We start from the raw sequence: 55,669 nt of genomic DNA, 5'->3' as shown, positions 1-55,669 counted from the left end.
GCGCGGATCGATTTCGCCGTCGGTGGGCAAGTACAGCGAGAGATGGCGGGCCCGGCGAAACAGCGGGTGCTGTGCCAGTTGCCGGTACAGTCCGCGTGCCGCCTGGCGTTGTTCGCAGGGGGTGAGTGCACGGCGCGCCTGGCGCAGTTGGCGGCGAAGTTGCGGGCGGGACGGCGGGTGATTCATGGCTCGGGGCTATCGCGAGGCGGCTGGAGATGCACAGCGTAGCGCCATTTATGGCGGGCCAGAAGTCTGGTGGCCAGAAACGACAATGCCAGCCTTGCGGCTGGCATTGTCTGTGTATTCAGGCTCCCCGGATGAACCGCTGCTAACTTAGCCCTTGAACCCGAAAGTTCAAGGCGGAAGATGCAGTAGGCGTTAAGGCTTTCCGTCTAGCGGACATGCACACCGGCCCAACGTGCAACTTCCAGGGTAGTGCGAATCGGCTCAGGGACATCGTCAACTGGCAAGCACCCCAGGGAGTGATGGGAGTATACCCCAATGCCAATCTGTATTCAGCCCTGGGTTGGTTCCTGATCGCTGGAAAGGACCAGATCCACGCGCTCGAGCAGGTCACGCACCTGTTCGCGGGTCGTGCCACTCGTCGGGGTGTCTGGGCGCTCCTGCTTGTGCAGCAGGTCGTGGGTGATATTCAGCGCGGCCATCACGGCAATCCGGTCGGCGCCGATGACTTTGCCGCTGCTGCGGATCTCGCGCATTTTGCCGTCCAGATAACGGGCGGCACTCACCAGGTTGCTGCGCTCTTCCTGGGGGCAGATGATCGAATACTCTTTGTCGAGGATCTGCACGGTAACGCTATTGCTTGAACTCATGAGTCTTGCTCCAGGGCCTTGAGGCGCGAAATCATCGATTCGACCTTTTGCCGGGCGATTTCGTTTTTTTCAATGAGGTGAGCGCGTTCCTCGCGCCAGGTTTTTTCCTGAGCTAATAGGAGTCCGTTTTGGCTCTTTAGTTGCTCGACCCGCTTAATTAGCAGTTCGAGTCGGGCCATCAGCGCTTGCAGGTCGGAGTCTTCCATAGGGGGCCACTGAATAGGTCTGATGGCTGGCAACGGCCAGGCGAGTCGACGGCCGGCATAGCTGGCGCGTCTGTCGATGATTGTGGTGCACGGGGCGGGCAACGCAGCACTGGCAATGCGCGAGCACACGCCCTACGATACAAGCCCTTCATTCTAGACATAGCGCCGCCTGGCGCCTAGCTGCCCATGCCCACTCAGAATTCCCCGTACAACGCTTTCGCCACCCTGCTGACTTCCAGCGGCCATCCCGTCTCTCCTGCCGAGCTGCACGGCCTGTTGCTGGGTCGCAGTTGTGGCGGTGCCGGTTTCGATCACGACAGCTGGCTGGTCGATGCCGCCGAGCTGCTCGAAGGCGAGCCCCAGGACAATGTGCGCAATGCGCTGATCGGCCTGCAGGAAATGGTCAAGGGTGAGTTGACCGGTGACGACATCACCGTCGTGCTGCTCCTGCCGACCGATGACGCGCCGCTGGCCGAACGTGCCGCCGCCCTGGGCCAGTGGTGCCAAGGCTTCCTGGCCGGCTTCGGGCTGACCTACCGCGCCAACGCCCTGAGCGGCGAAGCCACCGAGGTCCTGCAGGACCTGGCGGCCATTGCCCAGGTCCAGGATGCCCTCGAAGAGTCCGACGACGGCGAAAGCGACTATATGGAAGTCATGGAGTACCTGCGCGTCGCGCCGTTGCTGCTGTTCACCGAAGTCAACAAAGCGACTGCCGCTGCGCCCAAGCCTTCGTTGCACTGATTGTCCCCAGGGAGCCATCTGCCCATGATCCATATCCCCAAAACGGAGTACGCCCGCCGTCGCAAGGCGCTGATGGCGCAGATGGAGCCCAACAGCATCGCGATCCTGCCGGCCGCCGCCGTGGCGATCCGCAATCGCGATGTCGAGCATGTCTACCGACAGGACAGCGACTTCCAGTACCTCAGCGGTTTCCCCGAGCCCCAGGCCGTGATCGTGTTGTTACCCGGCCGGGCCCATGGCGAGTACGTGCTGTTCTGTCGCGAGCGCAATGCCGAGCGCGAACTCTGGGACGGCCTGCGCGCCGGCCAGGAAGGTGCGATCCGTGATTTCGGCGCCGACGATGCCTTCCCCATCAATGACATCGACGACATCCTGCCCGGCCTTATTGAAGGTCGTGACCGGGTTTACTCGGCCATGGGCAGTAATGCCGAGTTCGATCGCCACCTGATGGAATGGATCAATGTGATCCGCTCCAAGGCCCATCTGGGCGCGCAACCGCCGAACGAATTCGTTGCCCTGGATCATCTGCTTCACGATATGCGCCTGTATAAATCGGCGGCAGAAGTGAAGGTGATGCGCGAGGCGGCACGGATTTCCTGCCAGGCCCATATCCGGGCCATGCAGGCCAGCCGCGTCGGGTTGTACGAGTACAGCCTGGAAGCCGAGCTCGACTACGAGTTTCGCAAGGGCGGGGCCAAGATGCCGGCCTACGGTTCCATCGTGGCGGCCGGGCGCAATGGTTGCATTCTGCATTACCAGCAGAATGACGCGCCGCTCAAGGATGGCGATCTGGTGTTGATCGATGCCGGTTGCGAGATCGACTGCTATGCCAGCGACATCACCCGCACCTGGCCGGTCAATGGCCGTTTCAGCCCGGAGCAGAAGGCGATCTATGAACTGGTGCTGGCGTCCCAGGTGGCGGCCTTTGCCGAGATTGCCCCGAACAAGCACTGGAACCAGGCCCACGAAGCCACGGTGCGCGTGATCACCACCGGGCTGGTGGCGCTGGGCTTGTTGCAGGGCGAGGTCGACGAACTGATCGCCAGCGAGGCCTACAAGGCGTTTTACATGCACCGTGCCGGTCACTGGCTGGGCATGGATGTACACGATGTCGGCGAGTACAAGGTCGGCGGCGAGTGGCGGGTGCTGGAAGTCGGCATGGCGCTGACGGTGGAGCCGGGGATCTACATTGCTCCGGACAATCTCAACGTGGCGAAGAAATGGCGCGGGATTGGCGTGCGCATTGAGGACGACGTGGTAGTGACCAAAAACGGTTGTGAAATCCTGACCCTTGGCGCCCCCAAGTCGGTCGCCGAGATCGAAGCCCTGATGGCCGCGGCACAGGTCCACGCGGCATGAGCCGGGTCAACCTGGCGATTATCGGTGGCGGCCTGGTCGGCGCCAGCCTGGCCCTGGCCCTGCAGGCGGGGGCCAAGGCGCGCGGCTGGAAGATCGTGCTGATCGAGCCCTTCGCGCCCGGCAACAGCTACCAGCCCAGCTACGACGCCCGCTCTTCGGCGCTGTCCTACGGGGCGCGGCAGATCTACGAGCGCCTCGGCCTGTGGCAGGCCATCGCCCAGCGCGCCGAACCGATCAAACAGATCCATGTGTCCGACCGCGGCCGTTTCTCCACGGCGCGTTTGTCGGCCATGGAAGAAGGCGTGCCGGCCCTCGGCTACGTGGTGGAGAACGCCTGGCTGGGTCAGTGCCTCTGGCAGGGACTGGACGCGGAGGTCATCAGTTGGCGCTGCCCGGCCGAAGTCAGCCACATGCAGCCGCTCGAAGACGGCTACCGCCTGACACTCGACGACGAAACCACGCTGGACTGCGACCTGGCGGTACTGGCCGATGGTGGTCGCTCCGGATTGCGCGAGCAGTTGGGCATCGGCGTGCGCCAGCGGCCGTATAACCAGAGCGCGCTGATCGCCAATATCACCCCGAGCGAAGCCCATGACGGCATGGCGTTCGAGCGCTTTACCGATGAAGGCCCCATGGCCCTGCTGCCACTGGCGGACAACCGCTGTGCGCTGGTCTGGACCCGGTTGGGGATGGACGCCCAGCGCCTGGCCGCGCTCGATGAACGCAGTTTCCTCAGCGAGCTGCAGGGGGTATTCGGCTATCGCCTCGGCACCCTGCGCCAGGTCGGTGCCCGGCACTTGTATCCGCTGACCCTGGTGGAGGCCGAAGAGCAGGTCCGCCCCCATCTGGCCGTACTCGGCAATGCTGCCCATAGCCTGCATCCGATTGCCGGCCAGGGCTTCAACCTGTCCCTGCGCGATGCCCAGGCCTTGGCCGAGGCGTTGTTGGGCAGCGCCGCGCCGCTGGGCGACTTCGCCACGTTGCAGGCCTACCAGGCGCGCCAGCAAATGGATCAGAAGCTCACGGTCGGCTTTTCCGACCAGGTCACTCGACTGTTCGGCAATGCCCAGCCGCTGGTGGCCCTGGGGCGCAATATCGGCCTGCTCGGCCTCGATCTGTTACCACCGGCCAAGCGCTGGTTTGCTCGCCAGGCCATGGGCCTGGGGACGCGTCCCGATGCTTGAGTGGTTCAACCGGACGTTCGGCAAGGCCCGCCTGCTGCGCTGGGTACTCAACTGCTACCCGCCATACCTGGGCGCTGGCGTGCGCATTCAGTCGATCAGTGCGGACTTCTGCCAGGCTCGCGTGCGCATGGGCCTGGGCTGGTACAACCGCAATTACGTCGGCACCCAGTTTGGCGGCAGCCTGTACTCGATGGTCGACCCGTTCTTCATGCTGATGCTGATGGAGAATCTGGGGCGCGACTACACCGTCTGGGACAAGGCGGCGAATATCGACTTTATCGCCCCGGGCAAAGGCCCGGTGTTCGCCGAGTTCAGCATCGACCAGACGCTGCTCGACGAGGTTCGCCAGCGCACTGCCAGCGGCGAGAAATACCTGCCGGTGCTGACGGTGGATATCCATGACGGCCAGGGCACGCTGATTGCCCGGGTCGAGAAAACCCTTTACGTGCGGCGCAAGCCGCCAGCGAGACAGGCCTAGAACATGGAAATGCGCGCGGATGTGCTGATTGTCGGAGCCGGTATGGTCGGAAGCGCCCTGGCCCTGGCCTTGCGTGACAGCGGCCTGCAAGTGCTGCTGCTCGATGGCGGGCCGTTGAGCGTCAAGCCCTTCGACCCCGATTTGGCCTTTGAGCCACGGGTCAGTGCATTGTCGGCGGCCAGCCAGCGCATCCTTGACCGCCTGGGGGCCTGGGATGGCATCGTTGCACGCCGCGCCAGCCCTTATGCCGACATGCGGGTCTGGGACGGCAGTGGCACCGGGCAGATCCACTTCTCGGCCGCCAGCGTGCATGCCGAGGCGCTCGGGCACATCGTCGAGAATCGGGTGGTCCAGGATGCCCTGCTCGAACGCCTGCACGATTGCGACATGGGCCTGCTGGCCAATGCCCGGCTGGAACAGATGCGTCGCTCCGGCGATGAATGGTTGCTGACCCTGGCCGATGGCCGGGCCCTGCGCGCGCCCCTGGTGATTGCCGCCGACGGCGCCCATTCGGCCGTACGACGCCTGACCGGTACGCCGACCCGCGAATGGGATTATCTGCACCACGCCATCGTCACCAGCGTGCAATGCTCACAGCCGCACAAACTGACAGCCTGGCAGCGCTTCACCGATGACGGCCCGCTGGCGTTTTTGCCGCTGGCGCGCGATGGCGGCCAGGCGTGGTGTTCGATTGTCTGGTCGACCACCCCCGAACAGGCCGAGCGCTTGATGGACCTGGATGACGCGACTTTCTGCGCCGAGCTGGAAAGGGCCTTCGAAGGCCGGCTGGGCCAGGTGCTCAGTGCCGACCCACGGTTATGTGTGCCGCTGCGCCAGCGGCACGCCAAGCGCTATGTGGCCGAAGGTCTGGCCCTGATTGGTGATGCGGCCCACACCATCCATCCGCTGGCCGGGCAGGGCGTCAACCTCGGTTTCCTCGATGCGGCGGTGCTGGCTGAAGTGCTGCTGCATGCCCATGAGCGGGGTGAGCGCCTGGCGGATCTGCGGGTGCTGAGCCGTTTTGAACGTCGACGCATGCCCCATAACCTGGCGCTGATGGCCGCGATGGAAGGCTTCGAGCGCCTGTTCCAGGCCGATCCGCTGCCGTTGCGCTGGTTGCGCAATAGCGGTTTGAAACTGGTCGATCGCCTGCCTGAGGCCAAGGCCCTGTTTGTGCGCCAGGCCCTGGGCCTGAGCGGCGACCTGCCGGAGCTGGCTCGCGCCTGATCCGGCCTGGCTGTAGCCCGCTGCCGCGAGGCAGCGTCCGGCGGCGCAGCTGTCGTGCCTTTTCTGGTCGTTTACTTGCGAGATTTGCCCTCATGCCCGATTCCTTGCCGCAGCGCGCCGACTACCGTCACTTCCAGCCGATCACCACGCGCTGGCACGACAACGATGTCTATGGCCATGTGAACAATGTCACCTACTACGGCTTTTTCGACACGGCGGTGAATACCTACCTGATCGAACGCGGCGCGCTGGATATTCATGAGGGCGAGGTCGTGGGCTTCGTGGTCAGTTCAGCTTGCGACTACTTTGCCTCGGTCGCCTTTCCCGAATGTATCGAAGTCGGCCTGCGGGTCGGCAAGCTGGGCAACAGTTCGGTGCAGTACGAGTTGGCGGTATTCAAGGCGGGGGAGGCGGAGGCCTGTGCGGCGGGGCGTTTCGTGCATGTTTTTGTCGAGCGCGCTTCGAATCGGCCGGTGGATATTCCACCCGCGTTGCGCGAGGCGCTTCAGGCATTGAGCTGAAGCGCGCCTCGCGCTAGCGCCGGGATATCAGTGGCGCTTGTGCTTGCGGTGGCCGTAGGCGTGGCCACGGCCACGGCGGTCGTCACGGTAGTAGCGACGGTTGTCGCGGTCACGGTAGTGACGGTCTTCGGCGTCGCTCTTGTTGCCCATGTAGTTGCCCAGCGCACCACCGGCGCCACCGCCGGCGGCGGCACCGATCAGGCTGCCGGTACTGCCGCCCATGCTGCGTCCGACCACGTTGCCGCCAGCAGCGCCCAGTGCCCCGCCAATGGCGGCTTCGCCACGGCTGCGTTTGTCCGCGCCGACGGCGCTACCTGCTGCGCCGCCCAGGCCGGCGCCGATGGCCGAGCCGGTGGAACCGCCGATCTGCTGGCCGACGACCGAGCCGAGCACCCCGCCCAATGCGCCGCCTACACCGGCTTCGGTGGTACCGCCGGCCGAAGCAACGCCACTGGCCAGGGTGAGGGACAACAAGAGAATCGAGGAGAACTTCATAGGGGAGCCTCTAAGGGATGACGGCGCGATCCTGAGGCGAGAGGAAGATTGTGACAATCGAATTCCGACGAGTAGCACGACTTGTACACAATTTACTAAGTTATTGTTTTTACTAGGGAACTTAGTTGGTTTTGGCGGGTCGTAAAGCACTTGAATCCAAGCATTCGCATGGCTCTTATCGCTTTAAGCGGCAGTGCTTTTCATCTCACTGCAGCGCTTCTGTCGCTTTACATCGCTGACGGCCGCCCAGCCACTTCCGACTGTCTTTGACCAGCGTCCGACCCTCCCGCTCGCTGTGCTGGACGCCGTGCAGCAACAGGCTGATCATCGGCCAGCCGTTACGCACTTTGCTGTCGATCAGCTCGCCTTTGTCAGGATCAGCCCAGTCTCGCTGGACGCTTCCAGGCGGATCGCGACAAATTTCGAGGTCGGCGTGGAGCTGCCGTCGCCCACGCTCTCCAGTGGCACCAGCGGGTTTACTTCAGGGTAATAAGCCGCCGCCTGGCCTGCCGGAATATCGAACGCCAGCAGGGTAAAACCCTTGACCCGACGTTCGCGGCCATCTTCCCAGAGCGAGACGATATCGGCCTTCTGCCCCGGCTTGAAGCCCAGGCGGATGATGTCCGCTTCATTGACGAACAGCACGTTGCGCTGGCCCTTGACCCCACGGTAGCGGTCGTCGAGTCCATAGATGGTGGTGTTGTACTGATCGTGGGAACGCATGGATTGCAGGATCAGGTCCGGCGTCTTGCCGGTGGCGTGGGTGCGTTCGTGGATCAGGTCATCGGGCAGGCGATTGGCGCGCAGATTGGCTCGTGTCGACGGCGTGTTCCAGCGCCGCTCGCCCGCGCTATTGCCCAGGTAGAAACCGCCCGGATGTTCGAGACGCTGGTTGAAGTCCTTGAAGCCGGGAATGGTGTCGGCAATCAGGTTGCGAATCCGTCCGTAGTCGGCTGCCAGCCAGTTCCAGTCCACCGGTTGCGCGCCCAGGGTGGCCGCGGCAATGCCGGCGATGATCGCAGGTTCCGAGCGCATCTGGTTCGACAACGGCTGTAACTGGCCATTGGAGGCATGGACCATGCTGAACGAATCTTCCACGGTCACGGCCTGCGGGCCCTCGGCTTGGCGGTCGATATCGGTACGACCCAGGCACGGCAGGATCAGCGCTTCCTTGCCATGGGCCAGGTGGCTGCGATTGAGCTTGGTGCTGATCTGCACCGTCAGGTCGCAGTTGCTCAGGGCCTGGAAGGTTCGCGGGCTGTCCGGGGTCGCCTGGGCAAAGTTGCCGCCCAGGCCGATAAAGACCCTGGCCCGGCCATCGAGCATGGCGTGGATGGCCTCGACCACGTTGTGCCCGTTCTCACGCGGCACCTTGAACTGGAAACGTCGCTCCAGGGCATCGAGAAACGCCACCGGTGGGCGTTCGTTGATGCCCATGGTGCGGTCGCCCTGCACGTTGCTGTGGCCACGTACCGGGCACAGGCCGGCGCCGGGACGGCCGATATTGCCGCGCAGCAGCATCAGGTTGGCGATTTCCTGGATGGTCGGCACCGAGTGGCGGTGCTGGGTGATGCCCATGGCCCAGCACATGATCACGCTCTTGCCCTTGAGGTACATGCGTGCGGCTTGTTCGATCTCGACCAGGGGCAGCCCCGATTGCGCGACGATCTGCTCCCACGGTGTCGCATCGACGACCGCCAGGTACTCCAGCACATTGGCCGTGTGCTCATTGAGGAAATCATGGTCGAACACGGCCGGCGCCCCGGCGCGCTGGGCTTCGCGTTCCCACTCCAGCAGGAACTTGGCCATGCCGCGCAGCAGCGCCATATCGCCGCCCAGGCCCGGGCGGAAATATGCGGTGTTGGTTGGTCGATCGCCATTGGTGAGCATTTCCAGCGGATGCTGCGGGTGCTGGAAACGTTCCAGGCCGCGCTCCTTGAGCGGGTTGACGCAGATCACCTGGGCGCCGCGTTTCACCGCTTCGCGCAGGGGCTCGAGCATGCGCGGGTGGTTGGTGCCGGGGTTCTGGCCGAGGACGAAAATCGTGTCGGCGTGCTCGAAATCATCGAAGGTTACCGTGCCCTTGCCCACCCCGATGCTTTGCGCCAGGGCGACGCCGCTGGCCTCGTGGCACATGTTCGAACAGTCGGGAAAGTTGTTGGTGCCAAAAGCGCGGACAAACAATTGATAGAGGTAGGCCGCTTCGTTACTGGCCCTGCCCGAGGTATAGAACTCGGCCTGGCTGGGGCTGGCCAGGTTGAGCAGGTGCTTGGCGATCAGGGCGAAGGCCGCGTCCCAACCGATGGGCACATAGCGATCGGTCGCCGGGTCATAGCGCATCGGCTCGGTCAGCCGGCCCTGGTATTCGAGCCAGTAGTCGCTTTGTTCGAGCAGGGCACTGACGCTGTGCTTGGCGAAGAAGGCGGCGTCGACGCGGCGCTTGGTGGCTTCCCAGTTGACTGCCTTGGCGCCGTTTTCGCAGAACTTGACCAGGCCGCTTTCCGGCGAATCGCCCCAGGCGCAGCCCGGGCAGTCGAAGCCGCCGTTCTGGTTGGTCTTGAGCATCATGCGCAGGTTCTTCAGCGCGTTGTCGCTGGTTAACCAGGCCTGCGCCACGCTGATCAGCGCGCCCCAGCCACCGGCCGGGCCCTTGTAGGGTTTGTAGCGCGGGGCCGGGGTTTGGTCGGCTTGGTGGTGAATGCTCATGCTGGCTTCTCCATCGCGGGGCTGTAGACCCGCGGTGCGCTGTGCTGCGGCAGGTGGATCAGGTTGAGGTTGTGCCGGCGGGCCCATTGCAGGGCCAGGCCGGTGGGCGAAGACAGGCTGACCAGGGTCTGGATCCCGGCGCGCAGGGCTTTCTGGATCAACTCCAGGCTGCAGCGGCTGGTGACAATGGCCAGGCCGCCGGCCGTGGCGATGTTCTGGCGGATCAGCGCGCCGATCAGTTTGTCCAGGGCGTTGTGCCGGCCGATATCTTCGCGGCCCAGCAGCAACTCGCCCTGGGCATCCATGAAGATTGCCGCGTGTACCGCCCCGCAGTGCTGGCCCAGGGGCTGGAAGGCGCCGATGCGCTGGCGCAGGCCTCCGAGCCAGGCCGCCGGTGGCAGCGGGGCGCCGGGCAGTGAGGTGAGTTCAGGCAGGGCCTGTTCAATCGCTTCCACGCCGCACAGGCCGCAGCCTGTGGTACCGGCCATCTGCCGCCGCTGTTGCTTGAGGTTCCAGAACGCCCGGCTGGCGATCTGTACCTGGGCCTGTTGCGCCGAACCGCAGCCGCTCAATTGAATGTCATAGATTTCGGCGGCGTCCTGAATGATGCCGCTGCCGAGGCTGAAGCCGACGATAAAGTCTTCCAGGTCGGTGGGGCTGACGAGCATCACGGCCTGGCTGATGCCGTTGTAGGCAATGGCCAGGGCGACTTCGTCGGCCAGGACGTTTTCGGTCGAGGCGTTCAGGTCGAGGTCGGTGTAGCAATAGGCCTGGCAGGCAGCGGGCGCGGGTGAATCCAGGGCGGGCGCCGCGCGGGCAGGGCGCTTGGCGTTCATGGGGCAATACCGGTGGGATATCCAGTGGTAAGCCTAGGCGCGGCAAAGTGTCGCGTCTAATTGCTAGCGCTTATCTATTGATAGATGGGCTCGATCAAAGTGTTTCTGGCGATTTCTGATACAGCGCGAAGCAGGCCTCCGCCAGGGCCGAACGCGGGGCGCCACGACGCATGATCAGGCCCAGCTGCGCCAGGGTGCGGGCGTCGGCGATGGGTTGCAGGCGCAGATCGTCGGTCAGGGCTTCGAGGCCACCCTCCAGGGGCATCACCGCGCAGCACAGGCCGCCGTGCACGGCCTGGAGCAACTGATGGACGGCATCGGTCTGCAGCAGCGGTTGGGGGTTGAGGCCGCGGCTGTGGAAGTTGTGGTCGATGGATTGGCGAAAGTGCATGCTGCCACTGAGCAGGCCCAGCGGCAGCTCGATCAGGGCCTCCCAGCTCAGCGGCTGGTCGCCGAAGCTGAAGAAACGCTGGTCGTAGAGCAGGCCCATGCGGGTTTCTTCCAGGGCCAGGGAGTCGAAGCGTTCGCCGTCGAGTCGCTCCAGATAGGACACGCCCAGGTCCAGGCGATTACTCGCCAGTTGTTCGAGGATCTGTTCGGAACTGAGTGCCGACAACTCAAAACGCAGGTTCGGATGCTGTTGGTGCAGTTTATGAAGCAGGGGCAGCGGGTCGAAACTCGACAGCGGCACGACGCCCAGGCGCAGGGTACCGACCAGGTGGCCGCGACAGGCCGCGGCCTCGGCCTGCAAGCCGTCATAGGCGGCCAGCACCGTGCGTGCCCAGGCCAGCACGCGCTCGCCGGGGGCGGTAAAGCCCTCGAAGCGCTGGCCGCGATTGACCAGTTGCAGGTCGAGTTCTTCTTCCAGATTACGCAGGCGCATGGACAGCGTCGGCTGGGTGATATGGCAGCGCGTGGCGGCCTGGCCGAAATGCCGGGTCTCGTCGAGGGCGATAAGGAATTTCAGCTGTTTGATGTCCATGGTCACTCCAGGCGCTATCCAGCCGGGGATTCTAGCGCGGTTGGGCTACGCTGGGTCGAGGCCGGACGGAACCACGCCGGTTTCGACCGGTCTAGTTTCTGGCGTTTGGCCATTAACCCCCACAGGAGAAGTACCCATGAGTATTTTCAGTTTCGTGAAGGAAGCGGGTGAAAAGCTGATCGATCTGCTGACGCCCGGCAATGCCAATGCCAGCGAGCAGCTCAAGGAACATATCGCCAAGGTCGGCCTGGGCAACCCCAATGTGCAGGCCACGGTGGACGGCGACAAGGTCACGGTAAAAGGTGAAGTTGCCAGCCAGGAAGAGAAGGAAAAGATTCTGCTGGCCGTGGGCAATATTGCCGGCGTGGGCAGTGTTGATGACCAGATCACCGTCAGTGGCCCGGTCATTGCCATTGCGCGGTTTGTCACTGTAAAAAGCGGCGACACCCTGAGCGCGATTGCCAAGATCGAATATGGCAATGCCAACCTGTACAACAAGATTTTCGAAGCGAACAAACCGCTGCTGTCGCACCCGGACAAGATCTATCCGGGCCAGGTGCTGCGTATTCCTGAGTAAGGGCGACCCGATCTTGTGCGCGATGCGGTCCGTTAAACGGACCGCATCCCTCTCGCGCCTAGCGCGGCGGGCTGATGTCGCTGGGCTGACGTAACGCCGCTACCACCGCCAGGCCCATTTCCACGTTGTGGACCAGGGCGCCAATCAAGCCGGGCTCTACGCCACTGCCCTGTTCGGTGACTTCGTCACAGATTTCCTGGGCGGATTTCAGTAATTGCCATAAATGATCGAGCGCAATCTCGGCGGCAGTACCCGGCTGCACGGCAAACAGTGAATCAGGCGCGACAACGATGGCCTGGGTGGTGCGGTCGGCGAGGGGGCTGGGTAAGGGGGACTGAGGGGGATCGGGGACAAGCTTTTTCATGTGTATCTCCTAGCCATTTAAGGAGCTACCACCTATCGCTACCAAACGATTCAGGGTGGCGGCTATACGCAGGTTGGTAGACCGGTGACTAGGAGAACCGGCGCACCCGAAGATGCCCTGCGCACAGCCGCCATTAAGCTGAGGCCATAAAAAAGCGCCTTGCTGAAGCGGGCGCTTTGAGCCTAGTCATGCAACGGGCTACCAAACCCGATCACTGGATTGCCAGTGACGGGAGTGAGGCTAGTCAGCTGCTTCTGCTGGCGCAAGCGATCAGGATATTCTAGGAAGATTCGGACGATGGAAAGGAAATCATCGTGTATTAGCTTGTTTCTGTGGTTGAGGGGAAGCCGGTTGGAAAGGCTCGCGAGCGAGCCTCGGAGATCGGCTACAAGCCTTCGATCAACGCTCGATAATCCTCCAGCGCTGCAAACTCTTCGGTGTCCTTGGGGCCCTTGCGGCTATCGGGTTGGCGCACGGCCAGCAGATGGCCGATGCCAAAATCCCGGGCGCTGCGCAGGATCGGCAGGGTATCGTCGATAAACAGGCTGCGCGCCGGGTCAAAGCCGATATCGGTCTGCAAGGCGTCCCAGAACTGTGGGCTTTCCTTGGGGAAACCATAGTCGTGGGAGCTGATCAGCCGCTCGAAGTACGGCGCCAGTTCGATGCGCTCCAGTTTCAGCGACAGCGAGTCGCGGTGCGCGTTGGTGATCAGGATCACGCGCTTGCCGGCCTGCTTGATGGCGGCCAGGAAGGTGTCGGCGTCCGGGCGCAGGGCGATCAGGTCGGCGGTTTCCAGCTTCAGTTCGCGCACCGGAATCTTCAGCTCTGCAGTCCAGAAGTCCAGGCAGTACCACTTGAGCTGGCCGGCGTTGTGCTTGAACAGCGGCTGCAGCTCCAGCTCGGCCATGGTCCGGCTGATGCCGTGCAGTTCGGCATAACGCTGGGGCAGGTGCTCCAGCCAGAAATGGTTGTCGTAGTGCAGGTCGAGCAAGGTGCCGTCCATATCCAGCAGGACGGTGTCGATATCGCGCCAGGGGAGCGAGGGCATGGTGAACTTCTCGGGCCAGTGAAAGAGATCCGACACGAACAATCGGGCCAGCCACGGTATAGTAACCCGCTATCGCCCAGGAGCCGCCCCATGCGCCAGAAACCCACCGTCCTCGCCCGCGAGATTGTCGCCAGTAGCCGTCTGTTTCGTGTCGAGCAGGTGCAGTTGCGCTTTGCCAACGGTGCCGAACGCACCTACGAGCGCTTGGTCGGTCGCGGGGCGGGTTATGGCGCGGTGATGATCGTGGCGATGCTCGATGCCGAGCACGCGGTGCTGGTCGAGGAATACTGCGGTGGCACCGATGAGTACGAGCTGTCCCTGCCCAAGGGCTTGATCGAGCCGGGCGAGGATATCCTGGCCGCCGCCGAGCGCGAGCTCAAGGAAGAGGCCGGGTATGGCGCCCGCCAGTTGGAGCACCTGACCGAGCTGTCGTTGTCGCCTGGCTATATGAGCCAGAAAATCCAGGTGGTGCTGGCCACCGAGCTCTATGAAGAAAGCCTGGAGGGCGACGAGCCGGAGCCCATGGGGGTGGACAAGGTCAATCTGCGCGAGTTGTCGGCTCTGGTGCAGAACCCGCAGTTCACCGAGGGGCGTGCGTTGGCGGCGTTGTATCTGGTGCGTGACCTGCTGACCCAGCGCGGGGTATTCCAGCCATGAGCCTGGCCCATCCGTATCTGGCACCCGTGATCGAACTGGCGCGACTGGCCGGCGCGGCGATCCTGCCGTTCTGGCGTGACAATGTGGCGGTGCAGACCAAGGCCGATGATTCGCCGGTGACGGCCGCGGACCTGGCGGCCCATCGGATTATTGCCGATGGCCTGGTGGCGCTGGACCCGAGTATCCCGGTGTTGTCCGAGGAAGATGCCGACATTCCGCTGGCGGAGCGTGCCCAGTGGCAGCGCTGGTGGCTGGTGGATCCGCTGGACGGGACCAAGGAGTTCATTGCCGGCAGTGAAGAGTTTACCGTCAATATCGCGCTGATCGAGCAAGGCCGCGTGGTGTTTGGCGTGGTGGCGATGCCGACCAATGGCCGCTGCTACTTCGGCGGGGCCGGCCTGGGTGCCTGGCGTGCTGAAGGTCAGGCAGAGGCGCAGCCGATCCGGGTACGAAACGAGCCGCCTGCGGGTGCGGCGTTGACCGTGGTCGCCAGCCGTCGCCATTCCAGTCCCGAACAGGAGCGTTTGCTGGCCGGGTTGGGTGATGTGGCGCTGGCCAATATCGGCAGCTCGCTGAAATTCTGTTTATTGGCTGAAGGGGCTGCCGATTGCTATCCGCGTCTGGCGCCGACTTCGCAATGGGATACGGCGGCGGCCCAGGGCGTGCTCGAAGGCGCAGGAGGCGAGGTGCTGGAGTTGAGCGGTGTGCCGTTTAGCTACCCGGCGCGGGAATCGCTGCTCAACCCGTTCTTCCTGGCTGTGCCGGCGCAAGCGCCTTGGCGCGCCCGATTGCTGGCGCTGGCACAGGCCTGAAGTCGACCCCTAACCGCTGCGCTGGGGTTAACGGTGCAAGACGTATTGGCCGGTGAAACGCACTGCTTCTGCCTCGCTGCCACTGTTCACCACGCTCGTCTCCAGGCTTAGCCGCGCGCGACCATGGCGTTGGTAGGTGGCGAGGAATTTGTTCCAGCGCGCCGGGTCCGGCGCGCTGCAGATCGCGTCGGCTGCACCGGTCACTGGCAGTGGATAGCTGATCTGCCCTTCCTGGATCACGATATGCCCATCCTCGATCCCCGCCTTGCGCAGGCTCAGGTGCAGCCAGCCCCAGCCCGCGAGCACTGCGGCGCAGTACAGGCTGCCGCCAAACATGGTGCTCTTGTGGTTGACGTTGGCCGCCAGCGGCAGTTGCAGGCGCAGTCGCCCGCCCGCCCAGTCGAGCACCGTGAGGCCCATTTCGCGGGTCAGCGGAATATCGTGATGAAGCATGGATTCCAGGTAGCGACTGTCGCGGCTCATGCAGCTCTCTCTCGGTTCACTCAAGTTCATCGGCGCTGGCGGCCTGGCCGCTGTCAAAGTTCAGCCCGTGTTTGCGCAGTTTGTCGTGCAGGGTCTTGCGCGGCACGCCCAGGGCTTCGGCCAGGCTGCGCATGGAGCTGTGGCTACGCGCCAGTTCGGCGGCAATCAGCGACTTCTCGAAATGCTCGACTTGCTCGCTCAAGCCGCCCTCGACGCTGACGACGGGGCCCGGCGTCGCCTGGTCCGGGGCGTTTTCCAGGGCCAGTTCCAGGCCCAGGGCAAAGCGTTCGGCGGCGTTCTGCAATTCGCGCACATTGCCCGGCCAGCCATGACGCAGTAATAGCGCCCGCTGGCCGGGTTGCAGGCTGTGGGGCGCCAGGCCGTGGCGCGCGCTGGCTTCATCGGCAAAGTGCTGGAACAACACCAGCACGTCGTCGCCGCGCTCGCGCAAGGGGGGGATCCGCAGCGGCGCGACATTGAGCCGGTAATACAGGTCAGCCCGGAAACGCCCCTGGTCGGCGGCCTGGCGCAGGTCCTCCTTGGTCGCGGCGATGATGCGGATATCCAGCGGGATCAGTTGGTTGCCGCCCAGGCGTTCGACCACCCGCTCCTGCAACAGGCGCAGCAGCTTGACCTGGACATCCAGGCTCATGCTTTCGATCTCGTCGAGAAACAATGTGCCGCCATTGGCGAATTCGAACTTGCCGATGCGGCGTTTCTGCGCGCCGGTAAAGGCCCCCGGTTCATGGCCGAACAGTTCGCTCTCCACCACCGACTCGGCCAGGGCCCCGGCGTTGATCGCGACAAAGGGCCCACTGCGGCGGTTCGACAGATCGTGCAGGGCCCGGGCCACGACTTCCTTGCCGGCGCCGGTCTCACCGAGGATCAGCACATCGGCGCGGGTCGCCGCCAGGGCGCCGATCTGCTCGCGCAGGCGCAGCATGGGGGCCGAGTGGCCTACCAGGCGGGCGCTCAGTTGCTGCCGATCGCTGAGGGCCAGGCGCAGGCTGCGGTTATCCAGGACCAGCGCCCGCCAGGCCAGGGCCCGGCGCACGCTGTCGATCAGGGCATCGCTGGCAAAGGGTTTTTCCAGGAAATCATGGGCACCGGCACGCATGGCCTGCACCGCCAGCGGCACGTCGCCGTGGCCGGTAATCAGCAGCACGGGCAGCTCGGCATCCTGGGCATGCAGTTGGCCCAGCAGTTCCAGGCCGTCGATGCCGGGCATGCGGATATCGCTGACCACCACGCCTGGCCAGTCACGCTCGATTCGCTGCGCTACGCCCTGGGCTTCGGCCAGGGGCAGGACCTTGAGCCCGGCCAGGTCCAGGGTCTGGCTCAGTGCCTGGAGCAGGTGCGGGTCGTCGTCGATCAGCAGCACCTGGACGCGGTGGTCGATGGCGGTACTCATGCGCGGCTGTCCTCGGGGGGTTGCAGGCTGACGCCGGGAGCCCCGGCGCGCAGTTTCAGGGTAATCAGGGCACCGCCATCGCGATGGTTGGCAAACAGCAACTCACCGCCAAAGGCGCGCATCAGGGTTTCGCAGATCGCCAGGCCCAACCCCAGGCCCTGGGTGCGGGTCTTGGTGGTGTAGAACGGCTCGCTGGCGCGGCCCAGGGCCTCCAGGCAGAAACCCGGGCCATTGTCGCGAATGTACAGATTGACGCCGTCGTCCGTGGCTTCGGCACTGAGCCAGAGTTTGCGCGGCGGGCCTTTCTCGGTCAGTGCATCGAGGGCATTGGCCAGCAGGTTGCCCAGCACCTGGCGCAGGCGGGTTTCGCCGGCCTCGACCCACAGGGTGGCCGCTGGCAGGTCGCGAACCAGTTCGACTTCCATGGCCCGGCGCCGTTTGGCCAGCAGGGCCAGGGCATCGTCGAGCGCTGGCTGCAGGGCCACGCTTTCCGGGGCATGGCGGTCGCGGCGGGCAAAGGCGCGTAGATGGGCAATGATCGAGGCCATGCGCCCGGTCAGTTCATTGATCAGCTTGAGGTTGCCCCGGGCATCGTCAGTGCGCTGGTGGTCGAGCAGCACCTCGGCGTTTTCCGCGTAACTGCGGATCGCAGCCAGAGGCTGGTTGAGTTCGTGGCTGATGCTCGCCGACATAGTGCCCAGGGCTGACAGCTTGCCGGCCTGGACGAGGTCGTCCTGGGCGCGTACCAGTTCCTGTTGGGCGTGCTCGCGTTCGAGCACTTCCTGCCTGAGGCGCCGGTTCAGGCCTTCCAGGTCACTGGTGCGTTCGGCCACGCGCCCTTCGAGTTCACGGCGGGCCTTGGCTTCAAAGGCAATGCGGTCCAGGTAGTGGCGTCGACGCTGCATCATCAGGCCCAACAGCAGCATCAATACCAGCAACGCCGCGCCGCCGATGGCCAGCACGGTGCGCACCGGGCGGTCGATCAGGGTGCGCGGCGCCAGGATATTCACATTCCAGCCGGTTTCCTCGATGGGTTGGGTCTGGGTCAGCCAAGCAGTTTGATTGATATTCAGCGGGCGCGGATCGCGGGTCGGGTAGGGCTGGATGGCGACAATGGAGCGCTGTTCGGCCTCGCTGAGCGGGCGGGTCGCGCGAAAGCGCCAGGCCGGGTTGGAAGTGAGGATCACCACGCCATTGTGGTCGGCCACCAGCAGCTGCTCGGGGGTTTTGCCCCACAGGCTTTCGGTATGGTCGAGGTCGACCTTGACCACCAGCACGCCGATGATCTTTTCCTCGTCGCGCACGGCCGCAGCAAAGAAGTAACCCCGCTTGCCCGAGGTGGTGCCCAGGCCGAAAAAGCGCCCCAGGCGCCCGGCCATGGCTTCGCTGAAATACGGCCGGAAGGCGAAATTGCGCCCGACGAAGCTGTCGTGTTTATCCCAGTTGGAGGCGGCCAGGGTCTGGCCACGGGTGTCCATCAGGTACATCACTTCGGCGCCGGTCTGCGCGCAGATATCGCGCAGCAGGCGATTGGCCGTGTCCAGCCGGCTCTTCTGCTCGGGGCCCGCAAGGGCCTCGCGCAGGGCCGGCAGGTCGCCAAGGATCTGCGGCAGCACTTCGTAGCGGTGCAGGGTGCCCAGCAGGTTGGCGACGTAGAGGTCGAGGGTCTGGCGGTTCTGCCCGGCCAGTTCGCTGCGGTAATAGCGCTCGGCCAGATGCTCCAGGGGCCACAGCAGCGGCGCCAGGCACAGGGCCAGGAGGGCGAGGCTGCGCCAGCGGGGTCTTCGGGGCAGGGTGGCAGGCATGGTCATGGAAGGTCGGGCGCCGGACGGGTCTGGCGCATTATGGCTTAGTGACGGGGCGCGATAAATGGCCGCACGCCAGGCATTCAGCCAGGGCGTCGCGCCAGTGCGGGAGGTCGAGCTGCCACGCGTGTTGAATCAGGCGGCAATCCAGGCGCGAATTCAGCGGCCGGGCCGCCGCCGTCGGGTAAGCACTGGCGGGGATTGGCAGCAGTCGGGCGCAAGGCTTGCCCTGGTTTTGCAGGGCTTGGGCAATGGCCTGGGCAAAGCCGAACCAGGACGTCTCGCCGCCGGCGCAGAGGTGGTAGGTGCCCCAGGCGCCCGGTTGGCCAGCCCGCCAGCGCTCGATCAGGGTGCGTGTGGCCTGGGCCAGGGTCCCGCTCCAGGTCGGCGCGCCAAGCTGGTCCGCCACAATGCGTAGCTCGGGTTTTTCCTGCAGCAGGCGCTGCATCGTCAGCAGAAAATTCTGCCCCCGGCTGGAGTAGACCCAACTGGTGCGCAGAATCAGGTGCGGGCCACCGACGCGCCGGATCGCCTGTTCGCCCGCCAGTTTGCTGTGGCCATAGACGTTGAGCGGGTGGGGTGGATCGCTCTCGGTGTAGGGCGTGGGCTGCTGGCCGTCGAACACATAGTCAGTGGAGTAATGGATCAACGGCACGCCCAGGGCTGCGGCCTCTTCGGCAAGAATGCCCGGGGCCTGGGCATTGATCGCCATGGCCTGCGCTGGCTGGCTTTCGGCCAGGTCGACGGCGGTATAGGCGGCGGCGTTGATGATCAGGTCAGGGCGCAGGGCGCGGACCTGCTGGCGAATCTGTTCAGGGGCACTCAGGTCCAACTGCTCGCGGCCCGGGGCGCTGATGCTGCCCAGCCCGGCCAGTTGCCCGCACAGCGCGTGGCCAAGCTGGCCGGTGCCACCGGTGATCAGGAGCTTCAAGGGCCGCAGGCTCATGCAAACACTTCGGCGTCGCGCAATGCCAGGCCTTTGGCATCCTTGGCGGACAGTAGAGGGGGGCGGTCGAGCGGCCAGTCGATGGCCAGATCAGGGTCGTCCCAGCGAATGCAGCGCTCGGCTTCGGGCCGGTAGTAATCTGTGGTCTTGTAGAGGCATTCGGCCGTCTCGCTCAGCACGACAAAACCATGGGCAAAGCCTTCGGGTACCCAGAGCTGGCGATGATTGTGCTCACTCAAGTGCACTGCGACCCATTGGCCGAAGGTGGCTGAGCTGCGGCGGATATCCACCGCCACATCGAGTATTTCGCCGTGGATCACCCGCACCAGTTTGCCTTGGGGTTGTTCGAGCTGGTAATGCAGGCCGCGCAGTACGCCCTGTTGGGAGCGCGAGTGGTTGTCCTGGACAAAAGTGCGGGTCAGGCCGGTGGCCTGTTCGAACGTGCGGGCATTGAAGCTTTCATAGAAAAAGCCGCGCGCGTCGCCAAACACCGTGGGTTCCAGGATCAATACGTCTGGCAACTGGGTGGCAATGACGTTCATGGCTGTTCCCCGGCGAGCATCAACAGGTACTGGCCATAGCCGGTCTTGTCGAAATAGTGGGCGCGGGCCAACAGCTGGTCGCGGTCGATCCAACCATTCTCGAAGGCGATCTCTTCCAGGCAGGCCACTTTCAGGCCCTGGCGATGCTCGATGGTCTGCACATATTGCGAGGCCTCCAGCAGACTGTCGTGAGTGCCGGTATCGAGCCAGGCAAAGCCGCGGCCAAAGCGCTCCACCTGCAGATCGCCGCGCTGAAGGTAGGCGTTGTTGAGGTCGGTGATTTCCAGTTCGCCCCGGGCTGACGGTGTGAGGGTCTTGGCAATCGCCACCGCATCGTTGTCGTAGAAGTACAGGCCGGTCACGGCATAGCTGGACTTGGGCTTGCTCGGCTTTTCTTCGATGGAGCGTGCACGCCCGTCGCGGTCGAAGTCGATCACGCCAAAGCGTTCCGGGTCCTTGACCCAGTAGCCGAAGATCGTCGCGCCGTGGACCTGGCTGGCGGCCTGGCGCAGCTGTTCGCCGAAGTGCTGGCCGTGGAAAATATTGTCACCCAGGATCAGGCACACCGGGTCACTGCCGATAAAGGCCTCGCCGATCAGCAACGCCTGGGCCAGGCCATCCGGCGATGGCTGCTCGGCGTAGCTGAAGGTCACGCCGAACTGGCTGCCATCGCCCAGCAGATTGCGATACTGGGGCAGGTCGCGCGGGGTGGAGATCAGCAGGATCTCGCGGATGCCGGCCTGCATCAGCACTGAGATCGGGTAGTAGATCATCGGTTTGTCGTAGACCGGCAGCAACTGCTTGGAAAGGCCCAGGGTGATGGGGTGCAGGCGGCTGCCGGTGCCGCCGGCGAGAACGATGCCCTTCATGCCAATAGATCCTTGTAGGTGCCCAGGCCCAGGCGTTGGCCCTGATAGCTGCCGTCTTGTACGTGCCGGCACCAGTCGGGGTGGGCCAGGTACCACTGCACGGTCTTGCGCAGGCCGCTGGCCAAGGTTTCCCGGGGCGTCCAGCCCAGTTCACGTTCGAGCTTGCCAGCATCGATGGCGTAGCGCCGATCATGGCCTGGTCGATCTTCGACAAAGCGGATCAGCTCGGCATAGGTGGCCACGTTGCCTCGATGCTGGGGCGCCAGTTTGTCGAGGAGCGCACAGACGCTGCGCACCACTTCGAGATTGCTTTGCTCGTTGTGCCCGCCGATGGCATAGGTTTCGCCGACGGTACCGCGCATGAGGACGGCCAGCAGGGCCTGTACATGGTCGTCGACATACAGCCAGTCGCGCACTTGCAGGCCATCGCCATAGACCGGCAACGGCTGGCCGGCCAGGGCATTGAGGATGATTCGCGGGATCAGTTTTTCCGGAAAGTGGAACGGCCCATAGTTGTTGGAGCAGTGGCTGAGCAGCACCGGCAAACCATAGGTGCGCTGCCAGGCGCGGACCAGATGATCGGACGCGGCCTTGCTGGCCGAATAGGGCGAACTGGGCGCATAGGCCGAGTGCTCGGTGAAGGGGGCGTCGCCGGGGGACAGGTCGCCGTAGACCTCGTCGGTGGAAACATGGTGCAGGCGAAAGGCGCTGCGCCGGGGTTCGGGCAGGTCCTGCCAATAGGCGCGGGTCGCCTCCAGCAGGCTGTAGGTGCCGACGATATTGGTCTGGATAAACGCCGCCGGCCCGTCGATGGAACGATCGACATGAGACTCGGCCGCCAGGTGCATGATCGCCTCGGGCTCGAAGCGGGCGAGCACGGCACTGACCCGCGCCTGGTCGGCAATATCGGCCTGGACCAGTTCGTAGCGGGTGTTGGTGGCGATGCTCGCCAGCGACTCCAGGTTGCCGGCGTAGGTCAGTTTGTCGAGGTTGAGCACCTCATGTTCGGTGTGCTGAATCAGCTGGCGAATCAGCGCCGAGCCGATAAAGCCGGCGCCGCCGGTCACTAGAATGCGCATGTCGGGTGCCTTGATCCTGGGCTGGGCATTGAGCGAATGGGCCATAGCTTGTGGCCAGGTGCCGGGCGGTGCAAGCCTGATCGCGCCTGGGAGGCAGGCGGGATCGCTGGCCGCGATGAAAGGTCGCGTCGTAGCGACTATTGATTTGCCCCCCTTGCGTATCGGCAACGGCAATGGCGATATAAGCGCCTGCTCACCACTATCAGGGGTCGCTGTATGTTGCTCGCCACGTTGATTCATCGCGCCAGTCTGCCGTCGCCACAGGTCACCGAGCAGCAGGCGCTGCAACTGCTCGACCAGCATTACCGGCTCAGCGGTACCCTGCAGGCGCTGGGCAGCCAGCAGGATCTGAATTACCGGGTCGACAGCGACCATGGCCGCTTTGTGCTCAAGTTCTGCCATGGCGACTACGCCGCCAGCGAGCTGCAGGCCCAACATGCGGCGCTCAAGCATCTGGCGGCGTGGCCGGGTTTGCGCGTGCCGCGCGTCATCGCCGCGAACGATGGCCAGGAGCTGCTGGCCCTGGAGCTGGAAGGCCAGCCCTTGCAGATGCGTCTGCTCGAATACATCGAGGGTCAGCCGTTGACCCACCTGGGCCACCTGCCTGGCGAGCTGGTGGCTGGTCTGGGGCGGCTGTGTGGCGAGATCGACCGGGCCCTGGCCGATTTTCAGCACCCGGGCCTGACACGCACCCTGCAATGGGACCCGCGTCACGGCCGTGCGGTGATCGAGCACCTGTTGCCGGTGGTCGCGGACGCCGCGCGGCGCGAGCGTATTGCCCAGGTCACGGCCCACGCCGCACAGCGCCTGGGGCCATTGGTGGAGCAATTGCCGGTGCAGGCCATTCACCTGGACATTACCGATGACAATGTGGTCTGGGCCCGCGATGCCCAGCGCCAATGGCAGGTCCAGGGCATCATTGATTTCGGCGATCTGATCGCGACCTGGCGCATCGCCGATCTGGCCGTGACCTGTGCGGCCCTGCTGCACCATGCGGCGGGCGATCCTTTCTATATTCTTGCGGCGGTTCGTGCCTATCACGCGGTCAATCCCCTGCAACACGCCGAGATGCTCGTGCTCTGGCCGCTGATCGTGGCAAGGGCGGCGGTGCTGGTGCTCAGTGGTGAGCAGCAGGTCAGCATCGATCCGCAGAACCGCTACAGTCGCGACAACCTGGTTCACGAGTGGGAGATTTTCGACGTCGCGACCTCGGTGCCGGCAGCATTGATGGAAGCGGCCATTCTGACGGCCCTCGATCAACCGCTGGCGCCTCTGGGCAACGACACTTTTGCGCCGTTGCTGCCCGGCCTGGTCGGTCGTGAGTTTGCCTTGATCGACCTGGGTGTGCTGAGCGCGCATTTCGAGGCCGGCAACTGGGAGCAGCCGGGCATCGATCAGCGCCTGCTGGCCGAAGGTGCCGCGGTCCATGGCCTGGCGGCCAGTCGCTATGGGCAGTACCGCCTGTCCCGGACCCATATCGACCGTGCCGATGAACCACAGACCCTGGCCCTACATGTGGAGCTGCATGTGCCCCTGGGCTCGACCGTGGAGGCGCCCTTTGCCGGGGTGCTGCACGAGGCGGGCGATGGTGTCCTGCAACTGGTCGGTGCAACACTTTCTTTGCAGCTTGCGGGCGTGAGTACGGTATTGCGCGGCGGTGCGGCGCTGGTCAAAGGCCAGGTCCTGGGTGACGTCAGCGGCCCGCTGCTGGTGCAGCTCTGCCGAGAGCCGGGGCTGACGCCGCCGTTGTTCGCGGTGCCTTCGCGCGCGGCGGCCTGGCAGGCGCTCTGTCCCTCGCCGGCGGCGCTGCTGGGGTTGGCCTGCGATGTCGAGCCCGAGGTGGATTCGGCCGAATGGCTGGCCCGTCGCGAGGCCAGTTTTGCCCGGACCCAGAAGCACTATTACGTCGACCCGCCACGGATCGAACGCGGCTGGCGCAACTACCTGATCGATATGCAGGGCCGCTCCTATCTGGACATGCTCAACAATGTCGCGGTGCTGGGCCACGGTCATCCGCGCATGGCTGCCGAGGCGAGCCGGCAATGGTCGCTGCTCAACACCAACTCGCGGTTTCATTATTCGGCGCTGGCCGAGTTTTCCGAGCGCCTGCTGGCGTTGGCGCCGGGACCGATGGACCGGGTGTTCCTGGTCAACAGCGGCACCGAGGCCAATGACCTGGCGATCCGCCTGGCGTGGGCCTATAGCGGCGGCAAGCACATGCTGAGCGTGCTGGAGGCGTACCACGGCTGGTCGGTGGCCGCGGATGCGGTGTCGACTTCCATCGCCGACAACCCCAAGGCCTTGAGCAGCCGCCCGGACTGGGTGCATCCGGTGACGGCGCCAAACACTTATCGCGGCGAGTTCCGTGGCGCCGACAGTGCGCCGGACTATGTGCGCAGCGTCGAACATCAGCTGGAGAAACTGGCACGGGGCAATCAAGCACTGGCCGGGTTTATTTGCGAGCCGGTGTATGGCAATGCCGGCGGTATTTCCCTGCCGCCGGGGTATCTGCAACAGGTCTATGCCCTGGTGCGGGCTCAGGGCGGGGTGTGCATCGCCGATGAAGTGCAGGTTGGCTACGGCCGTATGGGCCACTTCTTCTGGGGGTTCGAAGAGCAGGGCGTGGTGCCGGACATCATCACCATGGCCAAGGGCATGGGCAATGGCCAGCCCCTGGGCGCAGTGATTACCCGGCGCGAGATCGCCGAGGCACTGGAGGCCGAGGGTTATTTCTTCTCCTCCTCGGGCGGCAGCCCGGTCAGTTGCCGGATTGGCATGGCGGTGCTCGATGTCATGGCCGAGGAACAGCTCTGGGACAATGCGCGGCTGGTCGGCGACTACTTCAAGCAGCGACTTGAGGCGCTGATCGAGTGTTACCCGCTGGTGGGCGCGGTGCATGGTTCGGGGTTCTATCTGGGCCTGGAGCTGGTGCGTGACCCGACAAGCCTGGAGCCGGCCACCGAGGAGACGGCGGCGCTGTGCGAGCGCCTGCGCGAGCTGAGTATCTTTATGCAGCCGACCGGGGACTACCTGAATATCCTCAAGATCAAGCCGCCCATGTGCACCACCCGCGCGAGCGTGGATTTCTTTGTCGATATGTTGTCGAAGGTGTTTGACGAAGGATTGTAGGAGCTAGCAGCAATCGTTGTAGCCATTGTCGCGGCTACCGCGAAAACTCGATTGTTATCGAACAAAAATGCTGAATGGTGAATTTATTCATTTCGAAACCCTTCAAAAGCCGATTTTTATCGTCTATAAAGGGCGTCATTCAGCCTGTTCCCCAATCTGTCATGGGGCGTGGGCTATCTTCGCCCCTTCGCACCCGCCCAGGAGATGCACATGAGCCGTATCGTTACCGTCGCCGCCACCCAGATGGCCTGTTCCTGGGACCTCGAAGCCAATATCGAGACCGCCGAGAAACTGGTGCGCGAAGCCGCTGCCAAGGGCGCGCAGATTATCCTGATCCAGGAGCTGTTCGAGAGCCCGTACTTCTGCCAGAAGCCCAACCCCGACTACCTGCAACTGGCCACCCCGGTCGAGACCAACGTGGCCATCGCCCATTTCCAGAAAGTCGCCAAGGAGCTGCAGGTGGTCCTGCCCATCAGCTTCTTCGAGCTGGCCGGTCGCGCGCGCTTCAACAGTATCGCGATCATCGACGCTGACGGCAGCAACCTCGGGATTTATCGTAAAAGCCATATCCCGGACGGCCCTGGCTACCACGAAAAGTATTACTTCAACCCGGGCGATACCGGTTTCAAGGTCTGGAACACCCGCTACGCGAAGATCGGTGTGGGCATCTGCTGGGACCAGTGGTTCCCCGAATGCGCCCGCAGCATGGCTTTGCAAGGCGCGGAAATCCTGTTCTACCCGACCGCCATCGGCAGCGAGCCGCATGACAAGACCATCTCCTCGCGCGACCACTGGCAGCGTGTGCAGCAGGGCCACGCCGGCGCCAACCTGATGCCGCTGATCGCCAGCAACCGCATTGGCAACGAAGAGCAGGACGGCTACGACATCACCTTCTACGGCTCCTCGTTTATCGCCAACCAGTTTGGCGAAAAGGTTGCCGAGCTGGATGAAACCGAAGAAGGCATCCTGGTCCACAGCTTCGACCTCGACGAGCTGGAACATACCCGCAGCGCCTGGGGCACGTTCCGTGACCGCCGGCCGAACCTGTATGGCGCGCTGAAGACCCTCGACGGTTCCCTGGAGTCCTGATCGCCATGAGCACCTTGCACAGCACACCCCGCGCCGACGGTTTCCATATGCCGGCCGAATGGGCACCGCAGACCCAGGTCTGGATGATCTGGCCCGAGCGCCCGGACAACTGGCGCCTGGGTGGCAAGCCGGCCCAGGCGGCGCATGTGGCCGTGGCCAAGGCCATCGCCCGATTCGAGCCGGTCACGGTCGGGGTGTCGGCTGCGCAGTACGACAATGCGCTGGCCCAGCTGGCCGGGTCGAATATCCGCGTGGTCGAGCTGTCCAGCGACGATGCCTGGGTGCGCGATACCGGGCCGACCTTTGTGATCAACGGCCAGGGCGAGGTCCGCGGGGTCGACTGGGGCTTCAATGCCTGGGGCGGCTTCGAGGGCGGGTTGTACTTCCCGTGGAATCGCGACGAGCAAGTGGCGAGCAAGGTGCTGGGCATCGAACGCTGCCCGGCGTATGCGACGCCGGGCTTTGTGCTTGAAGGCGGCTCGATCCATGTGGACGGCGAAGGCACCCTGATTACCACCGAGGAATGCCTGCTCAATCACAACCGCAACCCGCATCTGGCGCGCGAGCAGATCGAAGCGTTGCTGGGCGAGCAACTGGCTGTGGATAAGATCATCTGGCTGCCGGACGGCCTGTTCAACGATGAAACCGACGGCCATGTGGATAACTTCTGCTGCTATGTGCGCCCGGGCGAAGTGCTGCTGGCCTGGACCGACGATCCTCAGGACCCGAACTACCCGCGCTGCCAGGCGGCGCTGAAGGTCTTGCAGGAACAGCGCGATGCCCGTGGCCGCGCTTTTGTGGTGCACAAGATGCCGATCCCCGGTCCCTTGTATGCCACGGCCGAGGAATGTGCGGGGGTCGACCAGGTGGCCGGCTCCCAGGAGCGCAATCCGTCGGTACGCCTGGCCGGGTCCTATGTGAACTTCCTGATCGTCAATGGCGCGATCATTGCGCCAAGTTTTGACGACCCGCTGGACAACGTCGCCCGGGATATCCTCCAGGGCCTTTTCCCGACGCACGAAGTGGTGATGGTACCGGGCCGCGAGTTGTTACTGGGGGGCGGCAATATTCATTGTCTTACCCAACAGCAACCCGCGCCGCAGCGGGTTGGGTGAGCCTGTAACAAAAAGTGTTTCCGGTTCGGTGATGGCGTTTTAATGGCCTTCCGCAACTGGCTTCTCTAGAGACCGCGCCCCTTCTGGGCGCGGTTTTTTTATGTCTATGGATTTCATAAAACCGTCACATTGGCATAGCTCTTGTATCTGTCTTGGGCTGGGCGATGCGGCACATAGCCGCATTGTTCTGTCATAAACCTTGAGTAAGTTAGCCGCTCATGCACCAGGAGAGCGCCGTAATGAACGCAGTAAGTGAGCGGATGTCGCATCCCCTGTCGGTGAATAGCGAGTCGCTTCAAGTTCTGGCCCGATGGTTGAAGTGCAATGGAACGCAAGTGGTAAGAAGTCAGGACCCCCAACGAATACTCAGTGAGCGCTACCCGGCCGATCTGTTTAGCGACGCTGAGACACAAGCACTGTTGGCGCTTCTGCGCGGTTGATAAGGACATTGAGTAAACAGCGCCGCTGACCGGGTTCTCGGGCAGCGGCGCTTTTTTATGGGCGTTGCCAGCGCTTCCGGGCGCTGCGGGTGCGCAGTGTGCAGGCGTCTGTTCTACATATGGCGGGGTGATCTGTCCGTTTTGCACAACAGATTGAGTATTTTTTCGGCATTTTTAGTCGAGGGCAATGGTCATAGTCTGGAGCCGGTGATTTTGTCCCGTACCCCGGAGGTTCCATGACCGCACTTGCCACGCTTCACTATATCTACGACCCGCTGTGCGGCTGGTGCTATGGCGCCAAACCCCTGATCCAGGTGGCCCAGGCCGTACTGCCGGTGGTGGCCTATGGCGGGGGTATGATGACCGGCAACAATCGGCAGCCGGTGTCTCCTCAACTGCGTGACTACGTCATGCCCCACGACCAGCGGATTGCCGAGTTGACCGGTCAACCCTTTGGGCTGGCGTATTTCGATGGCCTCCTGCGCGATACCTCGGCGGTCTTCGATTCGGCGCCGCCGATTACGGCCGTGTTGGTGGCCGACCAGTTGGCGGGCAGGGGGCTGGAGTTTCTCGCAGAGTTGCAAAGCGCCCACTACGTCGAAGGGCGTCGCATCAGCGACCCCGAGGTCCTGCTGGCACTGGCCGCCGAACTGGGCTTCGATATGGGAGCGTTCGGTGCGGCGTTTGAGCACAGCAGCGGCCCGGTGACCCAGGCCCATATAAAGGACAGTCGCAGTTTTCTGACCAGCGTCGGTGGGCAGGGCTTCCCGACCTTGGTGCTGGAGACGATGGGCCAGTTCCAACTGATCGATATCGGCCCCTATCTGGGCAAGCCGCGCGCCTTTGCCCAGTGGCTGGCACAGGCGGTCCAGCCTGTCGGGCGTGGGGTCGGTACCGCGGCCCCGTTTTGCGGCTTGGAGGGCTGCGCCCCGTGATTTGGCTCGGGCGCTGGAGCGCCCGCCGAGTGCGACATAAAGCCTCAGCTAGACACCTGGCTTACGATTTTCGGTTTGGTCACCCTGCAAAATCGGTCTAATCCCCGAGGATTAACGAAATTGACACATTGACCAACCCCCCCTAGGATTCGTCCATCGCCTGTGGCCATGGGCCATAAATACTAATAATAAGAGGCCCGCTGCACCCAGGGTGTAGGCGGGCCTCTTGTTATTTTTTTCGCCGACGCCGAGATACTCAGGTTATCTGTCCGGCAGGGGGGGCCACAGTGCGTAACCTACCCAGCAATAAGGAAAATAATATGTTGAACAAACGGATTGGCCTGATCGCACTGGGCGTGTTGAGCGCTACCCAGGCAATGGCTAGCGGGCAATCGGAGTCCAAGGGCTTCGTGGAAGACAGCAGCCTGAACGTGCTGCTGCGCAACGCCTATATCAACCGCGACTACAAGCACACCGACCCGGATGATTCGGATAAAGCCGAATGGGGCCAGGGCGTCATCGGCACCTTCTCCTCGGGTTTCACCCAGGGCACTGTTGGCGTCGGCGTTGATGCGTTCGCGCTCTACGGCCTGCGTCTTGACGGCGGCCAGGGTCGCTCCGGCGGCGCCGGTATCGACTTCTTCAAGCTGGGCGAAAGCGGTCACCCTGCTCGCGACCTGTCCAAGGGCGGTGCTGCAGTCAAATTCCGTCTGTCCAACACCGTGCTGACCTACGGTGACCAGATGCCTGCCCTGCCGGTGCTGAACTACGACAACTCGCGTCTGCTGCCGGAAAGCTACACCGGTACTTTGGTCACCTCCAAAGAGATCGAAGGCCTGGAGCTGAACGCCGGTCGTTTCACTGCCGAGTCGCGCAAGAGCGCTGAAGGTCGTGACAGCGGTGGCCTGAAAAGCATCAATGTTCTGGGCGGTAGCTACCAGTTCACCAAGGAGTTCAAGGCTGCTCTTTACGCTTCCGATGTGGAAGACGTGATGAAGAAGCAGTACGTGAACCTGAACTACGTGTTCCCGCTGGCCACCGATCAATCGCTGACCCTGGACTTCAACGGCTACCGGACCAAGCTGGACAAATCCTACGCTGAGTTCAAGGGCACCGACGGTCAGGACAACAAGATCTGGAGCCTGGCTGCAACCTACGCTCTGGGTGCGCACTCCTTCACCCTGGCCCACCAGCGCAGCACCGGTGACAGCCTGCTCGGCTACCCCTACGGCGGCTATCAGAACGCGGGTTTCCGTCAGGGTGACGGTGGCAACACCATCTACCTGGCCAACTCCTACTGGTCTGACTTCAATGCCGCGGACGAACGTTCCTGGCAGCTGGGCTACGGCCTGGATTTCAGCACCTTCGGCGTGCCTGGCCTGAGCTACAACTTCGCCTACGTACGGGGTGACAACATCACCACCTCCACCAGCACCGGTGGTACCGAGCGCGAAATCTTCAACCAGTTCAAGTACGTGGTTCAGAGCGGCCCGGCCAAGGACCTGAGCGTCAAGCTGCGCAGCTCGATCCTGCGCGTGTCGCAGAAGTCCGCGGAATACAACGCCAGTGGTAACGAAGTGCGTATTTTCGTCGACTACCCGATCAGCGTATTCTGATTGACGGCAGCGTCGTAGCGGCCTGAGGGCTGCAGGAAAACGCCCCGATTCATCCGAGATAACCGTGCCGGTTGTGTCGTGATGATCGGGGCGTTTTTTATGGAAAAATTCCCCTGAAAAGCCCGAGTCAGGGCATCCCATACTGTTTTTTGTGCTTCACGAACGGGCATGGACTCCCCGCCATGACCTGAGGTGGTGCGTCATTCCGTGGCGGAATACCCCCATACCGATTCGTCGATTGCGTCCTGTGGCGCAGAAACGGTTATCTATGCGCCGCGAAGACTTCGATACGAACAGACAGCCGCAGGATGTTGCTGGGTTCGTGCCAAACAATGCCGTTCAAGGCAATAAAAATAAATCTGTCTGGGGAAGCGCACGAGATGAAGTACCCATTGCGTCCGTTGGTGTTCTGGCCAACGTTTCTGATTCTGCTGGCGGCGGTGACCGCCAGCTATATCGACCTGAATGCATTCCTTGCGGTGAGCAAACAGCTCAACAACATGATCCTGACGAACTTCTCCTGGTTGTTCAGTGCCGGTTCGTTCGCCATGGTGGTCCTGACCGTCATTGTCTATTTCTCCCCCCTGGGCAACGTGCGCATCGGCGGCGAAGACGCCAAGCCACTGTTGACCAAGAGCCGCTGGTTCATGGTCGCGCTGTGCACCACCCTGGCCGTTGGCGTGCTCTTCTGGACCACCGCCGAGCCGCTGTATCACACCTACGGACCGCCCTCCAGCCTGTCGATCGAAGCCGGTAGCGCCGCCGCGAAAAGCTTCGCGATGTCGACCATGTTCCTGCACTGGACCATCACCCCGTACGCCATCTACCTGGTGCCGTCGCTGGTCTTTGCCCTGGTGTTCTACAACCTGCGTGCCAGCTTCTCCATCGGTTCGATGCTGCAACCGCTGCTCGGTGAAGCGCGCGTCAAACGCTATGCCGGCCTGATCGACACCCTGGCGATGTTCGCCCTGGTCGCAGGCATGGCGTCGTCCCTGGGGACGGGCGCGCTGACCCTGTCCGGTGGCCTGAGCCAATACATCGGCGGGGAGACCACGCCGCTGCGCCTGGCAATCATCATCGCGGTGATTGTCATCACCTTCGTCGCTTCGGCCGCCAGCGGCCTGCAGCGCGGCATCGTGCTGCTGTCGTCGTTCAATACCTGGATCATGCTGGCCCTGGGCCTGTTTGTCCTGGTGTTCGGCCCGACCCTGTACATGTTCAGCCTGGGCGTCGAGTCCCTGGGCGTTTATCTGGATACCTTCTTCAGCCGCAGCCTGTTCACCGGCGCCGCCAGCGGCGACAACTGGCCGCAGAGTTGGACCGTCTTCTACTGGTCGGTCTGGTTCGCCTGGGCCCCGGTCAGCGCGATGTTCCTCGGCAAGATCGGTCGTGGCTACACCGTGCGTGAATTCGTACAGATCAACATGCTTTACCCGGCGCTGTTCACCGCCGTGTGGATCTGCATCTTCTCCGGCAGCAGCCTGTACTTCGATGCACTGGGCAACGGTAGCCTGAACGCGGTGCTCAATGAGCAGGGTGTCGAGCACGTGCTGTACCAGATGTTCCAGCAACTGCCCGCCAGCGGCCTGATGATCGCCTTCCTGCTGTTTATCGCCTTTATCTCCTTCGTCACTGCGGCCGACTCCAGCACTGACGTGATCTCCAACCTGTGCAGCAAGGGGGTTACCGCCGATTCCGATCTGGATGGCAACCCGATGCTCAAGGTGGTCTGGGGTGTGATTATCGGGACCGTGTCCTGGGTCATGGTGTCCTTCGTCGGTATCGATGGCGTGAAGATGCTCTCCAACCTCGGCGGTTTGCCCGGGATGATCCTGGTGCTGATGGCCAGCAGTGCGCTGATCTTCTGGCTGCGCGACCCGAGCCTGTTGCATCGGCCGGCCCGTGTCGAAGGCAAGCAACGCTCCGCCCAGCAGGCCAGCGCCCGTGCGGCTGTTGCAGCGCAGGTGACCCGATGAAAACCTGCCTGTTCAACCTCAGCGCCCTGAGCGCCGCGCTGTTCTACCCACTGTTGGGCCAAGCGGCCCAGCAAGACAGTCAAGGCTTTATCGAAGACAGTCAGTTGACCGGCCAGTTGCGCAACTACTACCGCAACAATGACTACCGTGGTCAGGACAAGGACGGTCGTGAGTGGGCCCAGGGCCTGCAACTCGACTACCAGTCCGGCTACACCCAGGGCACCGTCGGTTTTGGTATCGATGCCCATGCCTATTTCACCGCCAAGCTCGATAGTGGCGGTGGCCGGGCTCGCACCAAGCTGCTGGTGTCCGACCATTCGGGCAAGAGCGAAGATACCTCCGCCGTGGGCGGTGGTGCGGTGAAAATGCGTATCTCCAACACCGAGTTGAAGTACGGCGACCTGCGCCCCTACAACCCAGTGATCGCCCTGGCGGACAGCCGGCTGATGCCGGCCACGGCCACCGGGTTCGCGTTCAAGAGCCTGGAGCTGGACGGCCTGATGCTCGAAGGCGGGCACTTCACGGCGGCCCGGGACTTCAACCAGACCGGGCGCGACAGCGGTTTCTACGCTGGCTATGCCGGTGCGCAGGGCGGCGATGTCGACTTCCTCGGCGGCACCTATCAGTTGCACCCGCAGGTTGCACTCGGGCTCTACACCTCGCGCTATGAAGACCTGTGGCGCCAGCACTATGTGAACCTGAACTTCGACCAGCCGCTGGATGCCCAGGCGTACCAGAACCTCAATCTGGACTTCAACCTGTACCGCACCCTGGATGACGGCAAGGCGGTGGCTGGCGATATCGCGGTCACGGCCTGGTCCCTGGCGCTGGCGTATCGGCTCGGTCCGCAGACCTTTACCGTGGCCCACCAGCGTATCGATGGCGATCAGCCCTTCGACTATCTGGTGCTCGGTGGCGGTGGCTTCCATGACTCGATCTACCTGGCCAACTCCTCACTGATCGCCGACTTCAACGGCCCTGGCGAGCGGTCGTGGAGCCTGCGCTACAAGCTGGACTTCAGCACGCTGGGCATTCCCGGTCTGTCGTTCACCACGCGCTATATCCGCGGTGACAACGTTCAGGGTGATCGGATTCCGGTCGGCAGCCCGTACCGCTACTACGCCGACAACGAAAAGCACTGGGAGCGCGATATCGATGTGCGCTACGTGGTGCAGTCCGGTGCGGCAAAGGACCTGTCGTTCACCCTGCGCCAGGGCACCCATCGGATCAACGGGATTTCGGACGGCGATGTCGACCATATCCGTCTGATCACCGAGTACCCGTTCAGCCTGTTCTGATCCCTCTGTACCCGCTCCCGTCCAAGTGACGGGGGCTGGTGCAGCGCATCGACTTGAATTCTGTTTTTTGGAGTAAGCCATGGAAGTCGTCACCGAATTTGCCCATAAGGTCCGGGAAATCGAGCATTGCTTGATCCCGCTCAGCGATGGCACGCAACTGGCCGCGCGTATCTGGATGCCGGAAACCGCCGGTGCCCAGGCCTTTCCGGCGATCCTCGAATACTTGCCGTACCGCAAGCGTGACGGCACCGCCGTGCGCGATGCCCTGACTCATCCCTGGATGGCCGGCCAGGGTTACATCTGCGTGCGCGTCGACATGCGCGGCAATGGTGAATCCCAGGGGCTGATGGCCGATGAGTACCTGTTGCAGGAGCAGAACGACGCTCTTGAAGTGATCGATTGGCTGTGCGCCCAGGCCTGGTGCGACGGCAACGTCGGCATGATGGGGATCTCCTGGGGCGGTTTCAACGGCCTGCAAGTGGCGGCTCGCCAACCCGAAGCGCTGAAGGCGATCATCACCCTGTGCTCCACCGATGACCGCTACGCCGACGATATCCACTACAAGGGCGGCAATCTGCTGCTGGAGAATTTTGGCTGGGCCGCGACCATGCTTAACTTCAGCGCGGCCGTGCCCGACCCGCTGCTGGTCGGCGACGCCTCGCGCGCCATGTGGCAGGAGCGTCTGGACGCCATGCCGCTACTGGCCAAGACCTGGCTGCAACACCAGACCCGTGACGACTACTGGCGCCACGGTTCGGTCTGCGAGGATTACTCGGCCATCAAGGCCGCGGTCTATGCCGTGGGCGGCTGGGGCGATGCCTACAAGAACAGCGTGCCACGGTTGATGGAAAACCTGTCCGGACCGAAGAAATCCATGCTCGGGCCATGGATTCACAAATACCCGCACTTCGCCGTGCCCAACCCGGCCATCGGTTTCCTCCAGGAAGCCAAGCGCTGGTGGGACCACTGGCTCAAGGGCATCGACAACGGTGTGATGGACGAACCGGCCAACCGCTTTTACCTGCAGGATGTTCTGCCACCCAAGGGCAGCTACGCCGAGCGTCTGGGGATCTGGGTCGAGACTGCCGGCTGGCCCGATCCGCAGATCCGTTGGACCGACTACAGCCTCGGCGCCCAGGGCCTGGCCCCGGGCAACGCGGCGCTGGATCAGGCGCGCAGCATTTGCTCGCCGCTGACCACCGGCCTGCACCAGGGCGAATACTGTGCGATCTGGTTTGGCCCCGATGGCCCGACCGACCAGCGGCGGGACGATGCCCAGTCGCTGTGCTTCGACTCCGCACCGCTGACCGACACCCTGGCCCTGCTCGGTGATGTGCGCCTGAACCTGCGCTTGAGCAGCGACACGGCCTGCGGTCAGTTGGTCGCCCGCTTGAACGCGGTGGCGCCGGATGGCCAGGTCACACAGATCACCTACGGCGTGCTCAACCTCAACCTGCGCGATGACTTCGCGACCCTGACGCCACCGGTGCCGGGTGAGCCGATGTCGGTCCGCCTGACGCTGGACCAGGCCGGGGTTCGTGTGCCGGCCGGTTACCGCCTGCGCCTGGCCCTGAGCACGGCCAGCTTCCCGCTGCTGTGGCCAAGCCGCGAGTTGACCACCCTGACCCTGTTGCCCGAGCTGCAAAGCGTGCAACTGCCGGTGTTCACCGGCCCGGCAGTCGAGTCGCCGTTCGAGGCGCCGCAATGCTCGACGCCGGCGGCCCTGGAAACCATCCGTGCGGCAGCGCCCAAGCGGACCCTGATCGAAGATGTCGGTAGCGGCGAAGTCTGTGTGCGCATCGAAGACGACCTGGGCGCCATGCGCTTCCTCGACCATGGCTTGTGGGTCGACCAGCGTTGCACCGAAGAGTACCGCAGCCTGCCGTGGGACCCGCTGTCGGCCCGTGCCGATATCCAGTGGCATTACCGTGTCGGTCGCGATGAGTGGACGGTGGAAGTCGACAGTCGGCTGCATATTCATGCCGATGGCGAGTGGTTCCATATCGAAGCCGAACAGGTGGCGCGCGAGAACGGCGAAACCGTTCATCGTCGCCAGTGGAACGAGCGTGTGGCACGGCTCGCGCTCTGACGCCGGTAATGGCAGGATGCGCGCCATTGTGAGGCCTGCCTGGCCCCGGTTTGCCGGGGCCATCGATTGTTTCTGGAAATGCCATGTCCCGTCGTAATGTCGATCTTCCGCCGCTCAACTGCCTGCAGACCTTCGAGGCTGCCGCGCGGCACCTGAGTTTTACCCAGGCCGCCCACGAGTTGAACCTGACCCAGAGTGCGGTCAGCCGGCAGATCAAGCGGCTGGAAGAAGACCTGGCACGTCCCCTGTTTCACCGCCAGGCGCTGGGCATCAGCCTGACGCCTGCCGGTGAACGTTATTTCCGTACGGTCCAGCGCCTGTTGCGCGAGCTGGATCGCGAGTCTGCCGAACTGCGTCGCCGTGGCGCTGATCGGCAACTGACCCTGGCCAGTACGCCGACCATCAGCTCGATCTGGCTGGCGCGCCTGCTACCCGAATTCCAGAGTCTGTACCCGGACCTGGATATCCGCATTCTGTGCAGCGAAAGCCCGACCCACCTGGATGTCAGCGAATACGACCTGGGCCTGTTCTATCACCTCGACGAACTGCCGGCGCCCCACGGCCTGGAACTGTCGCCGGTGTTCGAGAGCGAGGAGGTGGTGAGTGTCTGCAGCCCCGAGTACCTGCAACGACGCGGGCCGATCCATGACCCACAGCACCTGCTCGAAGCCCATACGCTGCTGATTGTCGAGGACCACTACCACGACTGGCTGACCTGGGCCGACTGGTTTTCTGCGGTCGGCGCCGGCTACAGCACCCCGCGCCAGGCCCTGCGCACCAACAGTTATCAGCTGTTGATGCAGTCGGCCATGATGGGCCAGGGCGTGTCCCTGGGCTGGCGCAGCCTGCTCGAAGGCGAGCTGGCGTCCGGACGCCTGCAACTGGCGCTGCCCGACAGCATGCTCAGCCGGGGCCGCCTGTACCTGATGCAACCGCACCATCGCAATCCGCCGCCGGCGGTGCGCAGCTTTCGCCACTGGTTGCTGGAATATTCCAGCGCCGGCTTACCCCGAACCTGACCTTCCACCCCTCGCGTAGCTTTCGACTGCCGCCATGAACCTGACCCTGCTGACCTTTCCTGCGCTGTACGGCGCGACCATCCTGATGCTGATCGGCACAGGTTTGTTTTTTAGCTTTATCGGCCTGCGCCTGACGGGGGAAGGCGTGAGCGAACTGTGGATCGGTGCGCTGACCGCCGCCTACTACGCCGGTATGGTCTGTGGCGCCAAGTTCGGCCACCGGATGATCGCCAGCGTCGGCCATGTGCGCTCCTATGTGGCCTGCGCCGGGGTGGCGACCATCATCGCCTTGCTGCATGTCCTGTTCGAAGCGCTGGAGTTCTGGCTGGTACTGCGCTTTATCACCGGGTTGGTGATGATGAACCAGTACATGGTGATCGAGAGCTGGCTCAACGAACAGGCGGAAAACCATCAGCGTGGCGCGGTGTTTGCCGGCTACATGATTGCTGTGTCCCTGGGGTTGATGCTGGGGCAGGGCGTGCTGGTCTGGCGTCCGGAGCTGGACTTCAAACCGCTGCTGATTGTTGCCATCTGCTTCGCCGCCTGCCTGCTGCCGGTCGCCATGACCAAGCGCCTGCACCCGGCCAAACTGACGGCGGCGCCGCTGGAAGTCGGGTTCTTCTGGCAGCGGGTGCCCCAGGCCCTGACCACGGTGTTTGTCACCGGGCTGATGATCGGTGCCTTCTATGCCCTGGCACCGGTCTTCGCCACGCTCAATGGGCTGGATACGGCCCAGGCCAGTACCTTTGTCGCCGTGTCGATCTTCGCCGGCCTGTGTGGGCAATGGCCGATGGGCTGGCTGTCGGACCGCATTGATCGCTCGCGCCTGATCCGCTGCTGCGCCGTGGCCCTGGGGCTGGTAGTGATTCCCTTGTGGGGGCTGATCCAGTTGCCCTATGCCTTGCTGCTGGTCTTCGGCTTTTTGAGCGGCATGCTGTTGTTCACCCTGTATCCGCTGGCGGTGGCGCTGGCCAATGACAACGTCGAGCAGGCCCGGCGCGTGCCGTTGAGCGCCATGATGCTGGCGACACACGGCATCGGCGCCTGCCTGGGCCCGATCATTGCCGGCGCGCTGATGAATCTCTATGGCCAGAGCGCCTTCTACATGCTGTTTTCCGGCTGCGCACTGCTGCTGATCTGGCGCGTGCAGCCCAAGCATGTCACGGGGGAATACCTGGTCGATGGCGCACCGCTGCACCACGTGGTGATGCCCGAACACCCGGTGGGCACCATGGCTGCAATCCTCGATCCACGGGTGGACGAGATCCCCGAAGAACTGGTGATCAGCCCCGAAGCCGAGAAACCGGCGGTATAGGCCACAACCCTTGCCCTGAATCCCTGGTAGGAACGGGCTTGCTCGCGCCTACCGGTGACCTCGTGAGCTTATCGATTTGGCGGGCTTGCAGGCGGGCTCTAAATGCCCGGCGCGTGGCTCACCCGCGACGGATGGCGGCCAGTCAGGCGCTTTCACACGATGCAAGGTAATCCTCATGTTTGGCGGTTATTCGGCTACGTTCTGCGGTCGTTTGTAGGCGCGGGTGTGCTCGCGCGCTGCCGGGCCTGAGATAAACCCGAGAAACGCATTCAGCTATCGCTCAGATTCGCTCAGTTTTCCCCTGGCTCGCGTTGGCCAGGGCTTGAGCCATACTCTGCCCAGCGGTACTGAAGCCTGCCTGCGTTATGACGCTCAATCGCGCAGCGACTTCCTTGACCAGGGCGCCTTCCTCAAGGCGCGCTGGGCGTTCTGAAAGCACCGGCGCACGCACCGGGCGCCGCACCAAGGGCGGCACTGGCGTGTGTGGCCTCACTGCCACGGCATCTGAACCTGCGGGTTTCCCATGACACAATCCTTTCCTTTGGTCTGTACTGAGATCCTCGGCCGGATCGGTCTCCACGTAAAACAAAAACGCCTTGGGGCGAAGCTGCGTCAATGCGATCTGGCCCAGCGCATCGGGGTGTCGACGCCGACCATCGGCCGGGTCGAGGCGGGTGAAAGCGCGGTGGAGTTGGGCACCTTTATCCAGGTGCTGGCGCAACTGGACATGCTCGACGAGGTCTTTCGCCGACTGGAGGCGCCGCCTGCTGTCGAACTGCCGCGGCGGGTGCGCCTGAAGAAAACCGCGCAGGCTAGCTAGCCGCCGGGCAGGGTGATGCGCACACAGGTGTGAGGCGCGTCGACAAAGGCCACCTGGCCCCCGGCGTTCTGCACGATCTGGCGCACGATGGCCAGGCCCAGGCCGGTGCCTTCACTGCTTTGGCTGCCTTTGCGAAAGCGCAGAAACAGCGCTTCGCGTTCCTGTTCAGCCAGGGCCGTACCCTGGTCGCTGACTTCCAGGCGCAATTGCGGGTCGGCACGGTACAGGCGCACGTGCACAGTTCCCTGGCCATGCACCAAGGCATTTTCCAGCAGGTTGCTCAAGGCCTCGCGCAGTTGATCCGGGTTGCCCGGGCATTCGCAGCCCTCGGCAATGTCGACCTCCAGCGTGCGTCCATGGGCCTCGAACAGCGGCAGCAGCGCGGCGCTTGCTTCGCGGGTAACGCGCGACAGATTGGCCCGCTGGGCCGTCGCCTTGCCTTCGGCGGCTTCGCCTTCCTGCCGGGCCAGCTCCAGCAACTGCCCGACCAGGCGGCGCATCTGGCGCATTTCCATTTCCAGGGCTGGCCATTGCAATTGTCCGCTGCGCCGCCCGGCCTGCAGGCGCAGGTCAAGGACCGTCAACGGCGTGCGCAGCTCGTGGGCCGCATCGGCAACAAAGCGGCGCTCAGCGGTGTAGGCCGCAGCCAGGCGATCCAGCGCCGTATTGGCGGCGGCGGCCAGGGGCGCGATTTCACTGGGCAAGTGCTCCAGGGGAATGCGCTGCTGCGGGTCCGCGGGGCCGATCTCGCGCGCCAGTCGTGCGGCGGCGCGGACCGGACGCAGGGTCCAGTGCAGCAGCAACAGGATCAGGCCCAGCGACACCAGCCCGATGGGCACCATCAGGATCAGGCTGTGATGCAGGCGGGCGGCCAGCAGTTCGCCAATCACCTGGCGTTCGAGGTTGTCTTCCTTGGCCACCATCAGGGTTGCGCCATCGCTCAACTGCACCGGCACGCTGACCACCCGGCCGCTAAAGGCGCTCCAGCGCAACCAGCCACTGTCGTCATTGGCTTGCTTAAGGCGGCGCGGGCGTTGCAGGTTTTCCGACATCCACAGCAGCCGCCCATCGGCGGCGTACAGCGAGTAGGACAGTTCGCCACCGGCATAGCGGCGCGGCAGGCTCGCCGGGTCGTTGCTGGTGGTAAAACCGTCGGCAATCACCTGGGCTTCGATGGTCATGACGCCGCGCCGCAACTCATCCCGAGTGCCATACAGGTAGATCGCCAGATTGCCGAAGCCCAGGGCGAACACCAGCAGCATGGCCGTCAGCAGCCGCCAGCGCAGGCTGCGCCTAGCCATGGTCGATCTCTAGCAGCCGATAGCCGAGCCCGCGCACGGTATCGATGCGGCAGTGGGCGCCGATTCCCGCCAGTTTGCGGCGCAGACGCGAGACCAGGGCTTCTATGGCGTTGGGTGTGACTGGCTCGTTGAAGGCATAGAGGCGCTCCTCCAGCCGCTCCTTGATCACGATGCGTGGGGCGATGCGCAGCAACTCTTCGAGCAGCATGGCTTCGCGGCGGGCCAGCACCACGACGTCCGGGTGGGCGTCAACGCTCAGGTGTCGGGTGTCCGGCTCAAACACCAGGTTGGCGCAGCGCAACTGGGTGTTTATGCGGCTGCCGGGGCGCCGTAGCACGGCGCGTAGACGGGCCTCCAGTTCGAGCATGTCGAAGGGCTTGAGGAGGTAGTCGTCGGCCCCGGCATTGAGCCCCGCGATACGGCTGTCCAAGGCATCGCGGGCGGTGAGGATGATGCACGGCAGGTCGGCGTTGACGGTGCCCCGGCGCTTGCCCAGCAGGTCCATGCCGTCCATGTCCGGCAGGCCGAGATCAAGCAGCATGGCGTCATAACTGCCCAGTTCCAGCAGGGCCTGGGCGGCCTGGCCACTGTCGGCGGCATCCACGGCAAACCCGGCCTGGGCCAGATGATCGATCAGCAAACCGCGCAGCGCCCGGTGATCCTCGACAACCAGCACTTTCATTCAGATCGATCCACGCAGGAAAACGGAGGCGCCCAACCGGCGCTTAAAGCGAATGATTTGCATCTCGTCAGGTTCTGGTCAGCTTTGGCTGGCACCATGCAGGCCTAAAGAAGCAATTGATACAGCTTATTATTTTGATTTGCAGTATTGCAAGAAATCCTGGGAACGCTGTTTATGAACCGGCACTGTCGCGGCACCGTTTATTCCTCGCTCTTTGTTCGCCACCCACTGGCCGTGGCCACGGCTCTGGTCAGCCTGGGCCTGACCTTTGGTACGGCCCAGGCCGATGAAAAAGAAGAACCTTCGACCGTCGCGGCCAGCGCGCCGATGGAGATCGGTTCGACCGTAGTCACGGCCTCGGGCTTTAGCCAGGACGTGCGCGATGCGCCGGCCAGCGTGTCGGTGATTACCCGCGAAGAGTTGGAAACCAAGCAGTTCCGTTCCCTGGCCGATGCGGTGCGCAACGTCGAAGGCGTGAGCATCATCGGCGGCGACAAGGGCTCGATTTCGATCCGTGGCATGGAGTCCAGCCATGTGCTGATCCTGGTCGACGGTCGTCGGCAGAACACCAGCCAGGTCACGCTCAAGGGCGGTACCTCCGAAGCCCTGGGCATGAACTGGATTCCACCGGTCGAAGCCATCGACCGTATTGAAGTGGTACGTGGGCCGATGTCGACCCTCTATGGCTCCGAAGCCATGGGCGGGGTGATCAACGTGATCACGCGCAAGGTGGCCACCCAGTGGTCCGGCTCGATCTCCGCCGACCATACCTTCCAGGACACGTCCCGGGCGGGCGACAGCACGCAGATGGACGCCTACCTGTCCGGCCCTCTGGTCCAGGATCGCCTGGGCATCCAGTTGTGGGGCTTTGACAAACAGCGCCAGGAGGACCGGATTTTCGACGGCTTCTCCAAGTCCGACCGCCAGACCGGCACCGCGCGCTTGTGGCTGACCCCTGACGAGCAACAGGAATTCATGTTCGAAGCCAGCCGCACCGAGCAGGAGTTCTGGAACACCCCGGGCAAGACCCTGGCGCCCAACACCGCCAAGAACAACAACCAGTACACCCGCGATAGCTACACGCTGGCCCATACCGGCAACTGGGATTTCGGTACCACCGACCTGAGCCTGTACCGCGAGGAGGCTGTGCGCGAAAGCGATATCCAGACCGCCAGCCAGCAGGTTACCCCCGAAGTCACCAATACGGTGTTCGAGGGCAAGATCAGCTTGCCGTTCGACCGTCATATGTTGGTCGCCGGCGCGCAGTGGAAGAAGGACGAGCTTGAGACCGACGGCTATTTCGCCAGCCCCGAGGGCAATGGCATCGGCACGTCGGTGACGGAGAAATCCCTGTTCGCCGAAAACGAGTGGAGCGTGACCGACACCTTCAGCCTGACCGCCGGCATCCGCCTGGATGACAACGAATTCTTCGGTCGGCACTGGACTCCACGATTCTATGGGGTCTGGCATCTCAGCTCCGACTGGACGCTCAAGGGCGGCGTGGCGCGTGGCTTCAAGTCGCCGGACATCACCCAGATCAACCCGGCCATCGGCCTGCCGCAACGCGGTGGCGCCAACACCTGGGGTAACCCGGACCTGAAGCCGGAGAAAAGCGAAAACCGCGAGATCGGCCTGTACTACGACGCCGGTGGTCCGTTCAGCGCCAACATCACGCTGTTCGATACCGACTACGAGAACAAGATCGCCAATACCGGTACGCGCCAGCTGTATTACCCCGATGGCACGCCCGTGCCGCCGGACCCGATCACTGGCCGTATCTACAGCACCTACTTCAACATCTCCGGCGCCACCGTGCGCGGCGTGGAAACGGCAGCGGGCTACCGCTTCAACGAGCGTCTGAAGCTCAAGGGCCAGTACACCTACCTGGACTCCAGTGTCGAAGGCGACACCACGATTCTCGGTTTTGGTTATCCCTTGTCCGATGGCCAGCCGCTGGTGGCCACGCCCATGCACTCGGGCAGCCTGACCCTCGACTGGCAGATTCTGGAGTCGCTGAGCAGCTTTGCGACCACCAGCTATCGCGGCGAGGAAACCAGCATTCAGTGGGGCAAGGGCGGCTCGGTGATCGAAAATACCCAGGCCATCACCACCGTCGATATCGGTACCACCTGGCAGGCCACGCCCGAGCTGACGCTGAGCCTGGTGGGCTACAACCTGACCAATAAAGTGCGCGAAAAGGAGGTCGACACTGACTACTCCTATGCCGAAGACGGCCGGCGTTTCTGGGTCAAGGCCAACTACACGTTCTGATTCGCAGCGGCGTGCGCGCCGGGGGTAAACCCATGAAGCAAACCCTCGACCGTTCGCCAGAGCGGTCCCGCCTGCCGGCAGCGGTCGCCGCCCGCGCGGTGCTGGCGATTCTGGGCGGCTATGCCTTTGCCGCGCTGGCGGCGGCGAGCCTGAGCGTAGCGCTGCCGGGACCGCGCCCGCAGGCTGTGATGGGCGCGACCATGCTCGCCTTTGTGTTGTATTGCGCCATGGCCATCTGGGCCTTTGCCGCCGCCAGTGTGGCCCGCGCCTGGTGGGTGGCGCTGATGTGCGCTGCGCTGCCAGCGACCCATCTACTGATCAGGGAAGCGCTGCAATGAAGGCCCTCGGTTTTCGTCAGGCCAATGCCTGGCTGCACACCTGGACCGGCCTGTTACTGGGCTGGTTGCTCTATGCGGTGTTTCTGACCGGGACCTTGAGTTTCTTCCAGGAAGAAATCAGCTTCTGGATGAAGCCCGAGCAACATGCCTCCGTACCGGACAGCCAGACCGCCCAACGCATCGCCGAAAAGATGCCGAGCCTGGCGCCGAATGCGGCGCAATGGAGTGCCACTCTGCCCGGCGAGCGCAACGCGGCGGTGCAGGTGCAATGGTTCGACCAGGGCCAGCCGTTCGCTAAGGGCGGCGGGCAGCGGGCCACCCTGGATGCCGGCACTGCCGAGCCCCTGCCGGTGCGTGAAACCCGTGGCGGCGGTTTTCTCTATCGTTTCCATTTCGAGCTGTACGGCATGCCGCGCCTGATCGCCCGCTGGATAGTTGGCGCGGCGACCATGGTGATGCTGGTGGCGTTGGTCAGCGGAGTGATCACCCATAAGAAAATCTTCAAGGACTTCTTTACCTTCCGCCCACGCAAGGGCCAGCGCTCCTGGCTGGACGCGCACAACGCCACGGCGGTGCTGTCGCTGCCGTTTCATTTCATGATTACCTACAGCGGTCTGCTGCTGCTGATGTTTATGTTGATGCCTTGGGGCGTGGGGAGCGCCTATCGCGGTGACACCCAGCAGTTCTTTGCCGAGAGTGGCGGTCGGGGTGGCCGCGGGGCGCCGCCCGGTGGTGGTGAACGACGTCAGCCCCAGGAAGCAGCGCCGCTGACCGACTTCGCGCCCTTGCTGGCTCAGGCCGAGCAGCGCTGGCCTCGTGGTATCGGCTCGATCAGCGTGAGCCATCCGGGCCTGGCCAATGCCGTGATCGAATTGCGCGAGCGCGGTGGCGACAGCCTGATCGACCGCGGTAACAGCGAGCGTCTGCGCTTTAACGGGGTCACGGGGGCGCTTATCGAGGCGCCGCCCAGCCCGGCGATCAGCACGACCAATGCAATCTATAACGTCTTGACCAGCCTGCACCTGATCCGCTTTGCCGGTGCGCCGCTGCGCTGGGTGTTTTTTATCGCCGGCTGGCTGGGCACGGCGATGATTGCCACGGGGTTGGTGCTCTGGGTGGTCAAGCGCCTGCCCGAGCGGCAGAAAACCGGGCGCACGCCCCTGGGGCATCGGCTGGTGGAGGTGCTCAATGTCGGCACCATAGCCGGCCTGCCCGTGGCGATTGCCGTGTACTTCTGGGCCAATCGGCTGTTGCCGGTGGGCATGGCCCAACGCACGGACTGGGAGATCCGTAGCTTTTTTATCGCCTGGTTGCTGTGTCTGATTCACCCGCTGTTTCGCCGTCATAAACAGGCTTGGCTCGACCAGCTCTGGGTCGGCGCGGCGCTGTTCGCCTGCCTGCCACTGTTCAGTGCTGGCCTTGAGCACAGTCATTTACTGGCCAGCCTCGTCCGTGGCCAATGGCTGCTGGCGGGCATGGACCTGACCCTGTTGGCCAGTGCGCTGGTGCTGGGTTATGCGGCCTGGAAACTCAAGCGCCATCAACCGCTGCAACGACCGCAACGCGCGCCTCGCCCGCAGGTTGCCCGCCAGGAGCGTGCGGCATGATCTGGTTCAGCCTGGCGCTGTGTTTCAGTGGCTTTAGCGCGCTGTGTCTGGGGACCGAGCGTCATTACACGCACGTGTTCGAGAACCGGCCGACATCAGCCCGATGCCGGGCCTCGCGCCTGTTGGGCTGGCTGTTGCTGGCCGTGGCCATTACCCCTGCTGTGCAAGCGTTGGGTCCTTCGGTGGGCCTGGCCATGTGGACGGCCCTGCTGGGCCTCGCGGCCACGGTGCAAATGCTGTTGCTGACCTATAAACCGCGACTGATCGTGCCGCTGGCCCTGGGCGCGCCGTCGCTGACCTTGTCGTTATTGCTGCTGTGAAGGAGAGCCGCTTGATCAAGCCCATGGTTGTGACTGTCGCCCTGTTGGCCCCGTTGTTGGCCCAGGCCCATACCTTTGTAGTCAAGCCCGCCGAGGCCCGGGTTGCCGCTGGCGAGCCGGTGCAGTTGGCGGTACTGATGACCGAAAGACTCTTTAGCAGCGAGCGCCTGCTCAAGGTCGATGAGGTTGAGGTGCGAGTGCTGGCCGACGGCAAGCTGTCGGTCGTCGAACTCAAGGCCGATAGCGCCGACAAAACCCTGGAGGGTGAAATCCGTGCGCCAGCGGGCACGTTGCTGGTGATGGCCAAGGCAGCCCCGCGTTATCGCGCCATCGAGAAGGGCGAGCAAACCCAAGACCCGGCCAAGACCCTGCGCATCGAAGCCTTCTCCAAGGCCCTGGTCAATCTCAAGCGCGGCGACCAAGGCTTTGCGGCCACCAGCGGCGACCGCCTGGAAGTCGTCGCGCTGGACAATCCGGCCGAGTTGAAAGGCGCGGGCAGCCTGCGTGTGCAGGTGCTATTCGACGGTAAACCGCTGGTGGGCAAAGTGCAGGCGCTCAGCCCGGACCGCCCACGGGTGGTGGCCGAGACCGATGCCCAGGGCATCGCCAGCTTGGCCCTGGAGGGTGCGGGATTCTGGGTGGTGCGTAGCAGTCATCATGTTGACGAAACGGATGCGCGCAGTCGCCGTTATGAAGCCAGCGCCAACCTGCTCTTCGCCATTGAATAGCTGCCAGTTTTTGTCGGTGTGTCCGTTCGGCAGCAAGGCTGCCGGACGGGTTCTTTGCAGGGCCGTGAAGTTGGGCATGAACCCGAGCACTCAAGGGCAATAGCAGGCGGCGTTGATGCGGGGGATGGATTAGCCAATCTCAATCGCGCAGCAGCGCCTGCTCTCGGTAGGACTTGGGTGAGACGCCGTAGTGCTGCTTGAACAACCGTGAGAAGTGCGCCGAGTCGGTAAAGCCCCAGTTGTAGGCAATGGTGGTGATCTGCAGCGTCGCGCTACGCGCGTCACGAAGTTCGCGGGCACTGCGCTCCAGGCGCTGGCGCTGGATGTAACGGCAAATGCCATCGGCTTCGAACTGGCGATACAACTGGCGCACCGACACATTCAAGCGAGCCGCCAGTTCGATGGGCGTGGGAGCGTCGGGCAGGGCGTCGTTGATCATCCGCTCGGCCTGGCGGCGCAGTGAGCGATCTTCCTGAGGCAATCTGCCGCCCAGCAGGCTCGGTTGCAACAGGGTGATCAGTGCATCGCGCAAGGCCTCGCCATGTTGACCATTACTGGGCAAGCCGGTGTCGCTGGCGGCGATCTGTTGCAGCAGGCCCTTGAGAATGCGGCCGCTCAGGCCGTCCTGGTCGAGTTTGCCAAAGCGCTGCGCGGCCACAGGCAGGATGCGGTCGACCGCCTCGCGGTTCAGGTGCACCGACAATTGGTTGACCAGCCCTTGGGGGCGCATCTCGAACGCCTGGGCCGAATCGAGCAGGGCAATTTCGCCGCTGTTGAGGATGAACTGCTCCGTGCCACGATCAATCGCCATCACGCCATGGCGTTGCATGACCAGAAAGTAGAACTGGTCGTCGCCGCGGTCGCTGTTACCCCGTTCGCGGCGGATCGAGCTGGCGTTGATATGGATATCAGCGACATTCAGGCCACCGAAATCGTGGTGCAGGATATCGCCGATAAAGGTCTCGTCCCGCTGTGCCCGCCGGGTCACGAAGCGCCCGCAGACGGCCTGGACGGATTGGTTCCAATGGTCGAAATCGTGTTGAAACTGCACGCTCACGGGGCACCTCGTGTCATCACCAGGGTGTTTTTGGTGCGCAGGTGGGGTGTTTCTGCACACGCTTTATTTAGTGGAATATTCAAGCATTTTTCGGGCCGACTCCTTAAAGCTGGCAAGGGATGCGGGCGATTATCGGTCGGCGGATTTTCGGCAAAAAAAAGGGCCGGTCCGGCAGCGCCGAACCGGCCCTTCAGGCGGGCACTCAGTAGCGGATCATCACCGACTTGAGTTCGGTGTAATCGTCGATAAAGGCGCTGCCGAATTCACGGCCGGTGCCCGAGGCCTTGATCCCGCCAAAGGGCACGCTGGGATCGAGAAAGGTGTGCATATTCACGTAGACGGTGCCCGCCTCGATCTGCGGGATCAGGCGTAGGGCCTTGGACAGATCGTTGGTCCAGACGCTGGCCGTCAGGCCGAACGGCGAATCGTTGACCAGCCCCGGCAGTTCGGCTTCATCATCGTAGGGCAGGATGCACAACAGTGGACCGAAGGTTTCTTCGTGGAGCAGACGGTCCTGCGGGCCATTGGCGAGCACGACGGTGGGCTGGACAAAATAGCCGGGACCGTCGATGACCTGGCCGCCGCAGGCGATCCGGTTATTGGCCCGGGCCAGGGCGAAGAATTGCTGCATTTTTTCGAACTGCGGCTGGTTGGCCAGCGGGCCGAACTGCACGCTTTCGTCCAGTGGCGAACCGATGTTCAAGCCCTGCAGGGCCCCGGCAAATTTCTCCAGGGTTTCTTCCAGGCGCGAGCGATGCACATAGACCCGCTCGGGTGCGGCGCAGACCTGGCCCTGGTGGACAAACCCGGTTTGGACCAGGCCGCCGATGGCCGCGTCCAGATCGACATCGGGCAGCAGCACGGCGGCATTCTTGCCGCCCAGTTCCAGGGTCACGCGGGTCAGGTTGGCCGCCATGGCGCTTTGGCCGACCTTGAGCCCGGTGGGTACCGAGCCGGTAAACGACACCTTGGCCACGGCCGGGTGTTCGATCAGCGCGGCGCCGACTTCGCCGGTGCCGTTGAGCACGTTCAGCACCCCGGCCGGCACGCCGGCTTCCAGGGCCAGTTCGGCCAGGCGCAGCAGGGTCAGCGGGGTGAACTCGCTGGGCTTGAGCACCAGGGTGCAGCCGGTGACCAGGGCGGCGGCGATTTTCCACACGCCGATCATGACCGAGAAATTCCACGGCACAATCCCGGCCACCACGCCCACTGGTTCGCGGCGGGTAAAGGCGGTGTACTGCTCGCCGGCCATCGAGGGGAAGGATGGGGTCATGGTCTCGCCATTGATCTTGGTGGCCCAGCCGGCGTAGTAGCGCAGGAAGATCGCGCTTTGCCCGACTTCGAACATCCGCGACAGGTGAATCGACTTGCCCGAGCACAGGGTCTCCAGCTGGGCCAGTTCTTCACCGTGGGCTTCGATCAGGTCGGCAAGGCGGTTGAGGACCACGCCGCGTTGATACGGCGAGGTCTGTGCCCAACTGCCCTTGAAGGCGTTGCGCGCGGCGGCGACCGCGGCGTCGATCTGCGCGCTATTGGCCGCCTGCACGTGGGCGAGGACCTGGCCATCGGCCGGGTTGACGATGGGGATCAGCCGGGCATCGGCCAGGGTCTGGTAGTGCCCGTCGATAAAGTGGCCGTGCGCGCGATCCAGAAACGCGCGCACCTGGGGCAGCAGGGGGACTTGGCTCATAAGGGGCTCCACAATCAAAGAGGGATGGCGATGTTCAGCCAGAACTTGTCGCCTTCGGGGCGGTTCTGCACATCGAACTCATGCTGGTAATGGCCCTGGATATTCAGGCCGGACGCGGTGGTGTAGGACAGTTGCGGACCCAGGCCCACGGCGCGGCCGCGGAAGTCGCCGAGCATCGCGCCTTCGCCGCTGTCGCCGCTGACCTGGCGGTAGACATAGCCGCCGACACCAACGCCCCAGTTGCCGAAATGCTTGGCGGCGACAAAGTCGGCATGCAGTTCGTTGCCCGAGCGATAGCGGGTGTCGTCGTTCTCGTAGTTATGGTCGAACATGCTCTTCATCGAGAACTCGTAGCCCTCGGGGTTGCGGTAGGTGAAGGCGAACAGTGGTTCGAGGGTGACGTAGTTGCGGCCGATATTGGCCAGCTGGTTTTTGTCGTAGCGCCCGGTCGGCAGGTAGATATCCATGCCGACGATCCAGTGCCAGTTGCCGCTGTGCCAGCCGATGGCAAAGGGGTCGAAGATAAAGTCGCCCATGCCGGCCCTCGCCTGGCGGGTGCCGCCACCAAAGTTGACGTCGACATCGGCAGCCACCAGAAACGCGTGCATGGCCCAGTTGCCGCCCAGGATCTGCTTCTCGCTAACATGGATGCCCCGCAGGATGGTGGCGGTGGTGCTGACCTTGAAATTGTCGAACGCGGGGTTGGCGTTGGCGAAGCGATTGGCGGTGTAGAAGGTGTTGTAGCTGACCAGGTAGTTGCCGGGCGGCGGCAGGGCGCCAGTCATGAAACCTTCGCTGCCGTTGGCATAGGCACCGCCGCCGCCTTCGGTGGCTTGGGCCTGGCTGGCCAGCAGGCCGACCAGGGACAGGAGCAATGCTGCGGTTTTGCGGTAACGCAGAATGAGAATGTGCATAGGTAGGCTTCTTTATCCGGGGTGTAGCTCGCCCCGGCGCAACAGCACCTAGGGCGAGACAGGGAGGATTAGCGGCGGGTTTCGGCGAGCGCCAAAGGCGCCTGGACCAACGAGGCCGTTTCAGGTGCCGTGAGCGCCGGGAGCAACTGACCGAGAATCAGATCGGCCCCGCGTTCGCCGAGCATGATTGCCTGGGCATTGGTATTGCCGCTGGCGATCTGCGGGCAGATGGACAGGTCCATTACCCGCAGGTTGCTGACGCCGTGCACCCGCAGTTGCAGGTCGACCACCGAGTCCTGCGGGTCACTGCCCATGCGGCAACTGCCGCCGGGGTGATAGACGGTCTTGATGCCCTTGCGCACAAAGGCCTCGATGCCGGCGGTGTCCTGCCAGTCGATCCCTTCGGGGGCCGTGATCTTCTTGATCAGCGATTTAAGCGCCGGTTGCTGCATCAGTTTCAGGCCGGTTTGCACGGCGCGGATCTGGCCCTGGAGATCGTCTGGATGGCCCAGATAGTTGGGGTCGATCAGCGGCAGGTCTGCCGGGTTGGTGCTGCGCAACCTGAGGGTGCCGCGCGCCTTGGGCCGCAGGTGCCCGACCTTGACCGTGAAGCCGTGTTCGGCCGCCGGTGGCGCTTCACCGGGGGTGTTGTCGAAGTTATCCAGGACCGGCAGGAACATGAACTGGATATCCGGGCGGCCCACGCCCTGGCTGTCGACAAAGCCGCCGCCTTCCAGGACGTTGCTGGTCAGCAGGCCGCCGCGATGAACCAGCCACTGCAGCATGTGCTTGGCGCCGCGCAGGCCCTTGTCTTCGCCCAGCAGGCTGTTCTGCGCGTGGGTGGTGGCGTTGAGCGACAGATGCAAGTGGTCGTGCAGGTTCTCGCCCACCGGCAGGTCGATCAGGGTCTCGATGCCCAGGCTCGACAGGTGTTCTTTCGGGCCGATACCCGAGAGCATCAGGATCTTCGGGCTGCTCAAGGCGCCGGCGCTGAGGATGACTTCCTTGCGGGCTTTGGCGGTGATGGGCGCGCCGCCTTTTTCGCTGAAGACCACGCCGCTGGCGCGACCTTTGCTGACGATGATCTTGTGGGCGAGGGCGTCGGTGACCAGGGTCAGGCGGCTATTGTCCTGGACCGATTTGAGGAAGGTCCGCGCGGTGCTGGCGCGAGCGCCCTTGTGCGTGGTGGTCTGGTAGAAGCCGATGCCGGCCTGGCTGGCGCCGTTGAAGTCGTTGACATAGGGCAGGCCCATCTCCTGGCCGGCCCGGACAAAGGCCATGGTCATCGGGTGACGGTAGCGGTTTTCGCTGACCGGCAGCACGCCGTGCTGGCCGTGGTAGTGATCGCCCAGGCTTTCGTTGGCCTCGGATTTCTTGAAGTAAGGCAGCAGGTCGTCATAGCTCCAGCCATAGCAGCCCCAGGTGCTGCTCCATTCGTCGTAGTCCTCGCGCTGGCCGCGGATATAGATCATGCCATTGACCGAGCTGCCACCGCCCAGGACCTTGCCCTGGGCAATGATCATCTCGCGGTTGTTGCAGTGGGGCTGGGCGACGGTCATGTAGGGCCAGGACTTCTGCTGGAAGACCTTGACCACCGTGGCTGGGATCGTATGAAAGGGGCTGCTGTCCTTGCCGCCGGCTTCGAGCAGCAACACGCTGCCGGCATTCTGCTGGATCAGCCGGGCCGCGACCACGCAGCCCGCCGAGCCGGCGCCGATCACGATGTAGTCATATTCCTGGTGTGGCATGTCTTGGCCTCGTTTAGGGGGGGCTAGCGCGAATAAGCGTGTAGCCATTCAACCCCGTACCGGCCGGTGGAGATTGATTCTGTCGGCCAGATTCTTGTCTGTCGTTGCCAATTTGCCCCAGGCCAAGTTGCAAGCTTCAGGCCAGGGGCCTGGAACAGTTGCGGGAAGGGCGCGCTTATTGTCTCTAATGAGTTGACAGTTAAACCGTTTCCAGCGGCTTTTTCCTTTTTGAGTGGACGCCTAATCTGAGCCCACATTGAACGACAGCCCCAACCTCACTCAAGAAAAGGATGCAGCCATGAGCAACTTCACCTACAACCGCCTGAACAAAGATGACGCTGTGGTACTGCTGGTCGACCACCAGACCGGTTTGATTTCCCTGGTGCAGGATTTCTCGCCCAACGAGTTCAAGAACAACGTGCTGGCCCTGGCGGACCTGGCCAAATTCTTCGAACTGCCGACCATCCTGACTACCAGCTTCGAGCAGGGCCCCAATGGCCCGCTGGTGCCGGAGCTCAAGGAGATGTTCCCGGATGCGCCGTATATCCTGCGTCCCGGCCAGATCAATGCCTGGGACAACGAAGACTTCGTCAAGGCGATCAAGGCGACCGGGCGCAAGCAACTGATCATCGCCGGCGTGGTTACCGATGTCTGCGTGACCTTCCCGACGCTGTCGGCCCTGGCCGAAGGCTTTGAGGTGTTTGTGGTGACCGATGCCTCCGGCACCTTCAACACCACCGTGCAGCAGGCGGCCTGGAACCGCATGACCCAGGCGGGTGCACAGATGATGAACTGGTTCTCGGTGGCCTGTGAGTTGCACCGCGACTGGCGCAACGATATCGAGGGCCTGGGCAACCTGCTGTCCCAGCGCATCCCCAACTATCGCAACCTGATGAACAGCTACTCGGCATTGACTGCCCGCTGATTGATCGAGCACAGCCAACCTGCAGAATCCCGCTTGAGTGCGGGATTTTGCATTGGAGCCCAGGCCCCAATGCGGCATGCTGCCTATCTCCAACAGGCTGAACGACGTTCAATCAGCCGGGGCACAATTCGATGATCAGCATGCGCAAGGACAGCCCGGTGACCGAGCAGAAGTATCCCCGTTGGAAGGTATTTTTAACCCTGCTGTTTTGCCCCCTGTTTGTGGGCTTTGCGGCTATCCCGGTGTTGCTGGTACGTCAGTTGGCCGCATTGTTCTCGCAGCCCCGGCTGTTGGGTGAAGTGCGGGGCGGCGAGGTGTTGGTCGGAGTGCTGATGACCCCGCTGATTGTCGAGCTGGTCTTCTTTATCCCGTTCTTCGTGTTTGCCCTGTGGGTATCACTGAGCAAGACGAGGTTACGCAGCCGCCAGTCGTGGTATTGGCTGGCGATTGCTGGCGGTGGTCTGTCCACGCTGTGGACACTGGCCTTGGCCGTGGCGATCAACGCGAGCGCGAAAAAACCGGTGTTTGAGTATTCCTGGTGGATCGCCGTGCTCTTTGTAGTCTCGACGCTGGCGGTCGGGTTGCTGACCAAGCTGGTTTTGCCTAATACGGCCGAGCTGTCGACGCCGGCTTAGCAGGTGGACGGTAGTGATGCCTTGGCCTTGTGGATTTGGCACTGTTTATCTAGGCGGTCATTTTCTTTCTGGCTTTTTAAGGGCAGGCTGCCAGCCAACAACACAAAAGGGTAGGAAATGGACTTCACGCCGATCATCTCGCAACTTTGGGGCACCCTTAGTTGGGCTCTGCCGCTTTTACTGCTCGTTACCCTCTGTAAAACACGCTGGGCCAAAGGGCTTTGGGGTGAGTTGTGGGTGCGCCTGTTTGCCCACTGGCAGCTTGATAACAGGATCTATCGCCGCCTGCACAACGTTACCCTGGATACACCCGACGGCACCACGCAGATCGACCATGTGTTTATCTCGCCCTATGGCATCTTCGTGCTGGAAACGAAGAATATGAGCGGCTGGATCTTCGGCACGGAAAAGCAGGCGCAATGGACGCAGAAGCTCTATAAGCGCACCTATAGGTTCCAGAATCCTTTGCGCCAGAACTACAAGCATCTCAAGGCTCTGGAAGCCACGCTGGGTATTGATACTGAGTACCTGCACTCGGTGATCAGCTTTGTCGGCGGCAGTACTTTCAAGACCCAGATGCCGGCGAACGTCACCCGAGGTACTGGCTTTGTCCGTTATATAAAGTCATTCAAGCAGCCGGTGTTTCGCGAGGTCGAAGTCGATGCGCTGATGTATGTCCTGCAAGCCAACCGTCGCGCACCGACATTTGCCACTCATCGTGAACATGTGCAGAACCTCAAGCAGCGCAGCGACCCTGGTACACAGCGCCAATGCCCTCAATGCGGTAGCGAACTGTTGATTCGTACCGTGAAGTCAGGGGCGAACGCAGGCAAGCAGTTTTGGGGCTGTTCGACCTATCCCAAGTGCCAAGTGAGACAGAGTCTTTAACGCCTTGGGCATCGTTCAGGGACTGGCTTGCAGGGATGATTGCTGTGCACATGCCTTCAGCCAGTTCATAAAAACCTGCAGGCGCTTGGGGATGGCATTGAGCGGTGGATGAACCAGGTAGTAATCGTAGTGGCCCGAGCGGCTGAACCCGCCAAGAGGCAGTACCAGCTCGCCGCGATCCACGCGCTTTTGCACCAACTGCTGACGGCCGATGGCGATGCCAGCGTGGTTCATGGCGGCAGTGACGCTCAGGTCGGAGCGATCGAAGGTCAGGGTGCGTTTCGGCAGGGCGGCCAACAGACGGTTTTGCTCGGCCCATAAGGTCCATTCCGCATCGTAGGCCGCATGGTCCCAGGCGAGGGAGTCATGCAGGGTGGTGCAGTGCCGCAGATTCTCGGGGTCTTCGAGCAGACGGTGGCGTTGCGCATATTCAGGGCTGCAGACCGGGGCCAGTTGCTCGCGCATCAGCTTGTGGCTGGTCAGCCCGGGAAATTCACCATTGGCGTAGTACAGGGCCAGGTCGATCTTGCGGGTGCGAAAGTCGACGTTGTCATTGCCTACCCGCAGATCCAGCGAGACCAGGGGGTAGCGCTCGACAAAGTCGGCGAGTCGCGGCACCAGCCAGCACTGGGCCACCGAGGGCCTGACATAGAGGGCGATGGAGCCGGCAATGTCCGCCTGGGACGACTGCTCCAGGGCCTCGGACAGTTCGCCCATCGCCTGCTGGAGGATTTCGAAGATTCGCTCCCCTTCGTCGGTCAGGCTGACCTGCCGGGTCAGGCGCTGGAACAGCTTCATCGACAGTGCCGCCTCCAGACGGCTGATCCGGTGACTCACGGCGCTGGCCGTTAGGCACAGCTCCTCGGCCGCACGGGCGAAGCTCAGATGGCGGGCGGCAACCAGGAAGGTGTGCAGGTTGGCGAATTGGCTGCTGTTGAGCCTGGAGCTGATACGAGGCGGCAGGTTGAGCACGGTAGTGTCCCTCAGGCTCACAAGCGTTGTAGCGATAGGCGTCTTCCTCGAGGAGAAAACGCACCGGAAATGGCAGGTCGCTTATCTTGCCACATCCGGTTTTACGCCTATATGTGCACGCCTTCGCTGGCGTTTAAGCGGCTCGGTTTATCAACCCTGAGTGAGCAGTTCACGGCCTTTGGCCAGGTAAGCCTCCATCTCTTCGCCAGGTACCATGTTGCCACCCGTTGCCCAGACCAGATGGGTCGCCTGAGCCATGGCCTGGCGGTTCAGACCGGCGCGGGCCAGATAGGCCGGATCGGCCTGGACCCGGGCGATCCCAGGCACGCCGGCCAGGGCGGAGGGTTCCAGGCGCTGGCCTTCGTGGCGTTCCATCAGGGCCAGCAGGCAGTACATTTCTGCATCGCTGACGGTGTAGAAACCGTCGAGCAAACGCTGCATGGCCTTGCCGACAAAACCGGAAGCCCGCCCAACGGCGAGGCCGTCGGCGGCGGTCACGTTATCGATGCCAAAATCCTGCACGCTGACTTCATCGTGCAGCCCGGTGTAGACGCCCAGCAGCATGCAGGGCGAATGGGTGGGTTCGGCGAA

The 55,669-nt window shown here is 63.3% G+C and carries 52 protein-coding genes and 1 other RNA gene (2 of these 53 cut by a window edge); 28 read left to right on the top strand and 25 right to left on the bottom strand.

From position 1 onward, the window contains the following. From NPS46_RS09825 to NPS46_RS09810, 4 genes are all read right to left on the bottom strand, one after another. Window positions 1-186 carry the beginning of a 5-formyltetrahydrofolate cyclo-ligase gene (locus tag NPS46_RS09825; RefSeq protein WP_274106603.1) on the bottom strand. It extends 414 nt beyond the left edge of the window, so only the first 186 of its 600 coding nucleotides appear in the window; its start codon is at window positions 184-186; its stop codon lies off the left edge, out of view. A 120-nt stretch (window positions 187-306) separates the two neighbouring features. After that, window positions 307-485, bottom strand: a non-coding RNA gene (gene ssrS, locus NPS46_RS09820) — 6S RNA. A gap of 30 nt (window positions 486-515) precedes the next feature. Further along, window positions 516-833 (bottom strand): cell division protein ZapA, encoded by a 318-nt coding sequence (locus tag NPS46_RS09815; RefSeq protein WP_274106601.1) that lies wholly within the window; start codon window positions 831-833, stop codon window positions 516-518. Then, window positions 830-1,039: a TIGR02449 family protein gene (locus NPS46_RS09810; protein ID WP_274106599.1), complete on the bottom strand. Its 210-nt coding sequence runs from the start codon at window positions 1,037-1,039 to the stop codon at window positions 830-832. The genes NPS46_RS09815 and NPS46_RS09810 overlap by 4 nt, the downstream gene beginning before the upstream one ends. 186 nt (window positions 1,040-1,225) lie before the next feature. Between NPS46_RS09810 and NPS46_RS09805 the strand changes: the two genes are divergently transcribed. The 6 genes from NPS46_RS09805 (at window position 1,226) to NPS46_RS09780 (ending at window position 6,549) form a co-directional block, all read left to right on the top strand. Next, entirely contained in the window at window positions 1,226-1,780 is a 555-nt protein-coding gene (locus tag NPS46_RS09805; protein WP_274106597.1) for a YecA family protein, read from the top strand. A 24-nt stretch (window positions 1,781-1,804) separates the two neighbouring features. Next, entirely contained in the window at window positions 1,805-3,139 is a 1,335-nt protein-coding gene (gene pepP, locus NPS46_RS09800; RefSeq protein ID WP_274106595.1) for a Xaa-Pro aminopeptidase, read from the top strand. Then, window positions 3,136-4,323, top strand: a complete 1,188-nt coding sequence (gene ubiH, locus NPS46_RS09795; RefSeq protein ID WP_274106593.1) for a 2-octaprenyl-6-methoxyphenyl hydroxylase — start codon at window positions 3,136-3,138, stop codon at window positions 4,321-4,323. The genes pepP and ubiH overlap by 4 nt, the downstream gene beginning before the upstream one ends. Beyond that, window positions 4,316-4,801, top strand: coding sequence for a DUF4442 domain-containing protein (locus NPS46_RS09790; RefSeq protein WP_274106591.1), 486 nt, complete (start codon window positions 4,316-4,318; stop codon window positions 4,799-4,801). Before ubiH ends, NPS46_RS09790 begins: the two co-directional genes overlap by 8 nt. Before the next feature lie 9 nt (window positions 4,802-4,810). Continuing rightward, a complete protein-coding gene (locus tag NPS46_RS09785; RefSeq protein WP_274107112.1) occupies window positions 4,811-6,028 on the top strand; it encodes a 2-octaprenyl-3-methyl-6-methoxy-1,4-benzoquinol hydroxylase in 1,218 nt (405 codons plus the stop codon). 92 nt (window positions 6,029-6,120) lie between these two features. Beyond that, window positions 6,121-6,549 carry an acyl-CoA thioesterase gene (locus tag NPS46_RS09780; RefSeq protein WP_274106589.1) on the top strand — a complete coding sequence of 143 codons (429 nt, stop codon included), beginning with the start codon at window positions 6,121-6,123 and terminating at the stop codon, window positions 6,547-6,549. Between the two features lie 27 nt (window positions 6,550-6,576). Here NPS46_RS09780 and NPS46_RS09775 read toward each other — a convergent pair whose 3' ends face one another. The 4 genes from NPS46_RS09775 to NPS46_RS09760 all read right to left on the bottom strand — a co-directional run bounded on the left by NPS46_RS09775 (window position 6,577) and on the right by NPS46_RS09760 (window position 11,568). Next, window positions 6,577-7,044 (bottom strand): YMGG-like glycine zipper-containing protein, encoded by a 468-nt coding sequence (locus tag NPS46_RS09775; protein WP_274106587.1) that lies wholly within the window; start codon window positions 7,042-7,044, stop codon window positions 6,577-6,579. A gap of 357 nt (window positions 7,045-7,401) precedes the next feature. Beyond that, window positions 7,402-9,750 carry an FdhF/YdeP family oxidoreductase gene (locus NPS46_RS09770; protein WP_274106585.1) on the bottom strand — a complete coding sequence of 783 codons (2,349 nt, stop codon included), beginning with the start codon at window positions 9,748-9,750 and terminating at the stop codon, window positions 7,402-7,404. Next, a complete protein-coding gene (gene fdhD / locus NPS46_RS09765; RefSeq protein WP_274106583.1) occupies window positions 9,747-10,586 on the bottom strand; it encodes a formate dehydrogenase accessory sulfurtransferase FdhD in 840 nt (279 codons plus the stop codon). The genes NPS46_RS09770 and fdhD overlap by 4 nt, the downstream gene beginning before the upstream one ends. A gap of 94 nt (window positions 10,587-10,680) precedes the next feature. Continuing rightward, window positions 10,681-11,568, bottom strand: coding sequence for a LysR family transcriptional regulator (locus NPS46_RS09760; protein ID WP_274106581.1), 888 nt, complete (start codon window positions 11,566-11,568; stop codon window positions 10,681-10,683). A gap of 136 nt (window positions 11,569-11,704) precedes the next feature. Between NPS46_RS09760 and lysM the strand changes: the two genes are divergently transcribed. Next, the gene (gene lysM, locus NPS46_RS09755) at window positions 11,705-12,145 is read left to right on the top strand and encodes a peptidoglycan-binding protein LysM (protein WP_274106580.1); all 441 of its coding nucleotides are present in this window, start codon (window positions 11,705-11,707) and stop codon (window positions 12,143-12,145) included. 58 nt (window positions 12,146-12,203) lie between these two features. Here lysM and NPS46_RS09750 read toward each other — a convergent pair whose 3' ends face one another. After that, on the bottom strand, window positions 12,204-12,509 hold the full coding sequence (locus NPS46_RS09750) for a hypothetical protein (protein WP_274106579.1): 306 nt from the start codon (window positions 12,507-12,509) through the stop codon (window positions 12,204-12,206). Between the two features lie 385 nt (window positions 12,510-12,894). Continuing rightward, window positions 12,895-13,557, bottom strand: a complete 663-nt coding sequence (yrfG, locus tag NPS46_RS09745) for a GMP/IMP nucleotidase (protein ID WP_274106578.1) — start codon at window positions 13,555-13,557, stop codon at window positions 12,895-12,897. 90 nt (window positions 13,558-13,647) lie between these two features. Here yrfG and nudE point away from each other — a divergent pair, with 90 nt between their 5' ends. After that, complete coding sequence (gene nudE, locus NPS46_RS09740; RefSeq protein ID WP_274106577.1) at window positions 13,648-14,214, top strand: ADP compounds hydrolase NudE; 567 nt, start codon at window positions 13,648-13,650, stop codon at window positions 14,212-14,214. Further along, window positions 14,211-15,026, top strand: coding sequence for a 3'(2'),5'-bisphosphate nucleotidase CysQ (gene cysQ / locus NPS46_RS09735; RefSeq protein ID WP_425312720.1), 816 nt, complete (start codon window positions 14,211-14,213; stop codon window positions 15,024-15,026). The genes nudE and cysQ overlap by 4 nt, the downstream gene beginning before the upstream one ends. A gap of 27 nt (window positions 15,027-15,053) precedes the next feature. On the opposite strand, the gene NPS46_RS09730 is transcribed toward cysQ, so the two are convergent. From NPS46_RS09730 to rfbB, 7 genes are read right to left on the bottom strand one after another with little or no spacing between them, the layout of a single operon-like run. Further along, window positions 15,054-15,509, bottom strand: a complete 456-nt coding sequence (locus NPS46_RS09730) for a YiiD C-terminal domain-containing protein (RefSeq protein ID WP_274106575.1) — start codon at window positions 15,507-15,509, stop codon at window positions 15,054-15,056. A gap of 16 nt (window positions 15,510-15,525) precedes the next feature. Next, window positions 15,526-16,920, bottom strand: a complete 1,395-nt coding sequence (locus tag NPS46_RS09725; RefSeq protein ID WP_274106573.1) for a sigma-54-dependent transcriptional regulator — start codon at window positions 16,918-16,920, stop codon at window positions 15,526-15,528. Then, a complete protein-coding gene (locus NPS46_RS09720) occupies window positions 16,917-18,725 on the bottom strand; it encodes a sensor histidine kinase (RefSeq protein ID WP_425312727.1) in 1,809 nt (602 codons plus the stop codon). The genes NPS46_RS09725 and NPS46_RS09720 overlap by 4 nt, the downstream gene beginning before the upstream one ends. Window positions 18,726-18,762: 37 nt before the next feature. Next, the gene (rfbD, locus tag NPS46_RS09715) at window positions 18,763-19,656 is read right to left on the bottom strand and encodes a dTDP-4-dehydrorhamnose reductase (protein WP_425312726.1); all 894 of its coding nucleotides are present in this window, start codon (window positions 19,654-19,656) and stop codon (window positions 18,763-18,765) included. 11 nt (window positions 19,657-19,667) lie between these two features. Further along, window positions 19,668-20,213, bottom strand: a complete 546-nt coding sequence (gene rfbC, locus NPS46_RS09710) for a dTDP-4-dehydrorhamnose 3,5-epimerase (protein WP_274106567.1) — start codon at window positions 20,211-20,213, stop codon at window positions 19,668-19,670. After that, the gene (gene rfbA / locus NPS46_RS09705) at window positions 20,210-21,082 is read right to left on the bottom strand and encodes a glucose-1-phosphate thymidylyltransferase RfbA (RefSeq protein WP_274106565.1); all 873 of its coding nucleotides are present in this window, start codon (window positions 21,080-21,082) and stop codon (window positions 20,210-20,212) included. Before rfbA ends, rfbC begins: the two co-directional genes overlap by 4 nt. Further along, the gene (gene rfbB, locus NPS46_RS09700; RefSeq protein ID WP_274106563.1) at window positions 21,079-22,161 is read right to left on the bottom strand and encodes a dTDP-glucose 4,6-dehydratase; all 1,083 of its coding nucleotides are present in this window, start codon (window positions 22,159-22,161) and stop codon (window positions 21,079-21,081) included. The genes rfbA and rfbB overlap by 4 nt, the downstream gene beginning before the upstream one ends. Window positions 22,162-22,377: 216 nt before the next feature. Here rfbB and NPS46_RS09695 point away from each other — a divergent pair, with 216 nt between their 5' ends. The 11 genes from NPS46_RS09695 (at window position 22,378) to NPS46_RS09640 (ending at window position 39,002) form a co-directional block, all read left to right on the top strand. Next, a complete protein-coding gene (locus tag NPS46_RS09695; protein WP_274106561.1) occupies window positions 22,378-25,290 on the top strand; it encodes an aminotransferase in 2,913 nt (970 codons plus the stop codon). A 210-nt stretch (window positions 25,291-25,500) separates the two neighbouring features. Further along, window positions 25,501-26,379, top strand: a complete 879-nt coding sequence (gene aguB, locus NPS46_RS09690) for an N-carbamoylputrescine amidase (protein ID WP_274106558.1) — start codon at window positions 25,501-25,503, stop codon at window positions 26,377-26,379. Between the two features lie 5 nt (window positions 26,380-26,384). Next, window positions 26,385-27,494, top strand: coding sequence for an agmatine deiminase (gene aguA, locus NPS46_RS09685; RefSeq protein WP_274106556.1), 1,110 nt, complete (start codon window positions 26,385-26,387; stop codon window positions 27,492-27,494). 676 nt (window positions 27,495-28,170) lie between these two features. Further along, complete coding sequence (locus NPS46_RS09675) at window positions 28,171-28,869, top strand: DsbA family protein (protein ID WP_274106552.1); 699 nt, start codon at window positions 28,171-28,173, stop codon at window positions 28,867-28,869. Window positions 28,870-29,189: 320 nt separating this feature from the next. Further along, window positions 29,190-30,485: an OprD family porin gene (locus NPS46_RS09670; RefSeq protein ID WP_274106550.1), complete on the top strand. Its 1,296-nt coding sequence runs from the start codon at window positions 29,190-29,192 to the stop codon at window positions 30,483-30,485. Between the two features lie 380 nt (window positions 30,486-30,865). Further along, the gene (locus NPS46_RS09665; protein ID WP_274106548.1) at window positions 30,866-32,461 is read left to right on the top strand and encodes a BCCT family transporter; all 1,596 of its coding nucleotides are present in this window, start codon (window positions 30,866-30,868) and stop codon (window positions 32,459-32,461) included. Further along, complete coding sequence (locus tag NPS46_RS09660; protein WP_274106546.1) at window positions 32,458-33,759, top strand: OprD family porin; 1,302 nt, start codon at window positions 32,458-32,460, stop codon at window positions 33,757-33,759. The genes NPS46_RS09665 and NPS46_RS09660 overlap by 4 nt, the downstream gene beginning before the upstream one ends. Before the next feature lie 79 nt (window positions 33,760-33,838). Continuing rightward, a complete protein-coding gene (locus NPS46_RS09655) occupies window positions 33,839-35,848 on the top strand; it encodes a CocE/NonD family hydrolase (RefSeq protein ID WP_274106543.1) in 2,010 nt (669 codons plus the stop codon). Window positions 35,849-35,931: 83 nt separating this feature from the next. Then, window positions 35,932-36,867 (top strand): LysR substrate-binding domain-containing protein, encoded by a 936-nt coding sequence (locus NPS46_RS09650; RefSeq protein ID WP_274106541.1) that lies wholly within the window; start codon window positions 35,932-35,934, stop codon window positions 36,865-36,867. 34 nt (window positions 36,868-36,901) lie between these two features. Further along, window positions 36,902-38,182 carry an MFS transporter gene (locus NPS46_RS09645; RefSeq protein WP_274106539.1) on the top strand — a complete coding sequence of 427 codons (1,281 nt, stop codon included), beginning with the start codon at window positions 36,902-36,904 and terminating at the stop codon, window positions 38,180-38,182. Between the two features lie 523 nt (window positions 38,183-38,705). Continuing rightward, entirely contained in the window at window positions 38,706-39,002 is a 297-nt protein-coding gene (locus NPS46_RS09640) for a helix-turn-helix domain-containing protein (RefSeq protein WP_274106537.1), read from the top strand. Here NPS46_RS09640 and NPS46_RS09635 read toward each other — a convergent pair. Continuing rightward, window positions 38,999-40,303, bottom strand: a complete 1,305-nt coding sequence (locus tag NPS46_RS09635) for a sensor histidine kinase (protein WP_274106535.1) — start codon at window positions 40,301-40,303, stop codon at window positions 38,999-39,001. The two genes, NPS46_RS09640 and NPS46_RS09635, sit on opposite strands and share 4 nt — an antisense overlap. Beyond that, a complete protein-coding gene (locus tag NPS46_RS09630; protein ID WP_274106533.1) occupies window positions 40,296-40,985 on the bottom strand; it encodes a response regulator in 690 nt (229 codons plus the stop codon). The genes NPS46_RS09635 and NPS46_RS09630 overlap by 8 nt, the downstream gene beginning before the upstream one ends. A 174-nt stretch (window positions 40,986-41,159) precedes the next feature. Here NPS46_RS09630 and NPS46_RS09625 point away from each other — a divergent pair, with 174 nt between their 5' ends. Genes NPS46_RS09625 through NPS46_RS09605 form a run of 5 tightly spaced genes read left to right on the top strand, consistent with a single transcriptional unit; the run spans window position 41,160 to window position 46,249 of the window. Beyond that, window positions 41,160-43,256 carry a TonB-dependent receptor domain-containing protein gene (locus NPS46_RS09625; protein ID WP_274106531.1) on the top strand — a complete coding sequence of 699 codons (2,097 nt, stop codon included), beginning with the start codon at window positions 41,160-41,162 and terminating at the stop codon, window positions 43,254-43,256. A gap of 32 nt (window positions 43,257-43,288) precedes the next feature. After that, on the top strand, window positions 43,289-43,594 hold the full coding sequence (locus NPS46_RS09620; protein WP_274106529.1) for a hypothetical protein: 306 nt from the start codon (window positions 43,289-43,291) through the stop codon (window positions 43,592-43,594). Next, window positions 43,591-45,201: a PepSY-associated TM helix domain-containing protein gene (locus NPS46_RS09615; RefSeq protein WP_274106527.1), complete on the top strand. Its 1,611-nt coding sequence runs from the start codon at window positions 43,591-43,593 to the stop codon at window positions 45,199-45,201. The genes NPS46_RS09620 and NPS46_RS09615 overlap by 4 nt, the downstream gene beginning before the upstream one ends. Then, window positions 45,198-45,521, top strand: a complete 324-nt coding sequence (locus tag NPS46_RS09610) for a DUF3325 domain-containing protein (RefSeq protein ID WP_274106525.1) — start codon at window positions 45,198-45,200, stop codon at window positions 45,519-45,521. The genes NPS46_RS09615 and NPS46_RS09610 overlap by 4 nt, the downstream gene beginning before the upstream one ends. A gap of 11 nt (window positions 45,522-45,532) precedes the next feature. After that, window positions 45,533-46,249 carry a DUF4198 domain-containing protein gene (locus NPS46_RS09605; RefSeq protein WP_274106523.1) on the top strand — a complete coding sequence of 239 codons (717 nt, stop codon included), beginning with the start codon at window positions 45,533-45,535 and terminating at the stop codon, window positions 46,247-46,249. Window positions 46,250-46,388: 139 nt separating this feature from the next. Here the strand turns inward: NPS46_RS09605 and feaR are convergent, their stop codons facing one another. From feaR to NPS46_RS09585, 4 genes are all read right to left on the bottom strand, one after another. Beyond that, window positions 46,389-47,306: a transcriptional regulator FeaR gene (gene feaR / locus NPS46_RS09600; protein WP_274106521.1), complete on the bottom strand. Its 918-nt coding sequence runs from the start codon at window positions 47,304-47,306 to the stop codon at window positions 46,389-46,391. A 202-nt stretch (window positions 47,307-47,508) separates the two neighbouring features. Further along, entirely contained in the window at window positions 47,509-48,996 is a 1,488-nt protein-coding gene (locus tag NPS46_RS09595; protein ID WP_274106519.1) for an aldehyde dehydrogenase family protein, read from the bottom strand. 14 nt (window positions 48,997-49,010) lie between these two features. Continuing rightward, window positions 49,011-49,910, bottom strand: a complete 900-nt coding sequence (locus tag NPS46_RS09590; RefSeq protein WP_274106517.1) for a SphA family protein — start codon at window positions 49,908-49,910, stop codon at window positions 49,011-49,013. A gap of 68 nt (window positions 49,911-49,978) precedes the next feature. Then, window positions 49,979-51,658, bottom strand: coding sequence for a GMC family oxidoreductase (locus tag NPS46_RS09585; RefSeq protein WP_274106515.1), 1,680 nt, complete (start codon window positions 51,656-51,658; stop codon window positions 49,979-49,981). Between the two features lie 298 nt (window positions 51,659-51,956). On the opposite strand from NPS46_RS09585, the gene ycaC reads away from it, so the two are divergent. From ycaC to NPS46_RS09570, 3 genes are all read left to right on the top strand, one after another. Then, window positions 51,957-52,583: an isochorismate family cysteine hydrolase YcaC gene (gene ycaC, locus NPS46_RS09580; RefSeq protein WP_274106513.1), complete on the top strand. Its 627-nt coding sequence runs from the start codon at window positions 51,957-51,959 to the stop codon at window positions 52,581-52,583. Window positions 52,584-52,714: 131 nt separating this feature from the next. Next, window positions 52,715-53,218 (top strand): hypothetical protein, encoded by a 504-nt coding sequence (locus NPS46_RS09575; protein ID WP_274106511.1) that lies wholly within the window; start codon window positions 52,715-52,717, stop codon window positions 53,216-53,218. A 117-nt stretch (window positions 53,219-53,335) separates the two neighbouring features. Continuing rightward, complete coding sequence (locus NPS46_RS09570; RefSeq protein ID WP_274106510.1) at window positions 53,336-54,106, top strand: nuclease-related domain-containing protein; 771 nt, start codon at window positions 53,336-53,338, stop codon at window positions 54,104-54,106. A gap of 15 nt (window positions 54,107-54,121) precedes the next feature. On the opposite strand, the gene dsdC is transcribed toward NPS46_RS09570, so the two are convergent. Then, the gene (gene dsdC / locus NPS46_RS09565; protein WP_274106508.1) at window positions 54,122-55,078 is read right to left on the bottom strand and encodes a DNA-binding transcriptional regulator DsdC; all 957 of its coding nucleotides are present in this window, start codon (window positions 55,076-55,078) and stop codon (window positions 54,122-54,124) included. Window positions 55,079-55,228: 150 nt separating this feature from the next. After that, window positions 55,229-55,669, bottom strand: partial view of a D-serine ammonia-lyase gene (locus NPS46_RS09560; RefSeq protein ID WP_274106505.1) — the 3' end only. Its footprint extends 909 nt past the window's final position; only the last 441 of its 1,350 coding nucleotides appear in the window; the start codon falls outside the window, past its right edge; its stop codon occupies window positions 55,229-55,231.

The organism is Pseudomonas putida (assembly GCF_028682395.1).
GTDB classification, from domain to species: domain Bacteria; phylum Pseudomonadota; class Gammaproteobacteria; order Pseudomonadales; family Pseudomonadaceae; genus Aquipseudomonas; species Aquipseudomonas putida_AB.
This window is presented reverse-complemented; position numbering and strand designations above follow the sequence as displayed.

Bases quoted from the DNA above. Each gene is read 5' to 3' on its own strand.
- NPS46_RS09815 (WP_274106601.1), bottom strand. From the start codon at position 833: ATGAGTTCAAGCAATAGCGTTACCGTGCAGATCCTCGACAAAGAGTAT.
- NPS46_RS09810 (WP_274106599.1), bottom strand. From the start codon at position 1,039: ATGGAAGACTCCGACCTGCAAGCGCTGATGGCCCGACTCGAACTGCTA.
- NPS46_RS09805 (WP_274106597.1), top strand. From the start codon at position 1,226: ATGCCCACTCAGAATTCCCCGTACAACGCTTTCGCCACCCTGCTGACT.
- pepP (WP_274106595.1), top strand. From the start codon at position 1,805: ATGATCCATATCCCCAAAACGGAGTACGCCCGCCGTCGCAAGGCGCTG.
- ubiH (WP_274106593.1), top strand. From the start codon at position 3,136: ATGAGCCGGGTCAACCTGGCGATTATCGGTGGCGGCCTGGTCGGCGCC.
- NPS46_RS09790 (WP_274106591.1), top strand. From the start codon at position 4,316: ATGCTTGAGTGGTTCAACCGGACGTTCGGCAAGGCCCGCCTGCTGCGC.
- NPS46_RS09785 (WP_274107112.1), top strand. From the start codon at position 4,811: ATGCGCGCGGATGTGCTGATTGTCGGAGCCGGTATGGTCGGAAGCGCC.
- NPS46_RS09780 (WP_274106589.1), top strand. From the start codon at position 6,121: ATGCCCGATTCCTTGCCGCAGCGCGCCGACTACCGTCACTTCCAGCCG.
- NPS46_RS09775 (WP_274106587.1), bottom strand. From the start codon at position 7,044: ATGAAGTTCTCCTCGATTCTCTTGTTGTCCCTCACCCTGGCCAGTGGC.
- NPS46_RS09770 (WP_274106585.1), bottom strand. From the start codon at position 9,750: ATGAGCATTCACCACCAAGCCGACCAAACCCCGGCCCCGCGCTACAAA.
- fdhD (WP_274106583.1), bottom strand. From the start codon at position 10,586: ATGAACGCCAAGCGCCCTGCCCGCGCGGCGCCCGCCCTGGATTCACCC.
- NPS46_RS09760 (WP_274106581.1), bottom strand. From the start codon at position 11,568: ATGGACATCAAACAGCTGAAATTCCTTATCGCCCTCGACGAGACCCGG.
- lysM (WP_274106580.1), top strand. From the start codon at position 11,705: ATGAGTATTTTCAGTTTCGTGAAGGAAGCGGGTGAAAAGCTGATCGAT.
- NPS46_RS09750 (WP_274106579.1), bottom strand. From the start codon at position 12,509: ATGAAAAAGCTTGTCCCCGATCCCCCTCAGTCCCCCTTACCCAGCCCC.
- yrfG (WP_274106578.1), bottom strand. From the start codon at position 13,557: ATGCCCTCGCTCCCCTGGCGCGATATCGACACCGTCCTGCTGGATATG.
- nudE (WP_274106577.1), top strand. From the start codon at position 13,648: ATGCGCCAGAAACCCACCGTCCTCGCCCGCGAGATTGTCGCCAGTAGC.
- cysQ (WP_425312720.1), top strand. From the start codon at position 14,211: ATGAGCCTGGCCCATCCGTATCTGGCACCCGTGATCGAACTGGCGCGA.
- NPS46_RS09730 (WP_274106575.1), bottom strand. From the start codon at position 15,509: ATGAGCCGCGACAGTCGCTACCTGGAATCCATGCTTCATCACGATATT.
- NPS46_RS09725 (WP_274106573.1), bottom strand. From the start codon at position 16,920: ATGAGTACCGCCATCGACCACCGCGTCCAGGTGCTGCTGATCGACGAC.
- NPS46_RS09720 (WP_425312727.1), bottom strand. From the start codon at position 18,725: ATGCCTGCCACCCTGCCCCGAAGACCCCGCTGGCGCAGCCTCGCCCTC.
- rfbC (WP_274106567.1), bottom strand. From the start codon at position 20,213: ATGAACGTCATTGCCACCCAGTTGCCAGACGTATTGATCCTGGAACCC.
- rfbA (WP_274106565.1), bottom strand. From the start codon at position 21,082: ATGAAGGGCATCGTTCTCGCCGGCGGCACCGGCAGCCGCCTGCACCCC.
- rfbB (WP_274106563.1), bottom strand. From the start codon at position 22,161: ATGCGCATTCTAGTGACCGGCGGCGCCGGCTTTATCGGCTCGGCGCTG.
- NPS46_RS09695 (WP_274106561.1), top strand. From the start codon at position 22,378: ATGTTGCTCGCCACGTTGATTCATCGCGCCAGTCTGCCGTCGCCACAG.
- aguB (WP_274106558.1), top strand. From the start codon at position 25,501: ATGAGCCGTATCGTTACCGTCGCCGCCACCCAGATGGCCTGTTCCTGG.
- aguA (WP_274106556.1), top strand. From the start codon at position 26,385: ATGAGCACCTTGCACAGCACACCCCGCGCCGACGGTTTCCATATGCCG.
- NPS46_RS09675 (WP_274106552.1), top strand. From the start codon at position 28,171: ATGACCGCACTTGCCACGCTTCACTATATCTACGACCCGCTGTGCGGC.
- NPS46_RS09670 (WP_274106550.1), top strand. From the start codon at position 29,190: ATGTTGAACAAACGGATTGGCCTGATCGCACTGGGCGTGTTGAGCGCT.
- NPS46_RS09665 (WP_274106548.1), top strand. From the start codon at position 30,866: ATGAAGTACCCATTGCGTCCGTTGGTGTTCTGGCCAACGTTTCTGATT.
- NPS46_RS09660 (WP_274106546.1), top strand. From the start codon at position 32,458: ATGAAAACCTGCCTGTTCAACCTCAGCGCCCTGAGCGCCGCGCTGTTC.
- NPS46_RS09655 (WP_274106543.1), top strand. From the start codon at position 33,839: ATGGAAGTCGTCACCGAATTTGCCCATAAGGTCCGGGAAATCGAGCAT.
- NPS46_RS09650 (WP_274106541.1), top strand. From the start codon at position 35,932: ATGTCCCGTCGTAATGTCGATCTTCCGCCGCTCAACTGCCTGCAGACC.
- NPS46_RS09645 (WP_274106539.1), top strand. From the start codon at position 36,902: ATGAACCTGACCCTGCTGACCTTTCCTGCGCTGTACGGCGCGACCATC.
- NPS46_RS09640 (WP_274106537.1), top strand. From the start codon at position 38,706: ATGACACAATCCTTTCCTTTGGTCTGTACTGAGATCCTCGGCCGGATC.
- NPS46_RS09635 (WP_274106535.1), bottom strand. From the start codon at position 40,303: ATGGCTAGGCGCAGCCTGCGCTGGCGGCTGCTGACGGCCATGCTGCTG.
- NPS46_RS09630 (WP_274106533.1), bottom strand. From the start codon at position 40,985: ATGAAAGTGCTGGTTGTCGAGGATCACCGGGCGCTGCGCGGTTTGCTG.
- NPS46_RS09625 (WP_274106531.1), top strand. From the start codon at position 41,160: ATGAACCGGCACTGTCGCGGCACCGTTTATTCCTCGCTCTTTGTTCGC.
- NPS46_RS09620 (WP_274106529.1), top strand. From the start codon at position 43,289: ATGAAGCAAACCCTCGACCGTTCGCCAGAGCGGTCCCGCCTGCCGGCA.
- NPS46_RS09615 (WP_274106527.1), top strand. From the start codon at position 43,591: ATGAAGGCCCTCGGTTTTCGTCAGGCCAATGCCTGGCTGCACACCTGG.
- NPS46_RS09610 (WP_274106525.1), top strand. From the start codon at position 45,198: ATGATCTGGTTCAGCCTGGCGCTGTGTTTCAGTGGCTTTAGCGCGCTG.
- NPS46_RS09595 (WP_274106519.1), bottom strand. From the start codon at position 48,996: ATGAGCCAAGTCCCCCTGCTGCCCCAGGTGCGCGCGTTTCTGGATCGC.
- NPS46_RS09590 (WP_274106517.1), bottom strand. From the start codon at position 49,910: ATGCACATTCTCATTCTGCGTTACCGCAAAACCGCAGCATTGCTCCTG.
- NPS46_RS09585 (WP_274106515.1), bottom strand. From the start codon at position 51,658: ATGCCACACCAGGAATATGACTACATCGTGATCGGCGCCGGCTCGGCG.
- ycaC (WP_274106513.1), top strand. From the start codon at position 51,957: ATGAGCAACTTCACCTACAACCGCCTGAACAAAGATGACGCTGTGGTA.
- NPS46_RS09575 (WP_274106511.1), top strand. From the start codon at position 52,715: ATGATCAGCATGCGCAAGGACAGCCCGGTGACCGAGCAGAAGTATCCC.
- NPS46_RS09570 (WP_274106510.1), top strand. From the start codon at position 53,336: ATGGACTTCACGCCGATCATCTCGCAACTTTGGGGCACCCTTAGTTGG.